This window comes from Streptomyces sp. NPDC002809 (genome assembly GCF_040295435.1).
Lineage (GTDB): Bacteria > Actinomycetota > Actinomycetes > Streptomycetales > Streptomycetaceae > Streptomyces.
On the sequence record NZ_JBEOVJ010000033.1, the window covers coordinates 1 to 57,671 of the forward strand.

Consider the following 57,671-nt stretch of genomic DNA (forward strand, 5'->3'; position numbering starts at 1 on the left):
GTCGAACACGCGCTGAGCGCGGCGATGCCGGACCTCTCGGACCTGTTCGAGGTCGGCGACTCCTCGAAGTTCGCCGTCGGCCAGTGGTGGGCCGTGGAGATCGACGCACTGGCGGGGAAGTACGAGAAGGAGATCCAGCGTCTCGTCCAGGTCACCGACGTCGTCGACACGACGCACATCCGGGTCAACTACCAGATCGGCTGGGACCTGGCCGCCGGCCGCACCCTGACCTGGACCCGTGTCGAGCCCGTCGACCGCGCCCACGTCCGCAACATGGTCTTCGAGGGCTGGGGCGAGGACGAGATGACCGGCTCGCACCCGGTCGCCTACGAGTACGCGGTGCGCTGCGACGTCTCCGGCATCGAGGCCGTCGGCACCTTCTGGCCGGTGGTGATGCGCCGCTGGTGCACGTACTACCGCACCGAGCAGTGCTCGCTCACCAACCCGAAGTCCGTCACCTACGGCGGCGCGGGCTACCTCACGCAGCAGATCTACTGCCTGTACGGGCACGTGGAGGACTGTCACACCTCCAACGCCCGTCACCTCAACGACTTCACGGCCTCGGCCTACTGCTACGTCACCAACTGCCACGGCGACGGTGACGACGAGGGCCCGTTCGTGACGCACGGCCAGTTCGAGCACGACCTCGTCTACACCGGCAACTCCGGCCTGATGACGTTCGCCAACTCGGGCGCGGCCTGGGGCGGCAGGGCCAAGCGGATCACCGTCCGGCGGCACGCCTGTTCCTGGTTCGTCGCCCGCGTCAAGATCACCGATCTGACGCTGGAGGACGTCCTGGTCATCGGGAAGCCGTCCCTGGCCGGCTCCGGAATGCTCTGGGTCAACGCGGACGGGGTGCAGATGCGGGGCTGCACGGCCACCGGTCCGCTGATCGTCTCCCGGGCCTCGGACCTCTCCGCCCGCCCCAACGTCATCGCCGACTCCTCCTTCGCCTTCGCTGCGGGCGCGGAGATCACCCAGGCCAACGTCACCGCCCCCCTCACCCTCCAGCGCACCACGCTGAAGGGCGTCGACGGTGCCGTGTTCAACGGCACCGGGCCGCTCGTCCTCGACCAGTGCACGCTGACCGGCTCCAAGGACACCGCCCCGGTCTCGCTCGCCCACTCCGACGTCACCGTGCTCGGTGGCGAACTCCGGGACAGCGGACTGAAGTTGACGGCGGCCAAGGATCAACGCCTCCGCATCGACGGAACGCGGCTGTCCGGGACCAACAAGGACGGCGCCCTGCTCACGCGTGCCGGCTCCGGCCGCACCGTCGACTGGCAGCTCACCGGCCTCGACTCGACCGCGCCCGAGGGCACCGCCCATGTGCTGGTCACCGAGGGCACCAACCGCTACCGGGCCACCGGCTCCACCTTCACCGGTGGCCGGATCGAACTCCGGCCCGCGGCCTTCGGCGGCGCCGGCCATCTGCTGCACACCGGCTGTGTCGAGGACGGCGCCGAGCGCACCGCACTGCCGGAGGAGGGCGACCGCGTCGCCCACACCGCGGCCACGCTGCGCTTCTGATCACCCCGTCCGTCGAGCACCACCGAGCACCAGGGATTCCCCGTGTCCACGCATACCCCGATCACCGGCCGGCCCGTCCGGGTCGCGCTCGTCGGCGCAGGCAACCGCGGTCTGACATACGCCGAGTGGATCAAGGCGCACCCCGAGCGCGCCGAACTCGTCGCCGTCGCCGATCCGCGCCCCGCGGCGCGGGCCGCCGCCGGCGCACCGGTCGAGTTCGACGACTGGCGGCCGCTCGTCGACAACCGCATCGCGGACGCCGTCATCGTCGCCACCCAGGACCGCTTCCATGTGGAGCCGGTGCTGGCCCTGGCCGAGGCCGGCTACGCGATCCTCGCCGAGAAGCCCCTCGCCCCGACGGAGGAGGAGACCCGCCGGATCGTGGAAGGGGTGGAGCGGGCCGGGGTCCTGTTCGCGGTGTGCCACGTCATGCGGTACACCCCGTACACCGACCTGGTGAAGGAGGTCGTGGACTCCGGTGTGCTCGGGCAGCTGGTCTCGATCGACCATCTGGAGCCGGTCGGCTGGTGGCACTACGCCCACAGTTACGTACGCGGTCCCTGGCGCAGCGAGAAGGACTCGTCGCCGATGCTGCTCGCCAAGTCCTGTCACGACCTGGACTGGATCACGTACATCATGGGCGGCCGGATCGAGCAGGTCACCGGCTTCGGCGGGCTGAAGCACTTCCGGCCCGAGAACGCCCCGGCGGGGTCAGCGGACCGTTGCCTGGACTGCGCGGTGGAGTCCGGCTGCCCGTACAGCGCGCTGAAGCTGTACATGCCGACGCTGCGCGAGAAGGGCGCGGTCTGGCCGGTCACCCATGTCACCGAGGCGACCGACGAGGCCGGTCTCGTACAGGCCCTGCGCGAGGGCCCGTACGGGGTCTGCGCGTACCGCAGCGACAACGACGTGGTCGACCACCAGGTCCTCGCCATGCAGCTGTCGGGCGGGGTGACCGCGACCTTCCAGATGGTGGCGTTCACCGAGCAGACCCACCGCCAGACGCGGATCTTCGGTTCGCACGGCTGGATCGTCGGTGACGGTGAGCGCGTCACCGTGCAGGACTTCCGGACCGGCGAGTCCACCGTCCACGAACTCGGCACGTCCGGGTCGAACGCGGCGGACGGGCACGGCGGCGGGGACGCCGCGCTCGTCGAGGCGTTCGTCACCGCCGTCGCCACCGGTGACTCCGGGGCGGTCCGCTCCGGCCCCGCCACCTCGCTCGGCAGTCATCTCGCGGCGTTCGCCGCCGAACGCGCCCGGCACACCGGCACCGTCCAGACGGTCCCGGCGCAGTGACTCCCCCTCTTCCCACCCTCACGTCCTCGGAGGACCACCTCATGTCCCGTCTTCTCACCCGTCGTTCCAGAGTCCGCGCCCTCGCCGCCCCCGTCGTGGCGACCGCGCTCGCCGCCGGTGTGCTGGCCGGCTGTTCCGGCAGCGGCGACGACGGCAACACCGTCACCATGTGGACCTACCCGGTCATCTTCGACGAGGCCAAGAACAAGGCGTACTGGGACGGCCTGGTCAAGGCCTTCGAGAAGGAGCACGCCGGCGTCACGGTGAAGGTGGAGACCTTCCCGTGGGCCAACCGCGACACCGCGCTGGCCACCGCGATCGCCTCCGGCAAGGGCCCGGACGCGGTCTACCTGATCCCGGACCAGCTGCCGAAGTACGCCAGGAACATCGTCGCGGCCGACGAGTACATGCCGGCCGACGCCAAGTCCGACTACACGGACTTCGCGCTGAAGTCCGTCACCGTCGAGGGCAAGGCGCTCGCCACCCCGGTCCTGACCAGTGCCAACCCGCTGATCTGCGACAAGCGGGTGTTCGACGACATCGGGGAGAAGACCTATCCGACGAGCTGGGCGGACCTGGAGGCGCTGGCCCCGAAGCTGAAGAAGAAGGGCTACTACGCCACCAGCTACAGCGGCGACACCCAGCAGACGCTGAACATGACCTTCTACCCGCTGCTGTGGCAGGCCGGCGGCGACGTCTTCTCCGAGGACGGCAAGACCGTCACCTTCAACGACGCCGCCGGAGTCAAGGCGCTGACGTACCTGAAGAAACTGGTGGACGGCGGCTACACCGACAAGGACCTGGTCACGACCACGCCCAAGCTGGAGCAGACCCCGACCGCCAAGGGCAAGGTCGCCTGCACCTGGCAGAACACCCCGGCGGATGTCGAGCCGTTCTGGGGCAAGGAGAACATCGTGGTCCAGCCGCCGCTGAAGGAGACCGCATCGGTCGGCTACGGCACGGTGGGCGCTCTGTCCATGCTGAAGGGCGCCGACAAGAAGAACACCGGCGACTGGCTGAACTTCGTCGCCGAGTCGAAGAACACGGCCGGCCTGCAGAAGGCCGCGGGCTTCTTCCCGGCCCGTGAGTCCGGCGGCGACCTGTACCCCGACGACGCGCTCCAGACCGCCGTCGGCGCCACTCTGCCGAGCATGAACGTGGGCCCGCTGCAGGACAAGGCCCGTGAGGTCCAGGGCCTGCTCGCGCCGGAGATCCAGGCGGCGCTGCTCGGCAAGAAGAGCCCTCAGGACGCACTGGACGCCGCGCAGAAGGCCGCGCAGGCCATGCTCGGCCGCTGATCAGCCGCGATCAGCCGTCGAGACCGCTGATCGGCCGTTGATCGGCCGTTGAGACCGCTGATCGACCGCTGATCGGCTGTTGATCGGCCGTTGAGACCGCTGATCGACCGCTGATCGGCCATAGATCGGCCGTTGCGGGGCCGGGCCTCCCGGCCGAACCCGGGCCCCGGCCCCGCAACCCCACGGGGGCACTGCCCCCGGACCCCCCGCAATCCCCCCGTACCGCAAGGAGATCCCCGTGGCAGTCGTCGCGGAACCCACCCGCCGGGGCCGTCGCAGCGGGCCGCAGGCGCGCCGCGAAGCCCGGATCGGCCTGCTCTTCGTCCTTCCGTGCTTCCTGCTCTTCCTCGCCTTCCGCTTCGGTCCGGGTGTCGCCGGTGTGCTGATGAGCTTCACCGACTACTCCCTCACCGGCGGCGGCAGCTTCATCGGGCTGGACAACTTCACCCGCCTGTGGAACGACCCGCTGTTCTGGCAGGCGCTGAAGGTCACGGTCCTCTACACCGTGCTCGCCGTGCCCGGCACACTCATCGCGTCGGTGTCCCTGGCGCTGATCACCCGGCGCGCCTTCCGTGGCGCCAAGTTCTTCCGCTCGGTGTTCTTCCTGCCGGTCGTCACCTCACTGGTGCTGGCCGCGACCGTCTTCGTCTGGATCTTCTCGACCGGCGGCCCGTGGTCCACCCTGATGGGCTGGTTCGGAATGTCCGAGGGTTCCTGGCTCTCCGACGACGTGCTGGTGCTGCCCGCGCTCGCGATCGTCGGCGTCTGGTCCCGCTTCGGCTACGGGATGCTCATCCTGCTCGCCCGGATGCAGGACATCCCGCGGGAGCTGGAGGAGGCCGCCCTCACCGACGGGGCCGGCCCGTGGCAGCGGTTCCGGTACATCGTGCTGCCGCAGCTCAAGCCCGCCCTGTTCTTCCTCGCGGTCATCGAGACGACGGCCTCGTTCCAGGTCTTCGACGCCGTGTACACGATGACCGGCGGCGGACCCGCCAACGCCAGTTACACGCTCGTCTTCCAGCTCTACGACGCGGGCTTCAAGTACTTCGACCTGGGTTACGCCTCCGCCATCGGTGTCGCGCTCTTCGTGCTGACCGTGGTGGTCGCCGTGATCCAGCGGCTCGTGATCGGGAAGGACCAGTGACCATGACCGCAGCACCCGCAGAGACGAAGGCCCCGCCCGTCGGCCCGGCCTCCGCGCCCCCGGACCGGGCCGCTCGCCGGGCCGAACGCAGACTGCGCAAACTCTCCGAGCAGGACACCGTCCCGTACGGCATGCGCCCCACCCGCACCGGCCGCATCGCACGCGGTGTGCTGCTGACGGTCGCCGCGCTCGTCACGGTCTTCCCGTTCTACGCGATGGTCGTGCTCTCCCTGAAGCCGTCCGCGGCGGTCGACTTCCCCGGAAGTCTGCTGCCGTGGCCGCTGACCGGCGAGGCGTACGACACCGTCATGGGCGCCCAGGACGTGCCGCGCTGGCTGTTCAACACGCTGGTCTACTCAGTCGTCTCGGTCGTCGGCGTGCTGCTGCTCGCCTCCCTCGCCGGGTACGCCTTCGCCAAGAAGCGCTTCCCGGGCCGGGAGGCGATGTTCTGGTCGTTCCTGTCGATGGTGATGGTCCCGTACCACGTCACGATGATCCCGACCTTCGCGATGATCGCGAAGATGGGCGGCGTGGACACGTACTGGGGACTGATCGTGCCGACCCTGGCCAACGCGCAAGCGGTGTTCCTGATGCGGCAGTTCATCCAGGGGCTGCCGGACGAACTCTTCGAGGCGGCACGGCTCGACGGCTGCAGCGAGTGGCAGATCTTCTACCGGATCGTGCTGCCGCTGCTGAAGCCGATCCTCGCCACGCTCGGCGTCTTCGTCTTCCTCTGGCACTGGAACGACTTCCTGTGGCCGCTGGTCATCGGCCAGTCCACCGACATGCGCACCCTCACCGTCGGCATCGCCTCGCTCCAGCAGCAGAACGTGCCGCTCAATGTGGTGCTCTCCGGCTCCGTCATCGCGTTCGTGCCCATCTTCGCCGCGTACATGGTGGGCCAGCGCTACTTCACCGAGGGCGTCACCGCGTCCGGAATCAAGGGATAGCCACACATGTTCACCGATGAGGCCGCGCTCGAAGAGCGGCTCGCCACCCCCTCCCCCGCGCTCGTCGCCGATCTCGGCCGCCTCGAAGGCGATCTGCTGGTGCTCGGCGCGGGCGGCAAGATGGGCCCCAGCCTGTGCCGGCTGGCCCGCCGGGCGCTGGACGCCGCGGGCCGTACGGACGTGACCGTGTACGCGGTCTCCCGCTGGTCGGACAAGGCCGCGGCCGGGGAGCTGGAGGCGGCCGGGGTCCGTACCCTCGCCTTCGACCTGATGGACCCGGCCGCCGATCTGACCGCTCTGCCCGACGCCGGCAACGTCGTCTTCATGGTCGGCGCCAAGTTCGGTTCCGCCGGCGCGCCTTCGCACGCCTGGGCGGTGAACGCCGCGATGCCCGACCGGGTGGTGCGGCGCTGGCCGGATGCGCGGATCGCCGCGTTCTCCACCGGCAACGTCTATCCGCTGGTGCCGGTCTCCTCCGGCGGCTGCACCGAGAGCGACCCGGTCGGGCCGGTCGGCGAGTACGCGATGTCGTGCCTCGGCCGTGAGCGGATCTTCGGCCACGCGGCACTGACCCGCGGCACCAGGGTCGCCAACATCCGCCTCAACTACGCGGTCGACCTGCGCTACGGCGTCCTCGCCGACATCGCGTACCGCGTACGGGCCGGGGAGCCCGTCGACGTGACGACCGGTCATGCCAACGTGGTGTGGCAGGGGTACGCCAACGAGGTCGCCCTGCGCGCCCTGTCGCACGCCACCGACGGCGAGGCGTTCACCCTCAACCTCACCGGCCCCGAGACCGCGTCGGTGCGCCGCATCGCCCAGTGGTTCGGCGCGGAGTTCGGCCGTGAGCCGGTGCTCGCCGGTACCGAGGCGCCCACCGCGCTGCTCTCCGACGCGAGCCGCTGCCACGCACTGTTCGGCTACCCGGACGTCGCGCTGCGCACCCTCGTCGAATGGCAGGCCGACTGGCTGCGCCGGGGGCTGCCGCTGTCCGGCAAGCCCACCAAGTTCCAGGTACGTGACGGAAGGTTCTGATCCACTCCATGTCCACTCCCTCCCTCCGGTCCACGCCCGCGCTGGAACTGCTCGCCCGGGGCGCGGCCATCCCCGCACACCCGCTCGCGCTGCACGCGGACGGCACCTTCGACGAGCGCCGGCAGCGCGCGCTGACCCGGTACTACCTCGCGTCGGGCGCGGGCGGCGCCGCCGTCGCCGTGCACACCACCCAGTTCGAGATCCGCGAGCGGGAGGTGGGCCTGTTCCGGCCCGTGCTCGAACTCGCCGCCGAGACGATCGACGCCGAGGCCGGCCGCCCGTTCGTGAAGGTCGCCGGTGCCTGCGGCTACACCGCCCAGGCGGTATCGGAGGCCGAGACCGCCGCCGCGCTCGGCTACGACGCGGTGCTGCTCAGCCCTGCCGTGCCCGGGGCGGACGAGAAGGGGCTGCTGGAGCGGGCGCGGGCGGTCGGCGAGGTGCTGCCGGTGATCGGCTTCTACCTCCAGGAGGCCGTCGGCGGACGGTACTTGTCGCCCTCCTTCTGGTCGGCGTTCACCGATCTGCCGAACACGGCCGCGGTGAAGATCGCCCCGTTCGACCGCTACCGCACCGCCGATGTCGTCCGGGCGGTCGCTGCCGCCGACCGGGCCGACGAGGTGGCCCTGTACACCGGCAACGACGACGACATCATCGGCGATCTGCTCACCCCGTACGAGACGGCCGCCGGCACCCCGCGCTGGTTCGCGGGCGGGCTGCTCGGCCAGTGGGCGGTGTGGACGAGTTCCGCCGTGACGCTGCTCGACGACGTCCGCCGGGCCCGCGCCGGGGATCACCGGGCGATGGTCCGCTGCCTGGCCCGCCGCTCCGAGCTCACCGACGCCAACAGCGCGGTCTTCGACGTACGGGGCGCGTTCCGCGGCTGTATCGCCGGGGTGCACGAAGTGCTGCGCCGGCAGGGCCTGCTGGCGAACATCCGCTGCCTGGACCCGGCCGAGACGCTCTCCCCCGGACAGGCCGACGAGATCACCCGGGTGGCCGCGGCCTACCCTTGGCTGACCGATGACGCCTTCGTTGCGGAGCACCTCGATGCCTGGCTCTCCTGAACCCGCCGACCGCTCCTCACGGGTCGTCGTCGCCGTACCGCCGGGCCTGCGCGCCCAGTTCTTCACCGCCGAGGTGTGGCAGGAGCTGGAGCGGGCGGCCGAACTCACCGTCGTCGACGACCACTCCGACCGGGCGGCGGTCGCGGCCGCGCTGCCCGGCGCCCGCGCGCTGATCACCTCGTGGCGGGCGCCGAAGGTGGACGCGGAACTGCTGGCGCACGCGGACCGCCTGGAGCTGGTGGCGCACACCGGTTCGGCTGTCGCCCCCTATGTCACCGAGGACGTGTTCACGCGCGGCATCCTGGTCACGCAGGCCGGTGACGAGATGGCCCGCCCGGTCGCCGAGGTGGCGCTCGCCTTCACCCTGTCCCTGCTCCACCGCATCCAGCGCTTCGACCACGCCCTGCGCGGCGGGCTGGAGTGGGCGGCGGCGAGCGAGGCACCGCCGCGCCACGAGATCCACGGCAGCGACATCGGCGTGATCGGCGCCTCCCGCACCGGCCGCGCCTACATCCGGCTGGTGCGGGCGATGGGGGCGAGGGTGAGCGTCACCGACCCGTTCCTGTCCGAGGCCGACGCCAAGGCGCTCGGCGTGACGCCCGTCCCCCTGGAGACACTGCTCTCACGCAGCCGGATCGTGGCCGTGCACGCACCGGTCACCGAGGAGACCCACCGGATGATCGGCGCCGCGCAGCTGGCGCTCATGCCGGACGGGGCGGGCCTCGTGAACACCGCCCGGTCGTGGCTCGTCGACGAGGACGCGCTCCTCGCCGAACTGGCCACCGGCCGGCTGGACGCGGCGATCGACGTCTTCGACGCCGAGCCGCTGCCCGCCGGCCACCCCTTCCGTGCGCTGCCGAACGTGCTGCTCACCCCGCACCAGGCGGCGGGCAGTGTCGAGTGCCGGCAGCGGCTGGGCACCAGCGCCGTCAACGAGGTGCTGCGGCTGCTCGCCGGACGTCCGCCGGTCCACGCCGTCACCGCCGACGCCCTCGCGCGGCTGCACTGACCCCTTTCCCTAACCCGTCCCGTCAGGAGATCTCACCGTCATGCGCCTGATGCGCGTCGGTCGCATGCGACCGACGCGCATCGTCGGACCGGGCCATGAGCATCGTCGGGCCGGACCATGAGCACCGTCGGCTCTCCCTCGACGGATGCACCGAACAGGTCGGCCCCGGCGCCTCGACCTCTCAGGAATGACCGGGCATCAGGCGGCCGGCTGCCGACCGGTGCCGGTGCGGGCGCCGGCACGAAGTGCGGCCAGGCCGCGCCGCCTTCGGTGCCACCGGGAGGACTGCGGTGCCACCGGGCAGGCTCTGCCGGGACCGCGCCCGTCGGCACCACCGCGAGCGGCGCCCCGCCCATCCACCTGGCACCGATCACGGGAAGGCCAAGCACGACCGGCGCAGTCGGGGACATAACAACCCGACGTCATGAGCCAGTTGACCTTGAGCGGGGGCGTAGGGACGAGCCTGATCCTGGATCTGGTCAGGCACTGTCGGCGCGGTTAGGCTCCCTCTTGGTCACCACGTTGTCGGTGATCACCGCAACCTCTCCCGGACTGCGCGGCAGCGGAGCTGTGTGCTGCCGCACTCAGGGCGAGTCGTTGCGGACGCGAGTTCGGCCCGCCGGGTGGTTCGTTTCGCGTCACGGCTCGGACGGGTGGCCAGGAAGGGCGTGTGATGGACGACATGAGCTCGGTGTTCGCCGAGGTGGACGCATTGCGGAACGGGCTCCCGGAGCGTGCTTCGTACCGGTCCGAGGCAACTCTGAAGGAACTGGCCCGCCAGATCGAGAACACCCGGAGTCTTTCCCGGCAACCGGCCGCTCAGGCCTTCCTGGAGGACATCCACTCGTTCACTCCCGGTGAGCGTCTGAGCGCCACGAAGGGACACATCAACAGCCGTCGGGACAACCATCTCTTCTCGCTGTTCGACGCTTCGTACTTCCCGAAGCTGTCCCTGGACTACCTGACCTACGAGGAACTGCCCGCGGACGCGCACCTGGCCGAGCGGTACGCCAGCAGCACCGCCCCGGTGCGCATCACCGGGCGGTCGGCCGGATTCCGTTCCCGGGTGGTCGTGGCGCTCTTTCCGGAGAATCACATCGACGGGCTTCAGGACCCGGACGACCTCGTCTTCTACTTCATCGACAAGTTCGTGGAGCGGCACAACCGGATCACCCGGGGAATGATCGACGCGGTGATGGCCAAGGGCAGCTTCCCGCTGATCCAGGGGGCCCCGGACGCGACGATCGAGCAGGCCTCGTCCTGGTGGGTTCGGCTGCACGAGTACCACCACCGGCAGGGCGACATGCCCATCCCGGACTTCCTCGACGCGAAGAAGTACAAGCCGCTGGCCGGGCTCGAGGAACTGCGGGTGGACGTCTCCGCGATGCTGGCGCTGCTGGGCGACGAGAACCTGCCCCGCGAAGAGGCGCTCACCACCTACGAGTACATCCTGTCGGAACGGCTGCTGCGCTACGCGGTGGAGGGCATACCGCGGCCGAACTACGACGCGGTGGCTTCGCAGTTGCTCTTCGGGTATCTGCAGAAGCACGAGGGCATCCGGGTCGAGGACTCGGTCATTCACCTGAGCCCGGACATCCCCGAGGTGCTGGCGCAGTTCCTCGCCGAGATCCACGCCATCGAGGCGCACATCCGGCAGGAGCCCGTGGCGGCGGTCCGCAAGCGGCTGATCGCACTCACCGACAAGTACACCGACTACGACCCGGTGGCCCGTGACTACCGCTACGTGCCGTTCTTCGCCGAGGTCAAGCAGAAGCTGGGCATCTGAGGGGCTGTCCCGTACTCCCCGGTGGATTACGGGACGGCCTTCGGGCCCGGGCCGGACAGGTCCGGGCCCAGGGCCCCTCGGGGCTGTCCACAGGAACTCACCAGTATCAGGAGTGTTTGTGACCACTGCCGTTGAACTCTCCACCGCCGACCGCGACGCGCTCGACGAACGGGTGGACAAGGAGATAGACAGAGCGCGTCTGCGCCGTGCCGACAACAGCTTCTTCGGCAAGGCGCGGAGCGTGGATTCCGTCACCCCGCAGGGCGCGCTCGACATCGCCGTCTGGTGGCGGGTGATGACGAAGAGTTTCATGTTCAGCACTCTCGCCGGACTGGGCACCATGGCCCGTACGTTCTCCACCCGGGAGGCACCGACGCGCGATCTGCTCGGCGCCTTCCAGACGGTGTACCAGGTCATCGGTGACGACTTGGACAACGCGGCCCCGGAGTTCAGCGCGGTCGCACCGACGGGCCCCGCGGGTATTCACTACATCTGGTGGGACGACACCATCGTCGCGCCACTGGCCTCGCGGCTGGGCCCGGCGGCGCAGCGGAGCGCGGAGGACCTCCCCGGCCCCGTGGCCGACCTGCTGACGAACATGGAGCGGCTGGCCGACTCCCCGCTGGGCGCCGCCGTCCAGCTCCGGGTGGTGGAGACCATCGCGCTGGACATCGCCGTGGGCTTCCGCCGGATGTACTCGAAGGTGTGGGTGGACGGGGAGAAGGTCTTCGGCGAGACCTCTCAGTTCGCCTGGATCGATGCGCACATCAAGGCGGAGACGGTGCATGCCGCACAGGTCAGCGACGAGGAGACCGGCATGACGATGATGGTGACCACGGAGGCGGAGGCCGCCGAGTTCGAGCGGCTGGTCGGGGAGTACGTGGACAGCTGGTCCGGTGCGCTGGAGTGCTTCGCGGGCAGGCTGGCCGGGGCTCCTCCGGTGTCCGCCGCGGCGACGGCCTGAGCGGGAGAGACCGTTGGAGGTCGTCGACCGATACGGTCTCGCGCTGGCGCTGGTCGAGGCCGGGGAACTGGCGGACGAGCCCTGGCTCGACGCCGGTCACCCGGTCGACGTCGTACGGGTGCCGAATCCGCCCGCGGCGAGCTGGGACGAGCTCGCCGCCCGGGGGTTCGTGCACAAGCCGTCCGTGGTCACCTGGGTGTCCGAACTGGGCCCCGACGAGGACGCGCACCTGGCAGGGCTGCACCGCCTGGCCCGCAAGTCGATACGGCAGGCCCGGCGCGACGCGGCCTCGGCCGGCCTCCGGATCGTGCTGGAGGATCCGGTGACGCCGGGTTCGCTCGACGGGTTCTTCGCGCTCTACGAGGACCGGGTGGCCGAGATGCGGTTCGGTGTGCCCTTCGCGCTGGACTACCGGGACGCGGTGCTGCACGGGCCGCGGAGGTTCTTCGGTGTCTTCGGCTACGAAGGTGACGAACCGGTCGGCGGCGTACTGGTGCTGGAGTGCCCTGAGGTGGACCTGCTGGTGCTCCGGTTCTCCGCGGTCAGCGCCCGGTGGCGCCGGTCCAGCCTGGCCCGCACGCTCTACCTTGCGGCCATGCAGGCCGGGCGGGACCGGGGATACACCCGGGCGTCCATGGGGAACGAGCCGAACCTGCTGGGCCATCTCACCCAGCCGGGCCTGCTCCGGTTCAAGACCGGGATGGGTTTCCGGGCGGTGCCCTCGCAGGAGTGCGCCGATCCGCAGGGCGGCGACGAGGCGGATCTCGTCCTGCGACTGGACGCGCTGAGCGATCCGACCATGATCCTGGGCTACGCCTCGCAGGACGTCCGGGACTCGAACCCGGGAGGCGCACGGCTGACGGGCCATCTGATCAGCAAGGCCCCCGTGGATCCGACGCTCTACCACGCGCCGTTCCTGACGTCCGTGACCGTGCGGGCCCCCGGCGCCGCGCCCGGGTTCTCCCCGGGCCGCACGCCACCGGAGTGACCGGGACTCCCTGTCCGGACCGGACAGGGAGTCCCGTGCGAGGCCGGTGATCCCGTACGGGGTTTCCCGGCGCCACCGCGCCGGCCGCGGCCTCCGCCGTGGCGTCCAGGGCCCCGAGCGTCAGACCTTCGCGGCGATGCTCTCCTCGACCCAGTCGTACACCCCGCCCAGCACCTGCCGGTGCTGCTCCCGCCCCATCAGGGCGAGGAAGCCGGGGATGGGGTTGACCTCGAGAATCACATAGCCGTCCGGGGTCGGCAGGATGTCCAGCCCGGCAAGCGTCATTCCCATGGCGCGCGTGGCCCGCAGTGACAGGTCGACCAGCTCGTCGGGCGCGTCGAAGCGCTCGTAGCTCGCACCCTCCACCGTCTTGCAGCGCCAGGAGCCGGCTGCCGGGAGCTTGAGGACGTTGAGCGGGGTGGCCTCGCCCGCGACGACGATCCGGAACTCGCCGCCCTCGGTCGGGAAGTACGGCTGACACACCAGGGTGGGGAAGCGGGAGAGCAGGTCCTCCGCGGTCTCCTTGCCGGCGACCGGGTCGACCACGCGCTCCACGTCGATCCCGCGGTAGCCGAAGGAAGGCTTGAGGATCACCGGCCCCCACTCGGCGCAGGCGGCCTCGACGTCCGCGAGTGACGTCACGGACCGCACCGGCGGTACCGGAAGCCCGGCCGCCGCCAGCCGTTGCGCCATGAGGAATTTGCTGTATCCGGTGACCCAGACGTCCGCCGGGTCGAACAGGCTGACCCCGGGGACGTTGCTCAGCATGCTCAGCCGCTCAACCCGGTCCTGCCAGTCGTCACCGTAGAGCTTGCACCGGTTGATGATGGCCTGAAACGACTCCGCGGGCTCGCCGCGCAGCGTCAGCGTGGGGCCCGAGGGACCCGGGCGGTACGCCATGTCCTCCAGCGTGAAGAACGAGGTCTCGTGTCCCCGCTCGCGCCCGTACTCCACCAGATGGTGGCCGTCGGGGTCGATCCCGGAGTAGTCCCACCCGAGCAGACCGATTCTCACGCCGCCTCCATGAACTCACGTGCCGCGCCGCACACAGGTCGCACTCCAGTGCTGATCGAGCGATCCTGACCTGCGCGCCGAAGGTATGTCAAGGGAGAACACCGCGGCCGGAGTTGAGATGTATGGCTACTGAAACGGTACGCACGCACAGGGCTTCCGCGACCCTCCGTAATCCTCTAGGCTCAGCCGCTCGATCGCGTTGCGCATGGGGGGTTACTCGATGACGAGAGGTGCCGCGGTGGGTAAGTGGGACACGTTGGTCCGGCCTGGACCGGACATCGACGCCGCGTATCGGGCGGCGGGCTGGTGGCGGGAAACGACCTTCCTGGACGACCTCTCCGCGGCGGCCCGCGACCGGGGGGACCACCCGGCCGTGATCGGGTACGAGGGCCACAGCCCGGCCAAGGAGATCAGCTATGCCGAACTCCAGGTCCTCGTCGAGAGGTTCGCGGCCGCGCTGAGCGAACTCGGCGTGGGGCGTGGGGATGTGGTGGCGCTCTACCTCCCCAACCGCTGGGAACTGACTCCGCTGTATCTGGCCTGCCACCGCGTGGGCGCCGTGGCCACCCCGGTGATCCCCGCCCTGGACGTACGCGAACTGGGTTATGTCCTGCGGGAGAGCGTGGCGAAGGTCTGCGTCACCGTGGACCGCTTCCAGGACGTCGACTACGGCGCCCGCCTCCAGGAGGCCGCCCCGCCGACGCTCGCGCACCGGGTGGTGTGCGGCGACGCCGAGCCGACCGGCGCGCTGGACTTCGACGCGTTCTTCGTCCGTACGCCCTGGGAGGAACGCCGGAGCGTGGACGAGGCCGACCGACTGGGCCCCGACGAGCCGGCGTTGCTGCTCTACACCTCGGGTACCACCGGCCGCATGAAGGGCGTGGTGCACAGCCAGAACACCCTGCACGCGGCGGTGCTGGCGGTCTCCGTGCCGCACGGGCTGACCGGCGACGACGTCATCTCCATCCCCAACTTCGCCACCCACATGGCCGGGCTTTCGTACGCCTGCTACATGCCGGTGCTGCTCGGTGCCACCTGTGTCGTGCAGGACGTGAACCGGGACATGGAGCTGTTCCTCGACCTCGTCGCGCGGCATCGCGTCACCTGGGCGTACGCCTCGCCCGTCTATCTCCTGGACATGCTGGACGTGCAGGCCCAGGCGCCCCGGGACACGTCGAGCGTGGTGCAGATCGTCTCCGGATCGGCGCCGATCCAGCCGCAGTTGATAGCCCGGATGCGGGAGGTCTTCGACATCCCGGTGCGGGCCCTGTGGGGCATGACGGAGAACGGCGCGGTCACCGTCACCCGGGCCGACGACCCGGAGGGCTGGGCGGGCCACAGCGACGGGCGCTCGGAGCCGTCGATGGAGCTGCGGATCGTGCCGACGACGGACACCGAGGGCGGCACCGACACCGGTGGCGGCCGGCTGCTGGTGCGCGGCGCCTCGCAGTGCCTGGGCTATCTCGGCCAGCGCGAGGTGTACGAGGCGTGTCTCGACGAGGACGGCTGGTTCGACACCAGTGACCTGGCCCGGGACGACGGCCGGGGTGGCATCCGCATCGTCGGCCGCTCCGTCGACCAGGCCGTACGGGCCAACGGCCAGAAGGTCTCGACGCTCGAGGTGGAGTCGGTGCTGGTCCGGCACCCGGGCGTGCGGGAGGTGGCGCTCGTGGGCTATCCGGATCCGCGCATGCCCACCGCCGAACTGGTCTGCGCCGTGGTGGTGGCCGAGGGGGAACCGCCCACGCTGGCGGAACTCCGCGGGCATCTGGCGGAGGAGAAGATGGCCGAAACGCTCTGGCCTGACCGGGTCCAGTTCGTCTGGGAGCTGCCCAAGAACTCCCTGGGGAAGATCCTCCGCCATCCGCTGCGCAAACGCCTTGAGGTCGAATACACCACGCACCGATGACAGCGGCCCCGCAGGCGCCGCGGACTCCCCCGGACGGGAACGCCACGGTGGACTCGGCCGCGGGCCCCGGCCCGGGAACGGCCGGGTCGCGGCGGCGAGCGGTGGCGCTCGCCGTCATCTCCGTGGCGCAGCTGATGTTCCTGCTGGACGCCACCATCGTCAATGTCGCGCTGCCCGACATCCAGGGCTCGCTGCGGCTGAGCGGCTCCGACCTGGAGTGGATCGTCGCCTCGTACTCCGTCGCCTTCGGCGGGCTGCTGATACTCGGCGGGCGGCTCGGCGACATCCTCGGGCGGCGGCGGATGTTCACGACGGGGATGGCGCTGTTCACCGTGGCCTCGCTGCTCGGCGGGTTCGCGCAGGAGCCGTGGCTGTTGATCGTCTGCCGTACCTTGCAGGGTGTCGGTTCCGCGGCCGCCTCGCCCGCCGCGCTGTCGCTGATCGCGGTGACCTTCCCGCAGGGGCGTGAACGCGACCGGGCCGTGGGCTGGTACACGGCCGTGGCCACGGCGGGCGGCGGTGTGGGGCTGCTGGCCGGGGGCGTGATCACCGCGTATCTGTCCTGGCGCTGGGTGATGTTCGTGAACGTACCGATCGGGGCAGTGGTCCTCGCCCTCTCCTGGCGGGTGCTGGGCGAGACGCCCCGGCAGCGCGGCAGGTTCGACGTGTCCGGAGCGCTCACCGGCACTCTGGCCGCGCTGCTGCTGGTGCACGGCCTGATCAGTGGCGCATCGGAGGGCGGGCACTGGACCGACCCGTCGGTACTCGTGGCGCTCGGCGCGGCGGCCGTGCTGCTTCCGGCGTTCGTGGTGATCGAGAGACGCGGCAGCCAGCCGCTGGTGCCGCTGCGGCTGTTCGCCGGCCGGACCAGGTGCGGCACGTATGCGGTGCTGGCGCTGACCAACACCGCGATGTTCGGCATCTTCTTCTTCCTCACTCTCTTCCTCCAACAGGTCTGGGACTACAGCCCGCTGGACACCGCGTTCGTCTACATTCCGCTGACCTGCCTGCTGGTCGCCGGTGCGAAGGCCTCCTCACGGCTCGTCACGTTCCTCGGTGCTCGCGCGCTGGTGTGCTGGGGCCTGCTGGCCGCCTCCGCCGGAATGATCTGGCTCTCCCGGATCGGGGAGTCCGGGGGGTACGCCACCGGGATGCTGGTGCCCACCGTGCTGACGTACGCGGGACTCGCCGTGACCGGCGTGCCGCTGACGCTGGCCGCGCTGGCGGACGTGGCCGACGAGGACTCCGGCGCCGCCTCGGGACTCCTCAGCATGGCCCGGCAGATCGGTGGCGCGATCGGGTTGGCCGTGCTGGGCACCGTGGTCTGGTCGACGGTCGGTGGGGCGGCGGACACCACCTCCGCCGAGGACGCGCTCGCCGAAGGCATCGGCCGCGGCTTCCTGGTGGCGGGCGGAGTCGCCGTGCTGTCGCTGCTGGTGGCGTTCTTCACCATGCCCCGGCACGCCGCCGTGCCCGGAGAGCGGGCCGAGCCCGGAGACTCAGCCCCGGCCAAGGGCGCCGGCGAGCGGGGGAAGGGGTGAGCACCTCGTCCGCGTCAGCCGGTACGGCCGACTTCCTGATCATCGGCAGTGGCATCGCGGGCGCCGCCGCCGGATACTTCCTCGCCCCGCACGGCCGCGTCGTCCTCCTGGAGGCCGAACGGTCGCCGGGCCTCCACTCCACCGGACGCTCCGCCGCGCTGTTCTCCGAGTACTTCGGGAACGCCACCGTACGGGCGCTGACCTCCGCTGCCCGCAGCTTCTACGAGGCCCCGCCGGACGGATTCACCACGGTCCCGCTGCTCACCCCGCGCGGCGTGCTCGCCCTGGAAACGCCGGGCACCGCCCCGCAGTTCGAGGCCGCCCGGGCAGCCGGGGCCACCGCGCCGCAGCCGGTCGTCGAGCTGGACCGGGAGCGGGCGCTGGAACTCTGCCCGGTGCTGCGCCCCACGGCCTTCGGCCGCGCGCTGTACAAGCCGGGCGCCTGCGACATCGATGTGGACGCCGCCCACCAGGGCTTCCTGCGGGGGCTGCGCGCCGGCGGCGGCAGCGTGGTGACCGGCGCCCGGGTCCGGGCCCTGCGCCGGCAGGCCGACGGCTGGCGGGTCTCCACAGCGGCGAGGGAGTACACCGCGCCGGTCGTGGTGAACGCCGCCGGCGCCTGGGCCGACGACGTGGCGCGGCTGGCGGGCGTACGGCCGGCGGGGCTCGTGCCGCGCCGCCGCACCGCCGCGCTCGCCCGGATTCCGGTCGGGGGCCACGGAGACGGTGAAGGCTCCGGGGGCGCCGCCCTCCGGGCGGCGGACGTATCGGGCTGGCCCATGATCACGGATGTGGCGGACACCTTCTACGCCAAGCCGGAGTCCGGCGGTCTGCTGCTCTCCCCGGTGGACGACACCCCCGCACCGCCCGGCGACGCCCGCCCCGACGACCTCGACGTCGCCACCGCCGTCGAACGCTTCGAACGCGTGGCCACCCTCCGTCTGCGGCACATCAGCCACGCCTGGGCCGGCCTGCGTACCGCCGCCCCGGACGACACACCCGTCATCGGTCCCTGCCCCAGCACGTCCGGCTTCCACTGGCTGGCCGGTCTGGGCGGCTACGGAATCCAGACCGCCCCCGCGGCCGGTGCGCTACTGGCCGCACTCGTCACCGGAAACCCACCCCCGTCTGCGCTCGCCGAGCTGGTCACGGACCTCACTCCCGACCGTGACCACGGATCCGAACGCGAGAAGCGGTGAACCCGCTCCCTCGCTCCCTCACCTGTCACCCTCAGAGAGTTCGGAGACATGTCGGAAAACATCTGGCAGACCGCCGGCAGCCGTGTCGACCACGGCCCGTACCGCCCCGTACACAGGCTGATCGAGGAACAGGCCGACCGGACCCCGGACCGCACCGCGCTGATCCACCGCGGAGCCACCCGGACGACCCTGACGTATGCGGAGTTCGACTCGCTCGCCAACGGCCTGGCCGCCGAACTGACGGCGGCCGGTGTCGGCCCCGGTGCCATGGTGCCCGTCGTCATCGGCAACAGCGTCGAACTGCCGCTGTGCATGGTGGCGCTGATGAAGGCGGGCGCCGCCTTCGCGCTCTGCGACCCGGCCTGGCCGGACGAGCGGCTGCGCTCCGTGCTGGACGAGCTGGACCCGCCGCTGGTGCTCACCTCCGGGCCGCTGGTGTGCACGGACCGGCTGGCGCAGGTCGTCTCGGCCGGGCGGATCACACCGAGCACGGTGCGCCCCGGTCCGACGCCGGGGCCGGAGCAGCCGGTCTACGGGGTGTTCACCTCGGGCACGACGGGGACACCGAAGTGCGCCGTGAACCTGCACGGAGGACTGGCCAACCGCTTCCGCTTCATGTCCCGCTACTTCGGCGCCACCGGCGATGAGGTGGTGCTCCAGAACAGCCGCCACACCTTCGACTCGGCGATCTGGCAGCTGCTGTGGCCGCTGACGACGGGTGGCCGCACCGTCGTACCCGAACAGGGTGAGTTCCTCGACCTGGAGCGGACCGTCGAAACGATCCACCGCCACCGGGTCACCATCACCGACTTCGTCCCGGCCATCCTCGGCATGCTGCTCGCGCTGCTGGAGGCCGAGCCGGACGCGGTGCGCAGGATCGGCTCGCTGCGCCATCTGGTGGTCGGCGGCGAGGAGATCATCCCGCACGCCGTGCACCGGCTGCGCGCGCTGCTCCCCGGGCTCGGGATCACCAATGGCTACGGCCCGTCCGAGACCTCCATCGGCATGGTCTTCCACCGTATCGACGGCGGCGAGGGCGACCACATCCCGCTCGGGCGCCCCATAGACAACTGTTACGTGGTGGTCGCCGACGACCGGCTGCGCCCGCTGCCCGCGGGCGTCACCGGCGAGATCGTCATCGGCGGTGCCTGCGTCGGTGCCGGATACCTGGGCGACCCCGCCCGCACGGCCGAGGTCTTCGTACCCAACCCGTTCCCGGCGATACCCGGCCCCACCCTCTACCGGACCGGTGACCTCGGCTGGTTCGACGCGGCCGGACTGCTGCGCTTCACCGGCCGCCGCGACCGGCAGACCAAGGTGGACGGCGTCCGGATCGAACTGGCCGAGATCGAGACCACCGCCGAGGGCTGCCACGGCGTCATCCAGGCCAAGGCGCTGACCCTCCGTCGGCAGGGACGCACCCGGCTGGTCGTCGCGGCGGCCGCCGAGGAGGGAACCGCACCCGAGGCGCTCCGCGCCCATCTCGTGTCCACGCTGCCGCGCATCCAGGTGCCCCAGCACTGCCTCGTGCTGGAGGCCCTGCCGCTCTCCGACAGCGGCAAGGTCGATCTGCGGGCGCTGCGGCTGCTCGTCGAGGAGAAGCTGGAGTCCGAGGCACGCCCGGGCCTCCGTCCCCTCGGCTCCCTCGCCGAACGCGTCGCCGAGGTGATGCGTACGGTCCTCGGCCTCCCCTCGTTCGGGACGGGAGACGACTTCCTGCGCCGCGGCGGCGACTCACTGGCCGCCCTGAGCGCCCTGCTGCGGATCAGGGAGACCGCGGGGCTGACGGTGGGGCTCGCGGAACTGTACGAGCACCGGACGCCGGACGCGCTGGCTGCGGCGCTGGAGGGCCCGCCCGAGGGAGTCGGGTCCGGCCGGTCCGCGGCGTACGACGGACACCCCGCCGAGGCGGGCAGTGGTGACGCGGCCGCCGTGGCCGCACTGATGGAGCGGGACTCCGCCCTCCCCCACGACCTCGCCGAACTGGCCGCCCGCGCAAAGCGGTTCGCGGGCACGCCGATGGCACTCCCCCCTCGCACCGTCCTGGTCACCGGCGCCACCGGCTTCGTCGGGGCGAGGTCCCTGCACCGGTTGCTGTCGGCCACCCCGGCCCGCGCCGTCTGCGTCGTGCGGGCCGACGACGACGCCCACGCCCGGGACCGGATCGTACGGACGCTGAGCGCCCAGGGGCTGTGGGACGAGTCCCTCGGGGAACGCCTGGAGGCACGCGCCGGCGAACTGGGCGCCCCCCGGTTCGGCTGGACGAGGGAGACCTGGGAGACGTACGCCGCCGGCTGTGACGCCGTGCTGCACATCGGGGCCATGGTCAACTTCCTTCTCGACTACCGGGCCCACCGCGCCGCCAATGTCACCGGCACCGCCGAGGTGCTCCGCTTCGCCCTCTCCGTACGGCCCAAGCCGCTGCACCACGTCTCCACCCTCGGGATCCTCGAACAGCACGCCTCCCGTTCCCCGGGCCGCATCCGGGAGGACTTCGACCCGTCCGCCGCCACCGCACCGAGCAGCGGGTACAGCCGCTCCAAGTGGGTGGCCGAGCGCCTGCTCACCGAGGCCCGCAGACACGGCGCGCCGGTGACGCTCTACCGGCTCGGCGAGGTGATGCCCGCCGCCGACAACGGCGTGCCCAACCCGAAGGCGCTCACCCATCTGCTGCTGTCCTCGGTGCTCCGGCTCGCTGTCCGGCCCGACGTGCCCATGCACTCCGACTACACACCGGTGGACGAGGCGGCCGCCCGGCTGATCGCCGGGCTCGCCGAGCCTTCCGCCGGCGCCGTCTACCACGTCTTCCGGGACGGCAGCGTGGACTTCGCCGCGCTCGCCCCGGCGGGCCCGGACCGTGGGGGCGCTCCGCGTGCGGTGCCGCCCGCGGAGTTCATGGCCGCGCTGCGGGAGAGGGCGGCCGTGGGCGGGGAGCCCGCCGTGACCGTGCTGCACGCTCTCCTGACGGCGCTCCCCGCCACCGGGACGGACGGGGTACCCGACTTCCGGGGGCTGCTGGCGGACAACCCCGGGCTGTTCGCCAAGGAGGCATGCGCCGCCCTGGACGCGCGGCACGGCTTCCGGGAACGGCCGCTGGAGGCGGCCCTGGAGGCCTACCGCGCCACGCTCACCGCCTGAGCAAGGTACGCGGCTACCGCGTACGCCCCTGTGAAACGAGAGGACGACCGTGCACTACCGCACCATGGGACGACTGGGCTGGCAGGTCAGTGAGATCGGCTACGGCATGTGGGGTATCGGCGGAGGCCCCGGAGGGTTCACCGGCTGGGACTACGACGTGGCCCCGGACTGCCTGGATCTCGCGGTCGAGAACGGCTGCACGTTCTTCGACACCGCCTGGGCCTACGGCCGGGGCGTCAGCGAACAGATGCTGGGCGCCCTGCTCCGTCGGCATGCCGACCGCACCGGCAGGGACCGGCTGCGGGTGGCGACCAAGATCCCGCCGCTGAACCGGGAATGGCCACCCGGCCCGGACGACACGCTCGACGACGTCTATCCGCGCACCCACATCCGCGAGTACGTCCACCGCAGCCTGGAGAACTTCGGGACCGACCGGATCGACCTGCTCCAGTTCCATGTCTGGGAGGACCGCTGGAGCGGCGAGGAGAGCTGGCAGCAGGCGGTCGCCGATCTCAAGGCGGAGGGTGTGATCGACGGCTTCGGCATCAGCGTCAACCGCTGGGAACCGGTCAACTGCCTGCGGGCACTGGACACCGGCCTGGTCGACGTCATCCAGGTGATCTACAACATCTTCGACCAGGCACCGGAGGACGAGCTGTTCGCCCGCGCCCTGAGCGACGGCATCGGCATCATCGCCCGCGTCCCCTTCGACGAGGGCGGCCTCACCGGCACCCTCACCCGCGACACCGTCTTCCCCGAGGACGACTGGCGTGCCGTCTACTTCGGCCCGGAGAACCTCGGCCCGACGGTGGAGCGCGCCGAACGGCTGAAGAAGGTACTGCCCGAGGGCATGTCGCTGCCGGAGCTCAGCCTCCGCTTCATCCTGCACCATCCCGCGGTGAGCACGGTCATCCCGGGCATGCGCAGGCCCGAGCACGTGCGCGCCAACCTGGCGGTCTCCGGGGCCGCGCTCGACCCGGCGCTGCTGGACGAAGTGCGCGGCCACCGCTGGGACCGCCGGCCCACAGCGTGGTCGATGTGACCGTCATCGCCCTGTGGGCCCATCCTCGTTCGGTCTCCACGGCGTTCCTGCGCATGATGGTCGAGCGCGGTGACGTCACGGTCGTGCACGAGCCGCTGGTGCTGCTCACCGACCACGGTGAGGTCACCGTCCCCGCCGTCGGCGGCGGGGACGTGGCCGGAGACGCGCAGGAGCGTACGGTCACGGTCCGCACGCCCGCCCAGCTCCTGTCCCAGCTGGCGGAGCTGGGCACCCGGAAGCCGGTCTTCTTCAAGGACACGCTGGAGTACCACCACCAGTACCTCTTCGACCACCCGGAGCTGATCGCCTCCTTCACCCACACCTTCATCGTCCGCGAACCCGCCCGGACGATCGCCTCCCACTACGCGGTCAAGCCCGAACTGGCCTGCCACGAGATCGGCTACGAACACCAGTACGCGCTCTTCGAGCTGGCCTGGAAGGTGACCGGCGAGCGCCCCCTCGTCGTCTCGGCCGAGCACCTGCTGGCCGACCCGCCCGCCGTGGTCGCCGCGTACTGCGAGCGCGTCGGACTGCCCTACCTGCCCGAGGCGTTGACCTGGCAGCCGGGCGAGCGCGCCGAATGGCGGCAGAACGAGCGCTGGCACCGGGACGCGAGCGCCAGCTCGGCCTTCACCGCCCCGGAACGCGAATACGCGGTCACGGTCGAGAACGACACGCGGCTGCGCGGCTTCTACGAGCACCACCTCCCGTACTACGAGCGGCTCATCGCGCACGCCCGCTGAGCCGGAACAAGGAGAGTCCATGACGAGCAGAGCACCGTCCACCCCGGGCGAGCAGTTCGCCGCCGCCTACGTCGCCGACGCCGAGAAGGCCGAGGTGCACTTCCCCTTCACACTCACCGACGTGTTCGAAACGGGCAAGCAGGGACAGCGGCTGACGGCCCGCAACCTCTTCCGCACCCAGCGGGCCGAAACGCAGACCGTGCGCTCCTGGCACGAGACCCGACCGCCCGGCGCCGCGATCCCCGGCGGCGGGGCGAGCCAGGAGCAGCGGCTGCGGGAGGCGTCCTTCCGCTTCTCGCTGGCCGAGTACGGCGTCACGCCGATCACCGCCTGGGTGCAGATACCCGACGGCCTCGCCGACGAGCCGGAGGCCCTGGCCTCGTTCATCGACCGCCGGCTCATGGTGCGGCTCGGCACCGCGGAGAACCGGGCGCTCACCCTCGACGTGCTCCGGCACCCCGATGTGGCGCGGCTGCCGTACCGGGGTTCCTACGTCGACGGGGTGCTCGCCGCCTTCAACGAGATAGAGCAGGCCGGCGGCACCGGCCGCGCCCTGATGGTGAACTCCAGCGACTACTACGCGGAGCTGGTGGGCGCGGGCAGCCTGCTGGGCGACCTCACCCGTGAGGAGGTGAAGATCAGCCGGCACCGCCATCTGGCGCCCGGCTGCGCGCTGGTGGGGGACTTCGCGATGGCCGCGCGACTGCTCGAGTCCGGCCAGTCGGTGATCAAGGTGGCGGAGCCGCCGGAGGGGACCTTCGAGCAGCCGGGCACGGCCGTCTGTGCGCAGGTGTACGAATCCGTCGCGGTCCAGCTGCCGACGCACTTCTTCCACGTGGTGCCCGCCTGACCGGTCGGTGGCGGACCGCGGATGCGGTGCCCGTTTCCCCGGCAGGCCCACGGCTGCCGGGGAACCCGGGCTGCGACGCGGAGGCAGCCCACACCTGGCCGTGAAGTGCCTCAGTCCTCCGGGAGTTCGACCGGGGCGATCTCGTCGAAGACGTCGCCGGGGCCGGGGTTGGTGCCGTCGGTCGCACCGCCGAACTGGGTCATCACGCCCCAGACGGCGTTCAGCGCGGTCTGCACGGCCCCCTCGGCCCAGCCTGCCGTCCAGGAGATGTCGTCGCCCGCCAGGAACAGTCCCCGCTTGTCGGCGGGCAGCCGGTCCTGCATGAAGTGGGTGAACAGCCGCCGCTGGTAGCGGTAGTGGCCGGGCAGGTTGGCCTTGAACGCGCCCATGAAGTAGGGCTCGTTCTCCCAGGAGACGGTCACCGGGTTGCCGGTGATGTGCCCCCGGATGTCCACGTTGGGATAGATCTCGCCGAGCGACTTCAGCATGACGTCCATGCGCTCGGCCGCCGAGAGCGGCAGCCACTTCAGACTGTCGTCGCACCAGGTGTACGAGAGGCAGATGCTGGCCGGCCTGTCGGGTCCGTCGTCGAGGAGGTACGTGCCGCGCGTCATCCGGTCGGTGAGCGTCATCGACATGACGTCGCGCCCGGTGGTCTCGTCCTTGTCCAGCCAGAACGGCCGGTCGACGGGGACGAACAGCTTGGACGACTCCATGTAGTGCGTGCGCTCCATCGCCGTCCAGTGGTCGATCGGGAAGAGCGCGTCGTCGCAGGCGATCTTGGAGAGCAGCAGCCAGGACTGTCCGGTGAAGACGGCCGCCCGGAAGGTGCGGATGTCGCCGGTGGCGTCGGTGACGGTGATCCGGTTCCCGGCGGTGCGGTTCAGCCGCGTCACCGCGGGGCGCGGCTCTCCGTCGTGCAGCGAGGCCAGCGAGGTGCCGAGCGGCCAGTGGACGATCTTCCGCGGTTCGCGGTCCCACAGGCGCAGCGGGAGCTGCTGGCTGCCGCCGACGATGGAGCGGTGGTGGTCGTCCGCCTCGGTGTAGACGACGCGGAGGATCTCCAGGATGGAGTTGGGGAAGTCGGTGTCCCAGCCGCCGGTGCCGAAGCCGACCTGCCCGAAGATCTCGCGGTGGCGGAAGGACTTGAAGGCGTCGGAGTCGCAGAGGAAGCCGTAGAAGGTCTGGTTGTCGAGCTTCTCGACGAGCCGGGCCCAGATCTCCCGGATCCGCGGCACGTCGCGCTCGCGCATCGCCCGGTTCATGTCCGAGAAGTCGGCGCCCTCCTCCAGACAGGCGTTCCAGGCGTCCATCACATCGCGGTAGACCTGCGGGAGGTCGTCGATGGTACTGGCGTAGTGCGACTCGCCCTTCAGGTCGACGACGGTCGACGGGGTGACCGGGGAGAGCGGGTTGGGGAACGGTTTCGTCTCCAGTCCGACCAGGTCGATGTAGTGCTGGAGCGCCGTCGAGGACGGCGGGAAGCGCATCGCGCCCATCTCGGCGGTGAGCGGCTCGCCGTCCGTGGTGCAGCCGTCGAACTCGACGGTGCGCAGCCGTCCGCCGATGCGGTCGGCCTCGTAGACGACGGGCCTGAGCCCCATCTTCATCAGCTCGTAGGCGGTGACGATGCCGGAGAGCCCGCCGCCGATGACGGCGACCTCGCTGCCGTGCTCGGTCGCCGGTATCTGGCCGAGGCCGGCGGGGTGCGCGAGGAAGTCGTCGTACGCGTAGGGGAAGTCCGGCCCGAACATGGTGATCGGCGGGGCTGCGTCGGTGTGCGGGACGGCCGGGGGCACCGTGGACGTCATGGGGTACGGACTCCTTGCGGGTACGGGTGGGGTGAGCGGGGCGGCGTACTCAGACGAGGGAGCCGTACAGACCGGGGCGGCGGTCGCGGAGATAGGGATTGCCGGCCCGGGAGGCGGTCAGCACGCCGGGGTCGACGTCACCGACGACGAGTTCCTCGCCGCGTCCCGCACGGGTGCGGACCGTGCCGTCGGGGCCGGCGAGAGCGCTCAGGCCGACGAATTCGAAGGGACCCTCGGTGCCGGTCCTGTTCACGTAGGCGACGTACAGCTGGTTCTCGAAGGCGCGGACCGGGACGACGGACTCGGCAACGAACGGGAAGGGGTGCATCAGCGCGGTCGGCACCAGCAGGAGATCGGTACCGGCGAGTGCGTGCGCCCGTACGTTCTCCGGGAACTCGACGTCGTAGCAGATCAGCAGCCCGATACGGATGCCGTCGAGCTCGGCCTGGACGACCGGCCGGTCGCCGGGGGTGAACCACCGCTCCTCGAAGTCGCCGAAGAGATGGGTCTTGCGGTAGTTCGCGAGCGCGGTCCCGTCGGGTCCGATGAGCTGGGCGGCGTTGTACAGGGCGTCGCCGTCGCGCTCCGGGTAGCCGTAGTGGACGCCGATCCCGTGCCGGACGGCGATCTCGGCGACGGCCTGTGCGCCGGGTCCGTCGGCGGCCTCGGCCAGCCGGGGCACGTCGTCGCCGATCGCGTACCCGGTCAGGAACATCTCGGGGCAGACCAGCAGCCGGGCACCGCCGGCGGCGGCCCGCCGCGCGGCGTCGTCGAGCAGATCGAGGTTGCCGGCCACCGAGCCCGGAGTTCCGGAGCTCTGGAGCAGGGCGGTGCGCAACGGCGGCATGGCTGACCTCGGACGATGCTGGTGGGCGGGGACGTATTGACGGTACGTTCCGCGATTCCCCCCGGACAAGGCGCGAGTGTTGCGCATCGACCGTCGATCCGTTGCGCGGGATCGGGGGTGCACGGTGATTCATTGCGCGGGAGCCGGGCGGCCCTTCGGGTGCGCTATCCCGGCGACCCCGACGAGTACCGCCGCAGCAGAGGCGAGAGCACCAGCACGGACTTCGTCCGCTCGACGTACGGCTCGCCCGCGATCCGCTCCAGCACCTGCTCGAAGTGGCGCATGTCCGCGGCGAACACCTGGACCAGCGCGTCGGCGTCCCCGGTGACCGTGGACGCCGAGGCGACCTCCGGGTAGCGGGCAAGGCCCTGCTTGATCGACTCCGGCGAGGTGTTGCGGCTGCAGTAGATCTCGATGTACCCCTCGGTCTCCCAGCCGAGCGCCGCCGGATCCACCCGGACCGTGAACCCCGTGATCGCCCCCTCGGCGCGCAGCCGGTCCACCCGGCGTTTCACCGCCGGTGCGGACAGCCCGATGATCGAGCCGATGTCGGCATATGAGCGGCGGGCATCTTCGGCGAGGGCGTGGACGATGCGTTCGTCGAGGTCGTTCAGTCGCACGTCGTACGGGTCACTTCTCTGCGATGGCGAGGGCCTTGGCGCGGCCGGGGCACGGCTGTTCCGGGGGCGGCGGTGCCGCCCCCGGAAGTAGACCATGGGCCCGCCCGGCAGGGCGCGCTCAGCGCAGGTGGCGCCGGGTCGGAAGGGAATCAGGAGGGAGCCGGCGGAGGATCTCCGTCCTCGGCATCGGCAGAGGATCTAGAACGGGAACTGCGAGCGCCCGTGCTGCACGGAGATCCACTTCTGGGTGGTGAAGGCCTCCAGCATCGAGTCGCCGTTCAGCCGCCCGAGCCCGGAGTTCTTCTCGCCGCCGAAGGGGACGATGGGCTCGTCGTGGACCGTGCCGTCGTTGATGTGGATCATGCCGGTGCGGATGCGCTGCCCCACCCGGACGCCGCGCTCGATGTTGCCGGTGTGCACGGCCCCGCTCAGCCCGTACGGGGTGTCGTTGGCGATCCGGACCGCCTCGTCCTCGCCGTCGAACGGCACGAGGAGGGCGACCGGGCCGAAGATCTCCTGGGACAGGACGGGAGAATCGGGCGCCAGGCCGGTGAGGACGGAGGGGCTGACGACGTTCCCGTCGGCGCGTCCGTGCAGCAGCGCCGTCGCGCCGGCCTCGACGGTCTGGTCGACGAGCGCGGCGATGGCCTCGGCCTGGGTCGAGTTGATCAGCGGGCCGATCTGCGTCGCCGGGTCGGCCGGGTCGCCGACGCGCAGGGAGGCGACCTTCGCGACGAACTTCTCGGTGAACTCCTCCTCCACCGCCCGGTCGACGAGGATCCGGTTGGCGGCCATGCAGACCTGGCCCTGGTGCACGTACCGGCTGAAGACCGCGGCGTCGACGGCGTAGTCCACATCCGCGTCGTCGAGCACGATCAGCGCGCTGTTGCCGCCGAGTTCGAGCACGGAACGCTTGAGGTTCGCCGCGCACACCGTCGCGACGTGCCGCCCGACCTTGTCGGAGCCGGTGAAGGAGATGACCCGCGGGACGGGGTGCTCCAGCAGCGCGTCACCGATCTCCGCGATGTCGGTGACGACGACGTTCAGCAGCCCGGCCGGCAGCCCGGCGTCCTCGAACACCTTGGCCACCAGGGTCCCACCGCAGACCGGGGTGTTCTGGTGCGGCTTGAGCACCACGGCGTTGCCCAGCGCCAGGGCCGGGGCCACGGACTTCAGGGACAGCAGGAAGGGGAAGTTGAAGGGGCTGATGACCCCGACCACGCCGACCGGCACCCGGTAGACCCGGTTCTCCTTGCCCGGCGTCGGCGAGGGGAGGATCTGTCCGGTGGAGCGCAGCGCGAGCTGGATCGCCTCGCGGAGGAACTCCTTGGCCAGGTGCAGCTCGAAGGCCGCCTTCAGACGGGTGCCGCCGAGCTCGGCGACGATCGCGTCACCGATCTCGCCCTCGCGCTCCTCGACGACCCGCAGGGCCTTCTCCAGCACCGCTCGCCGGACGTACGGATTGGTGTCCGCCCATGCCCGCTGAGCGGTCTCGGCCGCGCGGTAGGCCTCGTCCACCTCATCGGCCGTGGCGACCGTGATGGAGGCGAGCTTCTCCCCGTCGAACGGGTTGAAGTCGATGATGTCCCAGGACCCCTTGCCCGGCCTCCACTCTCCGTCGATGTACTGATGGGCCAGGTCGGTGAAGAAGGACATGAGATCCCTTACCGCAGAGTGGCGGGCAGCTGATTGAGATTCATATTACTTATTTTTCAACAGAGTTGGTACGCATCTCAGCCCCGCCCGACCACCGTTTTCGGCCATGTACCGCCCCGGCGGGTGCCCGGAAAACACTGGTGCCCCTCCCGGCGTGAACAGCCGGAAGGGGCACGGGTGGTGCGGGGTGCGTCGGTCAGCTCCAGCTGGCGTGCAGCGGCTTGCCCTCCGCGTAACCGGCGGCGCTCTGCACACCGACGACCGCCTTCTCGGCGAACTCCTCGAGGGAGCCCGCACCGGCGTAGGTGCAGGAGGAGCGGACGCCCGCGATGATCGAGTCGACCAGGTCCTCGACGCCGGGACGGGACGGGTCCAGGAACATCCGCGAGGTGGAGATGCCCTCCTCGAAGAGCGCCTTGCGGGCCCGGTCGTACGCCGACTCGTCGGACGTGCGGTTCTTCACGGCGCGCGCGGACGCCATGCCGAAGGACTCCTTGTAGAAGCGGCCGTCGGCGGACTGCTGGAGGTCACCGGGCGACTCGTACGTCCCGGCGAACCAGGAGCCGATCATCACGTTGGAGGCGCCGGCCGCGAGCGCCATGGCCACATCGCGCGGGTGACGGACGCCGCCGTCGGCCCAGACGTGCTTGCCGTACTTCTTCGCCTCCGCGGCGCACTCCAGGACGGCGGAGAACTGGGGCCGTCCCACGCCGGTCATCATCCGGGTGGTGCACATGGCGCCGGGTCCGACGCCGACCTTGATGATGTCGGCGCCGGCTTCGATGAGGTCGCGCACGCCCTCGGCGGCGACAATGTTGCCGGCGACGATCGGCACCTGCGGGTCCAGCGCCCGGACGGCGCGCACCGCACTGATCATGGACTCCTGGTGACCGTGCGCGGTGTCGACGACGAGGGTGTCGGCGCCGGCGTCGAGGAGCTGCTTGGCCTTGCCGGCCACGTCGCCGTTGATGCCGACGGCGGCCGCGATCCGCAGCCTGCCCGCCGCGTCGGTGGCCGGCGTGTAAAGAGTGGCGCGCAGTGCGGCCTTACGGGTGAGGATGCCGACGAGCCGGCCGTCCGCGTCCACCGCGGGGGCGAGCTTGCGGTTGGCGCCGTCGAGCTTGTTGAAGGCGTCGCGCGGGTCGATGTCCGCGTCCAGCAGCACCAGGTCCTTCGACATGACCTCGGAGAGCTGGGTGAAGCGGTCGACCCCGGTCAGGTCGTGGTCGGTGACCACGCCGACGGGACGCCGCTCGCCGTCGACGACGACCCCGGCGCCATGGGCGCGCTTGGGCAGCAGCGACAGGGCATCGGCAACCGTCTGGCCGGGGGCCAGCACGATAGGGGTGTCGAGCACGAGGTGGCGCGTTTTCACCCAGCTGATGACCTCGGTGACGACCTCGATCGGGATGTCCTGCGGGATGACGACGAGCCCACCGCGACGGGCGATGGTTTCGGCCATCCGGCGGCCCGCGATGGCCGTCATGTTCGCGACGACGAGCGGGATCGTGGTGCCGGTGCCGTCGGGCGAGGACAGGTCGACACCTTGGCGGGATCCGACCGCCGACCTGCCCGGAACCATGAAGACATCGTCGTACGTGAGGTCGTACGGGACCGAAGGGGACTCTGTGTATCGACCGGTGCCGGGCTCAAGAAAACGCATAACACTCATTTTTTCATACGAAATGACGCAGGTCGCTTCCACGAAGACACAGCAAACGACTCCCGCCTTCGTATGTTCCTCCAAGGAACAGGATCGGGAGTCCCGGGCAAGTGGAACCTGCCTTGCGCACAGACCCTACCCGAGGGGCCTGCGAATCATTCGTGATCATCATCCCTGGACCTGGTGACTGGGGGTCAGGTAGCTTCAAACGCGCAGGTCCCGCGGGTCACCCAACACCCCGGAGCATCGGGCGGAGTCGTCACAACTCCCGCCACACGTACGACCGGAGAGGATGACGACTCACCCGTGGAGAGCGAACTTCCGGACATCTACTGCCCGTTCCCCCGGCGGACGAACCCGCACGTCGCGCACGTACGGGACCATCTCGACAGCTGGACCCGCAACACCGGCCTGGTGCACCGTGATTCAGCCAGGGACCGCTTCGAGCAGGCGGACTTCGGAGCCTTCGTCGGCATGGTCTACCCGGCTGCCGACAGCAAGAATCTGGACCTCGTCGCCGACTGGTTCGTCTGGCTGTTTCTCGTCGACGACCAACTGGACGACGGACACCTGGGCCGCAGCCCGGACCGCGTACGGGACGTCGTCGCGCTGATGCAGTCCGTGGTCGAGGGCTCCGGCACGGGCACCCTGGCCGACGAACGGCTGCCGGCCGCGGTCGTCGCCCTCACCGACCTGTGGCAACGCACGACGCCGGCCGCGGCGGCGCACTGGCGGCGGCGCTTCGCCTGGCACCTGATCACCTACCTCACGACGGCCACCACCTGGGAGGCCGGGAACCGCGCGGACGGCGTGGTCCCGTCCGAGGCGACGTACATCGAGAAGCGCCGCCACACGGGCGCGATACACGTCTGCATGGATCTGATAGAGATCGTGGCCGGCATCGAGGCACCCGAGTCGATCCACAACGACCCGCGCTTCATCATCGCGCTCGAAGCCTCGTGCAACGTCGTGTGCTGGGCCAACGACGTCTACTCGTACGAGAAGGAACAGGTGCTCGGCGAGATCCACAACCTCGTCCATCTCGTCCGGCATCACCGCGGCTACGGCAAGCAGCAGGCACTGGAACACGTCTGCGCGGAGATCGCCACCGAGACCGAGCGCTTCCTGACCGCGGAGACCGAGCTGCTGACCGCGTACCCGCAGCTCGCCTGGATGCTGCAGCCGTATCTGGACGGGATGCGGAGCTGGATGCGCGGGAACCTCGACTGGTCCCGGCAGACGCCGCGCTACAACCCGGCCGACGTCAGCCAGTACAAGGAGCCCGCACAGTATCTGGAGGCGACCGTCCTGGGCGTCGGGCAGGACTGACAGGGGCGAACACGGCGGAAGGGGCGGGCGGTGTCATCACCGCCCGCCCCCTTCCGCCGTGTTCCGGGTCAGTCCCCGTCCGGGTCGGCCCGCTCCAGTGCGGGCCTGCGCGGCGCGGCCGAGTCCGTCAGCAGGTAGTCGGCTGCAGCGGTGTCGGTCACCAGGCTGGTGACGAGACCGGACCGCAGCACCGCTCCGATCGCCGCGGCCTTGCGCTGGCCTCCGGCGATCGCCACCACCTCGGCGATCCGGCGCAGCCGGTCCGCCTCGACGGTGATGCAGCGCTCGCCGAGGTCGCGGCCGACCCGCCGTCCGTCCGCGTCGAAGAGGTGGGCCGACATCTCGGCGGCGACGCCGAGCGAGGCGTAGTGCTCACGCTCCTCGTCGGAGAGCATGTCGTGGACGGTGGAGATCCCGGGCTCCCAGGAGCCGATGGAGACGGCGGCGACGGTCACCTTGTCGAAGTACTCGAAGGCGCGCGCGATGCCCGTCTGGTGGCGCAGCGCGGCGGCCGTCGCCGGGTCGGGGAGCAGCATCGGCGCATAGATCGGGTGGGCCTCACCACCGGAAACCTGCGCGGCCCGCCGGACGGCTTCGACCGAGCCGCGCTCGGCCGTTCCCGCGTCGTACACCCCGGTGAGCTGCACGACCGTGCAGGGCGGCAGCCGGTCCAGGGCCGCCGCCATGTGAATGGTGGACCGCCCCCAGGCGAGGCCGAGCACATCGCCCTCGTTCACCAGTTCACCGAGCAGGTCTGCCGCGACCTCGCCCAGGTTCTCCGGGTCGGCTGCGTCGTCCTGCTCCTCCGCCGGGGACTCGACCACGACCGCGTGGCGAAGCCCGTAGCGGGCGCGGAGCGCGTCGGAGCGCTCGGCGTCCAGCTCGGCGGGGACCCGGATCTCGATCCGTACGAGGTCACGTTCCAGGGCCGTCTCCAGGACCCGGGCCACTTTGAAGCGGCTGACGCCGAATTCCTCGGCGATCTGGATCTTGGATTTGCCCTCGAGGTAGAAGCGGCGGGCCATGGCCGCCGCCTGCACCAGCTCCGCGGGCCCCATCCGCAGGGCGGACCGGCCCGCCGACATTGCAGACACCGCGTTCTCCTCACTGCTGTTCACGCTCTCGATACGCCGTTCATCCTGTCAGATACGGCGATCCTTGATCGGTCCCGTCGGACCGCGTTCATCTGCACTTGGCCTGGCCGCCCTGCAATCGGGGGCCGGAGCGGGTGTCTGCGCCGTCACCGGCGTCAGTGGCCGCACGCCCACCCCGCCGAGGCGATGGCCCCGTCGGCCTTGGCGCGCAGGGCACGGACGGCTTCGGCCGGGTCCTTGGCGCCGTACACGGCGGAACCCGCGACGAAGACGTCGGCCCCCGCCTCCGCGCACCGCTCGATCGTGGACTCGGAGACGCCCCCGTCGACCTGGAGCCACAGCTCGAGTCCGTGCTTGGAGATCAGCTCACGGGTGCGTCGGATCTTCGGCAGCATGATGTCGAGGAAGGCCTGGCCCCCGAAGCCGGGCTCCACCGTCATGATCAACAGCATGTCCAGCTCGGGGAGCAGGTCCTCGTACGGCTCGATGGGCGTCGCCGGCTTGAGCGCCATGGACGCGCGGGCGCCCTTGGCCCGGATCTCCCGCGCGAGCCGGACGGGGGCCGCGGCGGCCTCCGCGTGGAAGGTGACGGAGCCCGCCCCCGCCTCGACGTACTGCGGGGCCCAGCGGTCCGCGTCCTCGATCATCAGATGGCAGTCCAGCGGCGTGCTGGTGGCCCTGCTGAGCGATTCCACGATCGGGATGCCGAGCGTCAGATTGGGCACGAAGTGGTTGTCCATGACATCGACATGGAGCCAGTCGGCGCCGTCCACAGCCTGCGCCTCCTCGGCGAGACGTGCGAAGTCGGCGGAGAGAATACTGGGGTTGATCTGGGCCATGGGGCCAAGCCTGCCATGTTCTGCGGCACTTCCCCGCTTCGGTGCGCTCCAAAGCCTCACGGGAACATTACAGTTCGCACATTCCCGGCCTTTTCGCCCCTGCCCCGGCCTCCCGGAACTCTCCCCGAACTCTGCCGGGGCCCTCCCGGGGCGATCAGGCGGTTCGCCGCAGCAGGGCCAGGTACATCGCGTCGGTGCCGTGCAGGTGCGGCCAGAGCTGGACGTCCGGTCCGTCGCCCAGGGCGGGCACTCCGGGCATCAGCGGGCGGGCGTCCACCCACTCGGCCTCGACGGGTGCGCCGCCGCGGCCCTTGAGGACGTCCTCGACGACCACCCGGGTCTCCGCGAGGTGCGGCGAGCACGTCGCGTATCCGACGACGCCGCCGATCCGTACGGCCTTCAGCGCCTCGCGCAGCAGTCCGCGCTGGAGGGGGGCGAAGCTCTCCAGGTCCTCCTTGCGACGGCGCCAACGGGCCTCCGGACGGCGGCGCAGAGCGCCGAGGCCCGAGCACGGGACGTCCATCAGGATCCGGTCGAAGGTGTCGGGCAGCCACGGCGGACGGGTGCCGTCGGCGGTGATCACCTGGTACGGGCCGGGGTTGCCGGCCAGCGAGCGTTCGACGAGGCGGGCCCGGTGGGGCTGCTTCTCGGCGGCCAGCAGTGCGGCGCCGCGGCCGGCGGCGAGGGCCGCCAGCAGTGCGGCCTTGCCGCCGGGGCCGGCGCAGCCGTCGAGCCAGCGGGTGTCGCGGCCCTCCAGCGGAGCGTTGGCGAGGGCGGCGGCGACGAGCTGGCTGCCCTCGTCCTGGACACCGGCCCGGCCGTCCTGCACGGCGCTCAGGGCGCCGGGCTCGCCGCCCTCGGCCATCCGCACGGCGTACGGGGACCAGCGGCCCGGGAGGCCGTTCTCCTCACCGAGGGCGTCCAGCAGTTCATCGGTGGTGGAGCGTCCGGGGCGGGCGACCAGAGTCACCTCGGGCCGCTCGTTGTCGGCTTCGAGGAGGTCCTCGATGCCCGCGCGGCCGCCGCCCAGCGCGTCCCAGAGCGCCGAGACGACCCACCGGGGATGCGAGTGCACGACCGCCAGGTGGTCCTCGGCGTCGTCCTCGTACGAGGGGGCGACCCGCGCCACCCAGCCGTCGAGGTCGTCCGCCGACACCTTGCGCAGAACGGCGTTGACGAACTTGGCGCGCCCCTCGCCGAGCACCACCCGGGCCAGCTCCACGCTCGCGGAGACCGCGGCGTGGGTCGGGATGCGGGTGCCGAGCAGCTGGTGCACGCCCATGTTCAGTACGTCGAGCACCGGCGGGTCGACCTCGACCAGCGGCCGGTCGATACAGGCGGCGACGATCGCGTCGTACGTGCCCTGGCGGCGCAGCGTCCCGTAGACCAGCTCGGTCGCCAGCGCCGCGTCCCGGTTGTCGAAGTCGCCCTTGGCCCGGGCCTTCTTCAGCAGCGGGGGCAGAACCAGGTTGGCGTACGCGTCGCGTTCGTCGACGGCCCTGAGGGCCTCGAAGGCGAGGAACCGGACCGGGTCCTTCTGCGGGCGGCGGTGCGGCTTGGCGGGACGGCGACGCGGCTGGTCGTTCACTGTGAAAGGTGCTCCGCTGATGGTGAGAGGGCGAACCCTCCCAGCCTACGTCCCCGTCCCGGCCCGCCGGTCCGCGAGAGACCTCAGATCCCCACGAGCTCGCCCGGGACGATGCGCACCCCGCGCGCCCAGTCCGCGGCGCGCATCGGCTTCTTGCCCTGCGGCTGGACCCAGAGCAGCTCGATCGCATGCGATCCGGTGCCCACGTACACGTTGTTCTTGGCCGCTGACAGCTCGCCGGGCGCCAGATCGGCCCGGTCCACGACGGGCACCGCCTGGATCAGCTTGAGGCGCTCCCCGCGGAAGAGGGTCCAGGCTCCGGGGGCCGGAGTGCAGCCCCGGACCACCCGGTCGACGCGCAGGGCGGGCTCCGACCACTGGACCTGGGCGTCCTCGACGGTGATCTTCGGTGCGAGGGTGATGCCATCGGCGGGCTGCGGCACGGCGTGCAGGGTGCCGTCCTCGATGCCGTCCATCGTCGCGGCGAGCAGCCCGGAGCCCGCGAACGCCAGCCGGGTCAGCAGATCGCCGCTGGTGTCGGTGGGCCGCACCTCTTCGGTGAGGACGCCGTAGACCGGCCCGGAGTCGAGCCCCTCCTCGATGAGGAAGGTCGAGGCCCCCGTCACCTCGTCGCCCGCCATGACGGCGTGCTGGACGGGCGCGGCGCCACGCCAGGCGGGCAGCAGCGAGAAGTGGAGGTTGACCCAGCCGCGGGCCGGGATGTCGAGTGCGGTCTTGGGCAGCAGCGCACCGTAGGCGACGACGGGGCAGCAGTCGGGCGCGATCTCCCGGAGCCGCGCCAGGAAGTCCTCGTCCCGCGGCCTGGCCGGCTTGAGCACCTCGATACCGGCCTCCTCGGCGCGCTCGGCGACGGGACTGGCCACCAGTCGGCGACCGCGCCCCGCGGGTGCGTCGGGCCTGGTGACGACGGCGGCCACCTCATGGCGATCGGAGGCGATCAGTGCGTCCAGTGCGGGTACGGCTACCTCGGGGGTGCCTGCGAAGACGAGCTTCATGGGTGGCTGACTGCCTCTCAGGCCGAAACGTTACGGTGACGAGCAACGCACAAGTCTATGGGCCCGGAGGCCGGGAGGGCGCCGGGGGGCGTACGCACGGTTGCGCGCCCCTCGCGTATGCGTATACGCCCCCGGAGCGTGACCAGATCCCCCGGTGAGGCGTTGGTCAAAAGAGATTGACCGAAGCGAGCCGCCCTGGTGCGGCCCGATCCCTTTCAACGCCGGTTCGAGAGGCTTCTTCATGGCCGACCACGCAACCCACGACGCCCAAGCGCGGGCCAGCCTGCATCTCCTGGTGCGGGACATCGAACGGGTCCGGCGGCAGGTGGACGCACTGCGCACACTCACCGCGCAGCTGGGCAACGTCTACCGTCCGCGCCGCTCCGGCCCCTCCGCGGGCTTCGTCGTCTACGGCAGGGCCCCGGCCCCCACCGTCAGGCTGGCCCAGGAACTGCGGGACAGCGTCGAGACCCTGGTCACGGCGGCAGTGGACTTCGACCGTTCGCTGGGCTTCTCCTGGGACGCGGTGGGCTCCGCGCTCGGAGTCACCAAGCAGGCAGTACACCGCAGATACGGCGCACGGCGCGCCACTGCTCAGCCGGTGCCGGCCGAGGGTGCGGCCGAGGTCGTGGCACAGCGTCCGGTGCCGGTGGTGCCCGGGTCCCCCGCTCCCGCCCTGCCCACCGTCCCGGCCGCGCGCACGATGCCGCCGCAGCCGTCGGCGGAGCGTCCGCCGCTGCGCGAGGAGCTGCGCCCGGGCGCCTTCCCCGGACCGCGCAACGGCTGACACCGGACCCGGCGCAGGTGGGCGGGGTTCCTTGGTGCGGGGTCCTCGGTGCGGGGTTCCGTCCTCAATCGCCGGACGGGCTTGGGTGCGGGTCCCCCGCGGGGTGCGTCACCACCGTGGGTGGGGGTGGGGTCCCTCCGGGGTGTCTCCTCAAAAATGGCGTGTTCACCCGGGTCCGTGAGGGACCCGGGTCGTACGCCATTTCCTGCGTGGACCCCCCTGCACGCCCCCACCCACTCTCACGTGCGTCTGCACACCGGCTCTGATGACTGTTACAGACGCAGGACGGCCGGGTCCGGGGCCGTGCAGGGGAGTCCCCGCAGGACGACGAACAGATACCCGGGTCCATCACGTACCCGCGGAACGTTCGTCGTTTGAGGAGACGCCCCGGAGGGGCACCGGACCCCCACCCACCGGAGCCACAGCGCAGCCACAACGCGGAGCACCCGGACCACCAAGCCCGTCCGGCGATTGAGGACGGAACCCCCGGCCAAGGGACCGGCGCACCAACGCCGTCACCCGATGTCAGGCGGGTCCACCCGGATCCGCACCGCACCGCCCGCACCGCCCGCACCGCCCCGGGACATCCGCGCGGCCTGTGCCCCCTTCAGTGCGGCCGCCAGCGCCGCCCCGCTGCCCGGTGGCACCCTGACCAGGGCCCGCTCCCAGGTCTCGCCCACAGGGGCGTCGGAGGAGCGGCGGGGCCGTCCGGGCTCGCTGCCCGCCACCGGCACCGGACCGAGCACCTGGGCGTCAGGCGGCAGCTCCGCGGCCGCCAGGAACCCGGCGAGCGCCTCCGGTGTCCCGGTCACCGACGCCATCCGGGACACCGGCGGAAAGCCCAGCTCGGCCCGCTCCGCGAGTTCACGCCGGGCGTGGCCGACCGGGTCCCAGCGCACCAGGGCCTGCACGGGCCGCAGCGTCGGCTCGGCGACGATCACCACCGTTCCGCCCTCCGGCTGCCCCCGTACCAGCGCGGCGGCGGCCGTCCACCGGCGGAGCGCCTCCTCACCGGCCCGCAGGTCGGGGCGGCCGACCATCGCCCAGCCGTCCAGCAGCAACGCCGCCGCGTACCCGCCGTCGGCGACCGGCTCGGCGCCCGGGGTGCTGACCACCAGCGCGGGCTGGTCCGGCACCGAGTCCAGGATGTGGTCACGGCCCGAGGTGCGTACCGGCACGGCGGGGAAGGCCCGGCCGAGCTCCTCCGCGGTCCGGCGGGCACCGACGATCTGTGCGCGCAGCCGGCGGGAGCCGCAGGCGACGCAGTGCCAGGAGGTCTCGGCCTTCCCGCACCATGCGCAGTTCAGGTCCTGCTGGTCGGGCGCCTCCAGCGGCCCGGCACAGTGCCGGCACCGCGCGGGCTCCCGGCAGCGCTCACAGGCCAGCCGCGGGGCGTAGCCACGGCGCGGCACCTGCACCAGCACCGGTCCCGTGCGGAGCCCGTCGCGCACGGTCTGCCAGGCGAGGCTCGGCAGCCGGGCGGTCCGGGCGGCGCCGTCCCGCGCGAGTTCGCCGTCGCCGACGGTGCGGACCAGGGGCGCCGCGATCCGCAGCTGTTCCCGGTCCGCGCGCAGCGGCAGCGCCCAGCCGCTCTCGACCAGCTGCGCGGCCTCCACGGTGCAGCTCGTCCCGCCGAGCAGGAAGGCGCACCGGCCGTGCGCGGCCCGCAGCTCCAGGACCTCGCGGACGTGCGGGAAGGGGGCGTTGTCGTCGCTGTGGCTGGAGTCCCCGTCGTCCCAGATCGCGACCAGGCCGAGGTCGGCGACGGGGGCGAACATCGCGGCCCGGGTCCCGACGACCGCCCGGACGGCTCCGCGGCTCACGGCGAGCCACTCCCGGTACCGTTTCTCGGGCCCCGAACCGGCCGTCAGAGTTGCGTGGCGGCCCTCGCCGAGCAGTCCGGTCAGGGCGGCGTCGACGCGCCCCGCGGTCCGCCCGTCGGGGACGACGACCAGCGCGCCGCGTCCCGAAGCGAGGGTCGCGGCGACGGCGGCGGCGATCTCCTGGGGCCAGTGGGGTCCCGGCAGCGCGGTCCACACCGCCCGCGGCGCTCCCCCGTCGGCCAGCGCGGACAGGAAGGCGGGGCCCTGCGCGTACCGCTCCCAGGTGCCGGGTGACGGCGGCGGGGGTGGCGGCAGCGGCTCCGGCGACGGTTTGGCCTCCGCCCGGGCGTTCCTCGGCGGCACCGCGAGCTGAAGGACATCGGCGAGGCTGCCCGCGTACCTGTCGGCGACGGCGCGCGCGAGTGAGAGCAGCTCCGGACCGAGGACAGGTTCGGGCGATACGACGGAGGCGAGCGCGGCCAGCGCCCCGCTGTAGTCGGACTCGGCCAGCCGCTCGACCAGGAATCCGTCGATGAGCCCGCCGCCCTCGCGGCGCCCTCCCCGGACGTTGCGTCCCCCGGCCCCGAATCGCACCCGCACCCGCACGCCGGGCTGCGCCTCGGCGTCGAGCTCCTCGGGCACGGCGTAGTCGAAGTACTGGTCGAGGTGGAGTACGCCCTTGTTGACCAGCACGCGGGCGACGGGAAGCTCCTTGGCGAGCGCGGCCCCGCGCCAGGTCCGCGGTTTGGCGCGCGGCACCTTGGCCCGGCGCACGGTCTCCCGGATCAGCGCAAGCTGCTCCGGTTCCCCGGCATCGGGCTCGTCGGACCGCTTGTCGTCGCTGCTCACAGCCAAATTCCTACCAGACGCCACTGACAGCCGAGGCCGCCGATCACCCGGGGCCGCCGCACGGCCGGTCCTGTCCGGGCAGTCCGGACGCTCCGGCCCGCCCGGACACAGACGCGCCGGAGCCCGGACACCGTGAAGGCATCCGGGCTCCGGCGTACGTACGACGCCCCCAAGAGGGCGGCCGGCAGGCCTACAGGCCCGCGGCCTTGCGCAGCGCGTCCACGCGATCGGTGCGCTCCCACGTGAAGTCGGGAAGCTCGCGGCCGAAGTGGCCGTACGCAGCGGTCTGGGCGTAGATCGGGCGCAGCAGGTCGAGATCACGGATGATCGCGGCCGGGCGGAGGTCGAAGACCTCACCGATGGCGTGCTCGATCTTCTCGGTCTCGACCGCGGCGGTGCCGAAGGTCTCGACGAAGAGGCCGACCGGCTCGGCCTTGCCGATCGCGTACGCGACCTGCACCTCGCACCGGGCGGCGAGGCCCGCCGCGACGACGTTCTTGGCGACCCAGCGCATCGCGTACGCGGCCGAGCGGTCCACCTTCGACGGGTCCTTGCCCGAGAAGGCACCGCCGCCGTGACGGGCCATGCCGCCGTACGTGTCGATGATGATCTTGCGACCGGTCAGGCCGGCGTCGCCCATCGGGCCGCCGATCTCGAAACGACCGGTCGGGTTGACCAGCAGGCGGTAGCCGTCGGTGTCGAGCTTGATGCCGTCCTCGATGAGCTGGTTCAACACGTGCTCGACGACGAACTCGCGGATGTCGGGAGCGAGCAGCGAGTCGAGGTCGATGTCGCTCGCGTGCTGCGAGGAGACGACGACGGTGTCGAGACGGACGGCCTTGTCGCCGTCGTACTCGATGGTGACCTGGGTCTTGCCGTCGGGGCGCAGGTACGGGATCGTCCCGTTCTTGCGGACCTCGGACAGCCGGCGCGAGAGCCGGTGTGCGACGTGGATCGGCAGCGGCATGAGCTCGGGCGTCTCGTCGCAGGCGTAGCCGAACATGAGGCCCTGGTCGCCGGCGCCCTGCTTGTCGAGCTCGTCCTCGTCGCCTTCGACGCGCTTCTCGTACGCGGTGTCGACGCCCTGTGCGATGTCGGGCGACTGTGCGCCGATGGACACCGAGACACCGCAGGAGGCGCCGTCGAAGCCCTTCTTCGAGGAGTCGTAGCCGATCTCCAGGATCCGGTTACGGACCAGTGTCGGGATGTCGGCGTAGGCCTTGGTCGTGACCTCACCCGCAACATGCACCAGACCGGTGGTGATCAAGGTCTCGACGGCGACGCGCGACGTCGGGTCCTCGCGCAGAAGTGCATCGAGAATGGTGTCGCTGATCTGGTCAGCGATCTTGTCGGGGTGACCCTCGGTGACTGACTCCGAGGTGAAGAGACGGCGGGACACATCGCTCCCTGGGGTTGCAGCGGCTGCTGGCTGATCATTGGCGGTCGGCCCGGGAGCTGCGCCCGGTACGAACCTCGACCAGTTTATCGGTCGGCTCCGGCTGTCGGACAACATGTCTCGCCCTTTGGGAGATCTGTGACATGCAGCACCGCCGCCCGGCGCCCTCCGGGGGCCGCCCGAGAGGGCCGTTCATGCCCGTATTGCAAGGGATCGGCCATCGGGGCGGCGACACGGGAAATTCACCCGAGACGCGCCGACACGAGGTCCCAGACCGTGTCGGCGAGCGCTTCCTTGGGGCCGTGGGGCACCGGGGTCTCGCTCCCGTCGGCCGCGAGAACCACCGCCTCGTTCTCCTCCGAGCCGAAGGTCTTGCGCTCCCCCACCTCGTTGACCACCAGCAGGTCGCAGCCCTTGCGGCGCAGCTTCTCCCGGCCGTTGGCGAGGACGTTGTCGGTCTCGGCGGCGAATCCGACGACGACCTGTCCCGGTGCGGCGCGGTGGGCTGCCACCTCGGCGAGGATGTCGGGATTGCGGACGAGGGCGAGGGGGGCGGGCTCCTGGCCGTCCTTCTTCTTGATCTTCCCCGTCACGTACTGAGCCGGGCGGAAGTCGGCGACCGCCGCCGCCATCACCACGACGTCGGCGTCCGCCGCCGCCTTCAGTACGGCTTCGCGCAGCTGCACCGCGGTGCCCACACGGACGATGTCGGCGCCGGACGGATCGGGCAGACCGGTGTTGGCCTCGACGAGTGTGACCCGGGCGCCGCGGGCGACGGCGGTGCGGGCGAGCGCGTACCCCTGCTTGCCGGAGGAACGGTTGCCGAGGTAGCGGACCGGGTCGAGCGGTTCACGGGTGCCGCCCGCGCTGATCACCACGTGCCGTCCGGCGAGGTCGGGGGCGACGGGGCCGCGGGCCAGGACTCGGCGGCAGACCTCGAAGATCTCCCCCGGATCCGGCAGCCTGCCCTTGCCGGTGTCGACGCCGGTGAGACGCCCGACGGCCGGCTCGATGACGACGGCGCCCCTGCGGCGCAGGGTGGCGACGTTCTCCTGGGTGGCCGGGTGTTCCCACATCTCGGTGTGCATGGCGGGCGCGAAGACGACCGGACAGCGCGCGGTCAGCAGGGTGTTGGTGAGCAGGTCGTCGGCCAGGCCGTGGGCCGCCCTGGCGAGCATGTCGGCGGTGGCGGGGGCGACGACGACGAGGTCGGCGTGCTGTCCGATCCGCACGTGCGGGACCTCGTGGACGTCGTTCCAGACCTCGGTGGAGACCGGATGGCCGGAGAGCGCCGACCAGGTGGCGGCGCCCACGAAGTGCAGCGACGACTCGGTCGGGACGACCCGTACGTCATGTCCGGACTCGGTCAGCCGGCGCAGCAGCTCGCACGCCTTGTACGCGGCGATGCCCCCGCTGACCCCCAGAACGACCTTCGGCTTGTCCACTGCGTCTCCCCGCACTCGGATACGTACGCGCTCCGTACGCCCCCCATGCTGCCTCACCGTCGTGGGCACGGGCCCGTCGCCCCGGGACACATCACAGGCCCGGCGGTCATGACCGCCGGGCCTGTGATGAAGGTGCGTTCTCCTGCTTACTGCGCGGGGCCCTCGATGGCCTCGGAGGTGAGCAGGCCCGCGTTGATCTCGCGGAGCGCGATCGAGAGCGGCTTCTCGTGGACGTGGGTGTCGACGAGCGGACCGACGTACTCGAGGAGTCCCTCACCGAGCTGCGAGTAGTACGCGTTGATCTGACGCGCGCGCTTGGCGGCGTAGATCACGAGGCTGTACTTCGAGTCGGTTGCTTCGAGGAGCTCATCAATCGGCGGGTTGATGATGCCCTCGGGCGTGGTGATGGAAGAGGACACTCTCTGCCTTCCGAAGGGGGTGAAGATCAAAGAAATCTTTGACAGTCAGGGGCTTTGTGGCCGGTGCCCCCGTGTCGGTGCGGTCATGGTGCTCATTCGCCGCCGGCACGGTGGCCGGAAGCCTCCAGCATCAAGGCTAGCAGCTCACGCGCCACATCCTCGACGGAGGTGTTGACGAGCGTCGTATCGAACTCGGATTCGGAGGCCAGTTCGACCTTCGCCGCGGCGAGACGGCGCTCGATGACCTCGGGCGCCTCGGTGCCGCGCCCGGTGAGCCGGCGCACCAGCTCGTCCCAGCTCGGCGGGGCGAGGAAGACCAGCTGGGCGTCCGCCATGGACTGCCGGACCAGCCGGGCACCCTGGAGGTCGATCTCCAGCAGCACCGGCTCACCGTTCTCCAGCCGCTCCTGCACGGCGCGGCGCGGCGTGCCGTAGCGGTTGCCGGCGAACTCGGCCCACTCCAGCAGCTCACCGTTGGCGATCAGCTTGTCGAACTCCTCGTTGTCCACGAAGAAGTAGTGAACGCCGTTGCGTTCGCCGGGGCGCGGCTTGCGGGTCGTCGCCGACACCGAGAGCCAGACCTCGGGGTGAACCTTGCGCATATGCGCGACGACCGTGCTCTTGCCGACCCCCGAGGGGCCGGAGAGCACGGTCAGCCGCGGACGTACGTCCGGGGGTACGGGGGACGTCCCCCGGGATGTTGCAACCATGGAGCGATTATCCAGGTTCTCAGGAGTGCCTGAGAACGTCAGGCGGCGCTGCCGCCGAACTCACGCTCCAGGGATGCGATCTGGTTGGAGCCGAGACCCCGGACCCGGCGGCTCTCGGAGATGCCGAGCCGCTCCATGATCTGCTTGGCGCGGACCTTGCCCACGCCGGGCAGGGACTCCAGCAGGGCGGAGACCTTCATCTTGCCGATGACGTCGTTCTCCTGTCCCGACTTGATGACCTCATGGAGGGAGGCGCCGGAGTGCTTGAGTCGATTCTTGACCTCGGCCCGCTCCCGGCGAGCCGCGGCGGCCTTTTCGAGCGCGGCTGCGCGCTGTTCAGGGGTAAGGGGCGGAAGAGCCACGCCTACGTCACCTCGGATGTCGATCTGTCGGATACGGACCGGTGAGGCAACGGGATCGCCCCTCACCTGGTGAGCCGCGAACAACCTGTGCTCGTTGGCTCTCGACGGAGACTAGCGGCCAAGGCCGCCGGAGTCAGCGAGAACAGACGAAAAGTCCTGGTCAGCCTTAGCCGACCAGGACATTCCTGGCATAACACCTGAGTTTTTTGGTCAGGATTCCGTCAACAGCCTGTTACGTGACAGTGTCAGCCGTCCGAGACGGCCGCGCGGACCTCGTCCGCGAACCGTTCGGCGGCTTCGCGCAGCCCTGACGCGTCCGGACCGTGGCGCAGCACGCCCCGGCTGACGCTGGGCACCACATTGCCGACCGCGTCGCCGAAGACACCGGGAAGATCCGCGGGCGTGGCGCCCTGGGCGCCGATGCCGGGCGCGAGCAGCGGGCCGTTGATCGCGAGGTTCGCACCCGCGTCGCCGAGCGTCGCCCCGACCACCGCGCCGACCGAGCCGAGCGGGGTGACCCCCGCGTTCTCGGCGGCCATGTGGTCGAGCATCACCTGGGCCAGCGAACGGCCGTCGGCCGCGGTGGCGCGCTGCACCTCGGCGCCCTCCGGGTTGGAGGTGAGGGCCAGCACGAAGACGCCGGAGCCGGAGACCGCCGCGGCGTCGAGCGCCGGCCGCAGCGAGCCGAAGCCGAGGTACGGCGAGACGGTGACCGCGTCCGAGAACAGCGGCGAGTCCTTGTCCAGGTAGGTCGCGGCGTAGGCGCCCATGGTGGAACCGATGTCGCCGCGCTTCGCGTCCATCAGGACCAGCGCGCCCGCCGCCCTGGCCTCCTCGACGGCCTTCTCCAGCACGGCGACGCCGCGCGAGCCGAACCTCTCGAAGAACGCGGACTGCGGCTTGAGCACCGCGACCCGGTCCGCCAGTGCCTCGACGACCGTACGGGTGAAGCGCTCCAGGCCCGCGATGTCGTCACCCAGCCCCCAGGAGCTCAGCAGGGACGCGTGCGGGTCGATGCCGACGCAGAGCGGCCCACGGGTGTCCATGGCATGGCGCAGACGGGCGCCGAACGGTTCCTGGGTCATTTCGCGGCCTTCCGGGTTTCCGCGCCGACCGCGTCGGCGAGGGTCGCGTACGGGGAGGCGGCCAGGCGCGCGGCCAGGCCCTTGTGGATCGCCCGGGCGTAGAACGGGCCCTCGTAGATGAAGGCGCTGTAGCCCTGCACGAGCGTGGCGCCTGCGAGGATGCGCTGCCAGGCGTCCTCGGCGTTCTCGATGCCGCCGACGCCCACCAGGGTGATCCGGTCGCCCACGCGCCCGTACAGGCGTCCCAGGACCTCCAGGGAGCGCTCCTTGAGGGGCGCGCCGGACAGTCCGCCGGTCTCCTTGACCTGGGAGGCCGGGGACTTCAGCCCCAGGCCCTCGCGGGCGATGGTGGTGTTGGTGGCGATGATGCCGTCCAGACCCAGTTCGACGGCGAGGTCGGCGACGGCGTCGATGTCCTCGTCCGCGAGGTCGGGGGCGATCTTGACGAGCAGCGGGACCCGGCGGGTGGTCACGGTCCGGTCGGCCGCCTCGCGCACGGCGGTCAGCAGCGGGCGCAGCGACTCGGTGGCCTGGAGGTTGCGCAGTCCCGGGGTGTTGGGCGAGGAGACGTTGACGACGAGGTAGTCGGCGTGCGCGGCCAGGCGCTCGGTCGACTTCACGTAGTCGGCGGCCGCTTCGGCCTCGGGGACGACCTTGGTCTTGCCGATGTTGACGCCGACGGTGGTCCGGATGACCGGCACGCGGGCGGCCAGGCGCTCGGCCACGGCGGCCGAACCCTCGTTGTTGAAGCCCATGCGGTTGATCAGCGCGCGGTCGGCGACAAGGCGGAACAGGCGCTTCTTCGGGTTCCCCGGCTGCGGCTCGCCGGTCACCGTGCCGATCTCGACATGGTCGAAGCCGAGCATGGCCATGCCGTCGATCGCGATCGCGTTCTTGTCGAAGCCCGCGGCGAGGCCGAAGGGGCCGTGCATCCGCAGTCCGAGGGCCTCGGTGCGCAGCTCCTTGTGGCGGGGGGCGAGCGCGGCGGCCACGAAGGTGCGCAGGACGGGGGTGCGGGCGGCGAGGCGGATCCAGCGGAAGGCCAGGTAGTGGGCCTGCTCGGGGTCCATCCGCTTGAAGACGAGCTGGAAGAAGAGCTTGTACATCGGGGGTGTGTCCTCGGTGTTGTCTCGGCGCGTCGGTGTTCTCGTGACCGGTGTCTCGAGAACCGGTGGTCTCGCGAAGAGGGGGACACCGTTTCCGGTGTCCCCCTCTTCGGCCGCTATTCGCGCGCTGCCGTCAGACGTTCCGCGTGTTCCTGGAGGGAACGTACGCCGACGTCTCCGTGGTTGAGGGCGTCGATGCCCTGGACGGCCGCGGCGAGCGCCTGGACCGTCGTGAGGCACGGCACGGACCGGGCGACGGCCGCGGTCCGGATCTCGTAGCCGTCGAGCCGGCCGCCGGTTCCGTAGGGCGTGTTGACGATGAGGTCGACCTCGCCGTCGTGGATGAGCTGGACGATCGTCTTCTCGCCGTTCGGGCCTTCGCCCTCGGACTGCTTGCGCACGATGGTGGCGTTGATGCCGTTGCGCTTGAGCACCTCGGCGGTACCCGACGTGGCCATCAGCTCGAAGCCGTGGGCGACGAGCTCGCGGGCCGGGAAGATCATCGTGCGCTTGTCGCGGTTGGCGACCGAGATGAAGGCGCGGCCCTTGGTGGGCAGCGGGCCGTAGGCGCCGGCCTGCGACTTGGCGTACGCCGTGCCGAAGACCGAGTCGATGCCCATGACCTCGCCGGTGGAGCGCATCTCCGGGCCGAGGACGGTGTCGACGCCGCGCCCGTGGACGTCGCGGAAGCGCGACCACGGCATGACGGCCTCCTTGACGGAGATCGGCGCGTCGAGCGGCAGGGTGCCGCCGTCGCCGTGCTTCGGCAGCAGCCCCTCCTCGCGCAGCTCCGCGACGGTCGCGCCCAGCGAGATGCGGGCGGCGGCCTTCGCGAGCGGTACCGCGGTCGCCTTCGAGGTGAAGGGGACGGTGCGGGAGGCGCGGGGGTTGGCCTCGAGGACGTAGAGGATGTCGCCGGAGAGCGCGAACTGGATGTTGATCAGTCCGCGTACGCCGACGCCCTTGGCGATGCCCTCGGTGGAGGCCCGCAGCCGCTTGATGTCGTAGCCGCCGAGGGTGATCGGGGGCAGCGCGCAGGCGGAGTCGCCGGAGTGGATGCCGGCCTCCTCGATGTGCTCCATGACGCCGCCGAGGTAGAGCTCGGTGCCGTCGTAGAGCGCGTCGACGTCGATCTCGATGGCGTCGTCGAGGAAGCGGTCGACCAGGACCGGCCGGGTGGGGCTGATCTCGGTGGACTCGGCGATGTAGGAGGAGAGCCGGGTCTCGTCGTACACGATCTCCATACCGCGGCCGCCTAGCACGTAGGACGGGCGGACGAGGACGGGGTAGCCGATCTCGTCGGCGATGGCCTTGGCCTCGGCGAAGGTGGTGGCGGTGCCGTGCTTCGGGGCGGGCAGGCCGGCCTCGGCCAGCACCCGGCCGAACGCGCCGCGGTCCTCGGCGGCGTGGATGGCCTCCGGAGAGGTGCCGACGACGGGCACGCCGTTGTCCTTGAGCGCCTGCGCCAGGCCCAGCGGGGTCTGGCCGCCGAGCTGGACGATGACACCCGCGATCGGGCCCGCGAGGGACTCCGCGTGCACGATCTCCAGCACGTCCTCGAGCGTCAGCGGCTCGAAGTACAGGCGGTCGGAGGTGTCGTAGTCGGTGGAGACCGTCTCCGGGTTGCAGTTGACCATCACGGTCTCGTAGCCGGCGTCGCTCAGGGCGAAGGAGGCGTGGACGCAGGAGTAGTCGAACTCGATGCCCTGACCGATGCGGTTGGGGCCGGAGCCGAGGATGATCACCGCGGGCTTGGTGCGGGACGCGACCTCGCTCTCCTCGTCGTAGGAGGAGTAGAAGTACGGCGTCTTCGCGGCGAACTCGGCGGCGCAGGTGTCGACCGTCTTGTAGACCGGGCGGATGCCGAGCGCGTGACGCACCTCACGGACGACGTCCTCGCGCAGGCCGCGGATCTCGGCGATCTGGACGTCCGAGAAGCCGTGCCGCTTGGCGTCGGCCAGCAGCTCGGGGACGAGCTTGTCGGCGGCGGCCAGCTCGTCGGCGATCTCCTTGATCAGGAAGAGCTGGTCGACGAACCAGGGGTCGATCTTCGTGGACTCGAAGACCTCTTCCTGGGTGGCGCCGGCCCGGATCGCCTGCATGACCGTGTTGATCCGGCCGTCGGTCGGGCGGACCGCCTCGGCCAGCAGCTCGGCCTTGTCGCCGGGCTCGCCGGTGAAGGCGAACTGCGAGCCCTTCTTCTCCAGGGAGCGCAGCGCCTTCTGCAGCGCCTCGGTGAAGTTCCGGCCGATCGCCATGGCCTCGCCCACCGACTTCATGGTGGTGGTGAGGGTGGAGTCGGCGGAGGGGAACTTCTCGAAGGCGAAGCGCGGGGCCTTGACCACGACGTAGTCGAGGGTCGGCTCGAAGGAGGCCGGCGTCTTCTCGGTGATGTCGTTCGGGATCTCGTCCAGCGTGTAGCCGACGGCCAGCTTGGCGGCGATCTTGGCGATCGGGAAGCCGGTGGCCTTGGAGGCGAGAGCCGAGGAGCGCGAGACGCGCGGGTTCATCTCGATCACGATGACCCGGCCGTCGACCGGGTCGATGGCGAACTGGATGTTGCAGCCGCCGGTGTCGACGCCGACCTCGCGGATGATCGCGATGCCGATGTCGCGCAGCCGCTGGTACTCGCGGTCGGTGAGCGTCATCGCCGGGGCGACGGTGATCGAGTCACCCGTGTGGACGCCCATCGGGTCGAAGTTCTCGATGGAGCAGACGACCACGACGTTGTCGTTCTTGTCGCGCATCAGCTCCAGCTCGTACTCCTTCCAGCCGAGGATGGACTCCTCCAGGAGCACCTCGGTGGTCGGGGAGAGCGTGAGGCCCTGTCCGGCGATGCGGCGCAGCTCCTCCTCGTCGTGGGCGAAGCCGGAGCCGGCGCCGCCCATGGTGAAGGAGGGGCGGACGACGACGGGGTAGCCGCCGAGGGTGTCGACGCCCTTCATGATGTCGTCCATGGTGTGGCAGATGACGGAGCGGGCGGACTCGCCGTATCCGATCTTGGCCTTGACGGCTTCGACGACGCCCTTGAAGAGCTCGCGGTCCTCGCCCTTGTTGATGGCCTCGACGTTGGCACCGATGAGCTCGACGCCGTACTTCTCCAGGACACCGTTCTCGTGCATCGAGATAGCGGTGTTGAGGGCGGTCTGACCGCCCAGGGTCGGCAGCAGCGCGTCGGGGCGCTCCTTGGCGATGATCTTCTCGACGAACTCGGGGGTGATCGGCTCGACGTACGTGGCGTCGGCGATCTCCGGGTCGGTCATGATCGTCGCCGGGTTGGAGTTCACCAGGATGACGCGCAGGCCCTCGGCCTTGAGGACGCGGCAGGCCTGGGTGCCGGAGTAGTCGAACTCGGCGGCCTGGCCGATGACGATCGGACCGGAGCCGATGACCAGGACGGACTGGATATCGGAGCGCTTAGGCACGCTGGCCCTCCATCAGGGAAACGAAGCGGTCGAAGAGGTACGCGGCGTCGTGCGGGCCGGCGGCTGCTTCGGGGTGGTACTGGACGCTGAAGGCCGGCCGGTCGAGGAGCTGGAGACCCTCGACGACCTGGTCGTTCAGGCAGACGTGGGAGACCTCGGCGCGCCCGTAGGCGGTGTCGGAGACCTTGTCGAGCGGGGCGTCGACGGCGAAGCCGTGGTTGTGCGCGGTGACCTCGACCTTGCCGGTCGAGCGGTCCTGCACGGGCTGGTTGATGCCGCGGTGGCCGTACTTCAGCTTGTACGTGCCGAAGCCGAGCGCGCGGCCCAGGATCTGGTTGCCGAAGCAGATGCCGAAGAGCGGGGTCTGCCGCTCCAGGACGCCCTGCATGACGGAGACCGGGTGATCGGCGGTGGACGGGTCGCCGGGGCCGTTGGAGAAGAAGACGCCGTCGGGCTCGACCGCGTACACCTGCTCCAGCGTGGCGGTGGCGGGCAGGACGTGCACCTCGATGCCGCGCTCGGCCATCCGGTGCGGGGTCATGCCCTTGATGCCGAGGTCGATCGCGGCGACCGTGAACCTCTTGGTGCCGATCGCGGGGACGACGTACGTCTCCTTGGTGGCGACCTCGGCGGAGAGGTCGGCGCCGTTCATCTCGGGGGCCTGGCGCACCCGGGCGATGAGCGTGCCCTCGTCGGCGATGGCGTTGCCGGAGAAGATGCCGACGCGCATCGCGCCGCGCTCGCGCAGGTGGCGGGTGAGGGCGCGGGTGTCGATGCCGCTGATTCCGACGACGCCCTGGCTCACGAGTTCCTCGTCCAGCGAGCGCCGCGAGCGCCAGTTGGAGGGAACCCGGGCGGGGTCGCGCACGACGTAACCGGCGACCCAGATCCGCTGGGACTCGGGGTCCTCGTCGTTCACACCGGTGTTGCCGACGTGCGGGGCGGTCATCACGACGACCTGGCGGTGGTACGAGGGGTCGGTCAGCGTCTCCTGGTAGCCGGTCATGCCGGTGGAGAACACCGCCTCACCGAAGGTCTCCCCCACAGCCCCGTAGGCGCGGCCGCGGAAGGCGCGGCCGTCCTCCAGGACGAGTACGGCGGGAGCTTTGGCGGCTCCCCGGGTGGAGATCGTCATCGTGCGGTGCCTTCCGTAGTGCTGGTGAGATGAGTACTGGTGAGCCCGTTGACGGCTTCGACCCAGGCGGCGTGCTCGGCCGAGTGGTCGGAGCGGAACCCGGAGTCGATCAGCTGGTCGCCGAGCGCCCAGGTGATGACGAGCAGGCCGCCCTCGGGCAGGACCTTGCCTGCGAGTGCCTTGTCGGTCCGGGCGTCCCGCAGGTCGGCGGCGGGGACGAAGAAGTCCGTCGCGCCGGGCCGTACGACGCCGAGGCCCTGCTCCGTGAGGGTGAGCTCGACGCGGCTGCGGGTGCCGAGGCCGTGGGCGACGATGCGGTCGAGCCACTGTCCGGCCGTCGTCGAGGCGTGGTAGCGCCCGGTCAGCGTGAGCAGCTTCTCGCCGTCCGCGAAGCCGTCCGGGGTGGTCGCGAGGTCGGAGAGACCGGACTGGAGGCTGCCGCGCCACTTCCATCCCTGGCGCATCAGCCAGTAGACGAAGGCGATGAGGACGAGCAGTCCGATCACCCAGCTGATGCGGGCGGACCAGTCGGTCACTTCCGCCGACTTCTGCTCGGCGGCCAGTTGGTACAGCTGGTGGGTGGGGCTGAGTGTTGTCACGCGAGTTTCCCGTCGACGACCGTGGCACGGCCCCGCAGGAAGGTGTGGGTCACTCGGCCCGGCAGCTCGCGCCCCTCGTAGGGGGTGTTGCGGCTGCGGGAGGCGAAGCCCGCGGGGTCCACGACTCCACGGTATGCCGGATCGACCAGGGTGAGGTTGGCGGGCTCGCCCTCCGAGACGGGCCGGCCGTGTCCGTCGAGCCTGCCGATGGCGGCGGGGCGGAACGACATGCGGTCGGCGACGCCCGCCCAGTCGAGCAGACCGGTGTCCACCATCGTCTGCTGGACGACGGAGAGCGCGGTCTCCAGGCCCACCATTCCCATGGCGGCCGCGGCCCACTCGCAGTCCTTGTCCTCGTGCGGGTGCGGGGCGTGGTCGGTGGCGACGCAGTCGATGGTGCCGTCGGCGAGGGCCTCGCGCAGGGCCAGGACGTCGGCCTCGGTGCGCAGGGGCGGGTTCACCTTGTAGACCGGGTTGTAGGACCGTACGAGCTCGTCGGTGAGGAGCAGGTGGTGCGGGGTGACCTCGGCGGTGACGTTCCAGCCCTTGGACTTGGCCCAGCGGACGATCTCGACGGAGCCGGCGGTCGACAGGTGGCAGATGTGGACCCGGGAGTCGACGTGGGCCGCGAGCAGCACGTCGCGGGCGATGATCGACTCCTCGGCGACGGCGGGCCAGCCGCCGAGGCCGAGCTCGGCCGAGACGATGCCCTCGTTCATCTGGGCGCCTTCGGTGAGGCGGGGCTCCTGGGCGTGCTGGGCGACGACCCCGTCGAACGCCTTCACGTACTCCAGGGCGCGGCGCATGATCACCGCGTCGTCGACGCACTTGCCGTCGTCGGAGAAGACCTTCACTCCGGCGGCCGAATCGTGCATGGCGCCGAGCTCGGCGAGCTGCTTGCCCTCCAGGCCGACGGTGACGGCGCCGATGGGCTGCACGTCGCAGTAGCCGGACTCCTTGCCGAGCCGCCAGACCTGCTCGACGACTCCGGCGGTGTCGGCGACCGGGAAGGTGTTGGCCATGGCGTGCACGGCGGTGAAGCCGCCGACAGCGGCGGCCTTGGTGCCGGTCAGGACGGTCTCGGAGTCCTCGCGGCCGGGCTCGCGCAGGTGGGTGTGGAGGTCGACCAGGCCGGGCAGCAGGATCTGGCCCGCCGCCTCGATCACGGTGGCGTCGCCGGCGTCGAGCCCGGTGCCGACCGCCGCGATGGTCTCGCCGTCGATGAGGACGTCCGTGGGCTCGCCGCCGAGGACCTTCGCACCGCGGATAAGGATCTTGCTCATGGTTACTTGTTCTCCTCGGTACGGGCGGGAACCGCGGGGGCGGCGGGTACGGCGGGCTCGGAACCGCCGAGCAGCAGGTAGAGCACGGCCATGCGGATCGAGACGCCGTTGGCGACCTGCTCGACGACCGTGCACCGGTCGGAGTCGGCGACCTCGGCGGTGATCTCCATGCCGCGGACCATCGGGCCGGGGTGCATGACGATGGCGTGCCCGGGCATCTTCGCCATCCGCTCGCCGTCCAGGCCGTAGCGGCGGGAGTACTCGCGCTCGGTCGGGAAGTACGCGGCGTTCATCCGCTCACGCTGCACACGAAGCATCATCACAGCGTCCGACTTCGGCAGCACCTCGTCGAGGCTGTAGCTGATGTCGCACGGCCACTGCTCGACGCCGACGGGGACCAGGGTGGGCGGAGCCACCAGGGTGACGTGGGCTCCGAGGGTGGTCAGGAGGTGGACGTTGGAGCGGGCGACGCGGCTGTGCAGGATGTCGCCGACGATCGTGATCCGGCGGCCGTCGAGGTCCTTGCCGAGTCCGGTGTCGGCCCCGACCAGCCTGCGGCGCATGGTGAAGGCGTCCAGGAGTGCCTGGGTGGGGTGCTCGTGCGTGCCGTCGCCCGCGTTGACGACCGCGCCGTCGATCCAGCCGGAGGTGGCCAGGCGGTACGGGGCTCCGGAGGCGCCGTGCCGGATGACGACGGCGTCCGCGCCCATCGCCTCCAGGGTCAGGGCGGTGTCCTTGAGCGACTCGCCCTTGGAGACCGACGAGCCCTTGGCGGAGAAGTTGATGACATCGGCGGACAGCCGCTTGGCGGCCGCCTCGAAGGAGATGCGGGTACGCGTCGAGTCCTCGAAGAAGAGGTTGACGACGGTACGGCCGCGCAGGGTCGGGAGCTTCTTGATCGGCCGGTCCGCGACCCGGGCCATCTCCTCGGCGGTGTCGAGGATCAGGACGGCGTCGTCGCGGGTGAGGTCGGCGGCCGAGATGAGGTGACGCTTCATCTGGGTGTTCTCCGGGTGGCTGGAGGGTTCAGGCATGCGGGCGTGCGGAAGCCGCCGTACGGCAGGCAGGCCGTACGGGAAGGGCAGCTACCGCTCGACCGCCGGGGCGGCCTGCTCGACCCCGAGCAGCACGGCGTCGCGGCCGTCCTCCTCGGCGAGCTGGACCTTGACCGTCTCCCGCAGCGACGTGGGGAGGTTCTTGCCGACGTAGTCGGCACGGATCGGGAGTTCGCGGTGTCCGCGGTCGACGAGGACCGCGAGCTGCACCGCGCGGGGACGGCCGATGTCGCCGAGCGCGTCGAGTGCGGCGCGGATCGTGCGGCCGGAGAAGAGGACGTCGTCGACGAGGACGACCAGGCGGCCCTCGATGCCCTCTCCGGGGATCTCGGTGCGTGCCAGGGCGCGCGCCGGGCGCATCCGCAGATCGTCGCGGTACATGGTGATGTCGAGCGATCCGACCGGCATCTTCCGGCCGGTGATCTCTTCGAGCTTGTCGGCTAGCCGGCGGGCGAGGAAGACGCCCCGGGTCGGGATGCCGAGAAGCACCACATCGTCGGCGCCCTTGGCGCGTTCGACGATCTCGTGGGCGATGCGGGTCAGTACTCGGGCGATGTCGGGAGCCTCGAGAACGGGGCGTGCCGCATTGCCGGTGGCGTCGTGCTGTGCGTCCATAAGAAACGGACCTCCTTCTCCGCCTCACTGGACGGACCTTAAAGGACGTCGAAATTGCGTCATCCACGTTACCAGGGCCTGAGCAGGGCCCTTGCCCCACCCCCGGGAGGTGCCGGTCCGGACCATTCAGCTTGACGCACCCAAGTAACGCTGCGTAACCTCACAGTGAGTTACCAGCCACGCGGCGGAGCCGCACAATGTTCCAGCGTCCGGGGAGCCTTATGTCCAGCGAATACGCAAAACAGCTCGGGGCCAAGCTCCGCGCCATCCGCACCCAGCAGGGCCTCTCCCTCCACGGCGTGGAGGAGAAGTCCCAGGGCCGCTGGAAGGCCGTCGTGGTCGGCTCGTACGAGCGCGGCGACCGCGCCGTCACCGTCCAGCGCCTGGCCGAGCTGGCGGACTTCTACGGCGTTCCGGTGCAGGAGCTCCTGCCCGGTACGACCCCCGGCGGGGCTGCCGAGCCGCCGCCGAAGCTCGTTCTCCAGCTCGAGCGCCTCGCCCACGTCCCGCCGGAGAAGGCCGGACCCCTGCAGCGCTACGCGGCGACGATCCAGAGCCAGCGCGGCGACTACAACGGCAAGGTGCTCTCGATCCGCCAGGACGACCTGCGCACGCTGGCCGTGATCTACGACCAGTCGCCGTCCGTGCTCACGGAGCAGCTGATCAGCTGGGGCGTCCTGGACGCGGACGCGCGTCGCGCGGTCGCTCACGACGAGGGCTGACCACCCCAGCAGAAACGTACCGCCGGGTCGGCGGGGCCCTTTCCGGGCGCCCCGCCGGACCCGGCGTTTCCGTTTTCCGGGCATGTCCGGGGCCCGATCGGTCCAGTCGGCCCCCGGCATGCCGAAGGGCCCACGGTCGGGTGACCGTGGGCCCTTCGTCGGCAGAACGCCGCCGGAGGCTACTGCTCCCGGCGGAGGTTCGGCTTGAGGTCCTTGAAACGGGCCAGCAGGCCGTTCACGAAGGACGGGGAGTCATCGGTGGAGAACTCCTTGGCGATCTGCACCGCCTCGTCGATAACCACCGCGTCGGGTGTCGCGTCCACCCAGATCAGCTCGTACGCACCGAGCCGCAGGATGTTCCGGTCGACGACCGGCATGCGGTCGATCTCCCAGTCCACGGCGTAGGTGACGATGAGGTCGTCGATGCGGTCCGCGTACTGCGCGTACCCCTCGACGAGCTCCATCGTGTACTCGGTGACCGGCGGCTGACGGGTGTCGGACCGCGAGTGCCGGACCCAGTCCGCGAGGACCGTCTGCACGGACTCACCGCGCTGGTCGGCCTCGAAGAGGATCTGGAAGGCTCGCTTGCGGGCCGTATTCCGGGCAGCCACGGTTAGCTGTTCACCCGGCCGAGGTAATCGCCCGAGCGGGTGTCGACCTTGATCTTCTCACCGGTGGTGATGAAGAGCGGGACGCCGATCTCGTAGCCGGTCTCCAGCGTGGCGGGCTTGGTGCCACCGGTGGACCGGTCGCCCTGGACGCCCGGGTCCGTGTGCTGGATGGTCAGCTCGACGGCGGCCGGCAGCTCGACGTAGAGCACCTCGCCCTCGTGCTGGGCGACGGAGGCGGTGAAGCCCTCGATCAGGAAGTTGGCGGCGTCGCCGACGGACTTGCGGTCGACCATCAGCTGGTCGTACGTGTCCATGTCCATGAAGACGAAGTACTCGCCGTCCATGTACGAGAACTGCATGTCGCGCCGGTCAATGGTGGCCGTCTCGACCTTCACGCCGGCGTTGAACGTCTTGTCGACGACCTTGCCGGACAGCACGTTCTTGAGCTTGGTGCGCACGAAGGCCGGGCCCTTGCCGGGCTTGACGTGCTGGAACTCGACGACGGACCAGAGCTGGCCTCCGTCGAGCTTGAGCACCAGGCCGTTCTTGAGGTCGTTCGTGGAAGCCACGGTTGCGGAATCTCCTGGACTGAAGCTGGTGGAACGGCCAAGGATGCGCGCTAGAGCGCGAGCAGCTCCTTGGTCGTAATGGTGAGTAGCTCGGGTCCGCCGTCCGCCTCGGGGCGCACGACGAGCGTGTCATCGATCCGGACTCCGCCCCGGCCCGGGAGGTGGACCCCCGGTTCGACGGTGACCGGCACACAAGCGTCCAGTTTACCCATGGCTGCAGGTGCCAACTGCGGGTCCTCGTCGATTTCGAGCCCCACCCCGTGTCCGGTCCAGGGTGCGAGGCCCTCACCATGGCCCGCGGAGTCCAGTACATGACGGGCCGCGCGGTCCACGTCACGGTAGGCGGCGCCGGGCACGAGTGCCTCGCGTCCAGCCCGCTGAGCGGCGAAAACCAGGTCGTAGAGCTCGATCTGCCAGTCGGCCGGTGCTGTACCGATGACGAAGGTGCGGCCGATCTCGCACCGGTATCCGCGGTAGTTGGCACCGAGGCAGACGGAGAGAAAATCTCCTTCTTCCACCCGTCGGTCCGAGGGCCGGTGGCGGCCCCGGCCCGAGTTGGGGCCGGTGGCGACGGAGGTCGCGAAGGCGGGGCCGTCGGCTCCGTGGTCCACCAGCCGGCGTTCCAGTTCGAGCGCGAGATGCCGCTCCGTGCGGCCGACCAGGATCGATTCGAGGAGTTCGCCCAGCGCCTGGTCGGTGATCTCGGCGG

At 70.8% G+C, this 57,671-nt stretch carries 48 protein-coding genes (1 of these 48 running past the window's edge); 21 read left to right on the top strand and 27 right to left on the bottom strand.

Translation table 11 applies throughout. The annotated features are described in order from the left end of the window. From ABT025_RS20510 to ABT025_RS20560, 11 genes are all read left to right on the top strand, one after another. Positions 1-1,530, top strand: a 1,530-nt coding sequence (locus tag ABT025_RS20510; protein WP_350996157.1) for a peptidase C14, incomplete at its 5' end; no start/stop codon positions are given. Between the two features lie 42 nt (positions 1,531-1,572). Next, positions 1,573-2,829, top strand: coding sequence for a Gfo/Idh/MocA family protein (locus tag ABT025_RS20515; RefSeq protein ID WP_350996160.1), 1,257 nt, complete (start codon positions 1,573-1,575; stop codon positions 2,827-2,829). Between the two features lie 41 nt (positions 2,830-2,870). After that, positions 2,871-4,127, top strand: a complete 1,257-nt coding sequence (locus tag ABT025_RS20520; protein WP_350996163.1) for an ABC transporter substrate-binding protein — start codon at positions 2,871-2,873, stop codon at positions 4,125-4,127. A gap of 238 nt (positions 4,128-4,365) precedes the next feature. Continuing rightward, positions 4,366-5,271 carry a carbohydrate ABC transporter permease gene (locus tag ABT025_RS20525; RefSeq protein ID WP_350996166.1) on the top strand — a complete coding sequence of 302 codons (906 nt, stop codon included), beginning with the start codon at positions 4,366-4,368 and terminating at the stop codon, positions 5,269-5,271. A 2-nt stretch (positions 5,272-5,273) separates the two neighbouring features. Beyond that, positions 5,274-6,221, top strand: coding sequence for a carbohydrate ABC transporter permease (locus ABT025_RS20530; protein ID WP_502971991.1), 948 nt, complete (start codon positions 5,274-5,276; stop codon positions 6,219-6,221). A 6-nt stretch (positions 6,222-6,227) separates the two neighbouring features. Then, positions 6,228-7,256 (top strand): NAD-dependent epimerase/dehydratase family protein, encoded by a 1,029-nt coding sequence (locus tag ABT025_RS20535; RefSeq protein ID WP_350996169.1) that lies wholly within the window; start codon positions 6,228-6,230, stop codon positions 7,254-7,256. Between the two features lie 8 nt (positions 7,257-7,264). Continuing rightward, a complete protein-coding gene (locus ABT025_RS20540; RefSeq protein ID WP_350996172.1) occupies positions 7,265-8,320 on the top strand; it encodes a dihydrodipicolinate synthase family protein in 1,056 nt (351 codons plus the stop codon). Beyond that, positions 8,304-9,329 carry a hydroxyacid dehydrogenase gene (locus ABT025_RS20545; protein WP_350996175.1) on the top strand — a complete coding sequence of 342 codons (1,026 nt, stop codon included), beginning with the start codon at positions 8,304-8,306 and terminating at the stop codon, positions 9,327-9,329. The genes ABT025_RS20540 and ABT025_RS20545 overlap by 17 nt, the downstream gene beginning before the upstream one ends. A gap of 673 nt (positions 9,330-10,002) precedes the next feature. Then, complete coding sequence (locus ABT025_RS20550; RefSeq protein ID WP_350996178.1) at positions 10,003-11,115, top strand: DUF6421 family protein; 1,113 nt, start codon at positions 10,003-10,005, stop codon at positions 11,113-11,115. Positions 11,116-11,233: 118 nt separating this feature from the next. Then, a complete protein-coding gene (locus tag ABT025_RS20555) occupies positions 11,234-12,079 on the top strand; it encodes a DUF6202 family protein (protein ID WP_350996181.1) in 846 nt (281 codons plus the stop codon). A 13-nt stretch (positions 12,080-12,092) separates the two neighbouring features. Further along, on the top strand, positions 12,093-13,067 hold the full coding sequence (locus ABT025_RS20560; RefSeq protein ID WP_350996184.1) for a GNAT family N-acetyltransferase: 975 nt from the start codon (positions 12,093-12,095) through the stop codon (positions 13,065-13,067). A 120-nt stretch (positions 13,068-13,187) separates the two neighbouring features. On the opposite strand, the gene ABT025_RS20565 is transcribed toward ABT025_RS20560, so the two are convergent. After that, complete coding sequence (locus ABT025_RS20565) at positions 13,188-14,081, bottom strand: ATP-grasp domain-containing protein (protein ID WP_350996187.1); 894 nt, start codon at positions 14,079-14,081, stop codon at positions 13,188-13,190. Between the two features lie 238 nt (positions 14,082-14,319). Here ABT025_RS20565 and ABT025_RS20570 point away from each other — a divergent pair, with 238 nt between their 5' ends. The 7 genes from ABT025_RS20570 to ABT025_RS20600 are packed head-to-tail and all read left to right on the top strand — an operon-like array spanning position 14,320 to position 24,503. Then, entirely contained in the window at positions 14,320-15,990 is a 1,671-nt protein-coding gene (locus tag ABT025_RS20570; RefSeq protein WP_350996194.1) for an AMP-binding protein, read from the top strand. Then, the gene (locus tag ABT025_RS20575) at positions 15,987-17,531 is read left to right on the top strand and encodes an MFS transporter (protein WP_350996197.1); all 1,545 of its coding nucleotides are present in this window, start codon (positions 15,987-15,989) and stop codon (positions 17,529-17,531) included. Before ABT025_RS20570 ends, ABT025_RS20575 begins: the two co-directional genes overlap by 4 nt. Continuing rightward, a complete protein-coding gene (locus ABT025_RS20580; protein WP_350996200.1) occupies positions 17,528-18,730 on the top strand; it encodes an NAD(P)/FAD-dependent oxidoreductase in 1,203 nt (400 codons plus the stop codon). Before ABT025_RS20575 ends, ABT025_RS20580 begins: the two co-directional genes overlap by 4 nt. A 48-nt stretch (positions 18,731-18,778) precedes the next feature. Then, positions 18,779-21,868: an amino acid adenylation domain-containing protein gene (locus tag ABT025_RS20585; protein ID WP_350996203.1), complete on the top strand. Its 3,090-nt coding sequence runs from the start codon at positions 18,779-18,781 to the stop codon at positions 21,866-21,868. Between the two features lie 49 nt (positions 21,869-21,917). Beyond that, positions 21,918-22,910: an aldo/keto reductase gene (locus ABT025_RS20590; RefSeq protein WP_350996206.1), complete on the top strand. Its 993-nt coding sequence runs from the start codon at positions 21,918-21,920 to the stop codon at positions 22,908-22,910. Continuing rightward, entirely contained in the window at positions 22,907-23,653 is a 747-nt protein-coding gene (locus tag ABT025_RS20595; protein ID WP_350996214.1) for a sulfotransferase-like domain-containing protein, read from the top strand. Before ABT025_RS20590 ends, ABT025_RS20595 begins: the two co-directional genes overlap by 4 nt. A 19-nt stretch (positions 23,654-23,672) precedes the next feature. After that, positions 23,673-24,503, top strand: coding sequence for a family 3 encapsulin nanocompartment shell protein (locus tag ABT025_RS20600; RefSeq protein WP_350996217.1), 831 nt, complete (start codon positions 23,673-23,675; stop codon positions 24,501-24,503). Between the two features lie 110 nt (positions 24,504-24,613). On the opposite strand, the gene ABT025_RS20605 is transcribed toward ABT025_RS20600, so the two are convergent. The 5 genes from ABT025_RS20605 to ABT025_RS20625 form a co-directional block, all read right to left on the bottom strand. Further along, the gene (locus tag ABT025_RS20605) at positions 24,614-26,314 is read right to left on the bottom strand and encodes a flavin monoamine oxidase family protein (RefSeq protein WP_350996220.1); all 1,701 of its coding nucleotides are present in this window, start codon (positions 26,312-26,314) and stop codon (positions 24,614-24,616) included. A gap of 49 nt (positions 26,315-26,363) precedes the next feature. Next, positions 26,364-27,161, bottom strand: coding sequence for a carbon-nitrogen hydrolase family protein (locus tag ABT025_RS20610; RefSeq protein ID WP_350996223.1), 798 nt, complete (start codon positions 27,159-27,161; stop codon positions 26,364-26,366). A 164-nt stretch (positions 27,162-27,325) separates the two neighbouring features. Continuing rightward, positions 27,326-27,781, bottom strand: a complete 456-nt coding sequence (locus tag ABT025_RS20615; RefSeq protein WP_018103925.1) for an Lrp/AsnC family transcriptional regulator — start codon at positions 27,779-27,781, stop codon at positions 27,326-27,328. 198 nt (positions 27,782-27,979) lie between these two features. Beyond that, positions 27,980-29,437, bottom strand: a complete 1,458-nt coding sequence (locus ABT025_RS20620; protein WP_350996227.1) for an aldehyde dehydrogenase family protein — start codon at positions 29,435-29,437, stop codon at positions 27,980-27,982. Positions 29,438-29,633: 196 nt separating this feature from the next. Continuing rightward, complete coding sequence (locus ABT025_RS20625; protein WP_350996230.1) at positions 29,634-31,100, bottom strand: GuaB1 family IMP dehydrogenase-related protein; 1,467 nt, start codon at positions 31,098-31,100, stop codon at positions 29,634-29,636. Between the two features lie 306 nt (positions 31,101-31,406). Here ABT025_RS20625 and ABT025_RS20630 point away from each other — a divergent pair, with 306 nt between their 5' ends. Beyond that, on the top strand, positions 31,407-32,429 hold the full coding sequence (locus tag ABT025_RS20630) for a terpene synthase family protein (RefSeq protein WP_350996233.1): 1,023 nt from the start codon (positions 31,407-31,409) through the stop codon (positions 32,427-32,429). A gap of 68 nt (positions 32,430-32,497) precedes the next feature. Here the strand turns inward: ABT025_RS20630 and ABT025_RS20635 are convergent, their stop codons facing one another. The 4 genes from ABT025_RS20635 to fmt form a co-directional block, all read right to left on the bottom strand. Further along, the gene (locus tag ABT025_RS20635) at positions 32,498-33,514 is read right to left on the bottom strand and encodes a sugar-binding transcriptional regulator (RefSeq protein ID WP_350996330.1); all 1,017 of its coding nucleotides are present in this window, start codon (positions 33,512-33,514) and stop codon (positions 32,498-32,500) included. A 164-nt stretch (positions 33,515-33,678) separates the two neighbouring features. Then, positions 33,679-34,362, bottom strand: a complete 684-nt coding sequence (rpe, locus tag ABT025_RS20640) for a ribulose-phosphate 3-epimerase (protein WP_350996236.1) — start codon at positions 34,360-34,362, stop codon at positions 33,679-33,681. A gap of 154 nt (positions 34,363-34,516) precedes the next feature. Continuing rightward, positions 34,517-35,950, bottom strand: coding sequence for an RsmB/NOP family class I SAM-dependent RNA methyltransferase (locus ABT025_RS20645; protein WP_350996238.1), 1,434 nt, complete (start codon positions 35,948-35,950; stop codon positions 34,517-34,519). An 83-nt stretch (positions 35,951-36,033) separates the two neighbouring features. Continuing rightward, positions 36,034-36,966, bottom strand: coding sequence for a methionyl-tRNA formyltransferase (fmt, locus tag ABT025_RS20650; protein ID WP_350996241.1), 933 nt, complete (start codon positions 36,964-36,966; stop codon positions 36,034-36,036). A gap of 241 nt (positions 36,967-37,207) precedes the next feature. Here fmt and ABT025_RS20655 point away from each other — a divergent pair, with 241 nt between their 5' ends. Continuing rightward, entirely contained in the window at positions 37,208-37,753 is a 546-nt protein-coding gene (locus ABT025_RS20655) for a hypothetical protein (protein ID WP_350996244.1), read from the top strand. Between the two features lie 515 nt (positions 37,754-38,268). Here the strand turns inward: ABT025_RS20655 and ABT025_RS20660 are convergent. From ABT025_RS20660 to pyrR, 14 genes are all read right to left on the bottom strand, one after another. Next, positions 38,269-40,425, bottom strand: coding sequence for a primosomal protein N' (locus ABT025_RS20660; RefSeq protein WP_350996247.1), 2,157 nt, complete (start codon positions 40,423-40,425; stop codon positions 38,269-38,271). 190 nt (positions 40,426-40,615) lie between these two features. Then, on the bottom strand, positions 40,616-41,824 hold the full coding sequence (gene metK, locus ABT025_RS20665; RefSeq protein ID WP_350996250.1) for a methionine adenosyltransferase: 1,209 nt from the start codon (positions 41,822-41,824) through the stop codon (positions 40,616-40,618). Between the two features lie 239 nt (positions 41,825-42,063). Continuing rightward, complete coding sequence (gene coaBC, locus ABT025_RS20670) at positions 42,064-43,266, bottom strand: bifunctional phosphopantothenoylcysteine decarboxylase/phosphopantothenate--cysteine ligase CoaBC (RefSeq protein ID WP_350996253.1); 1,203 nt, start codon at positions 43,264-43,266, stop codon at positions 42,064-42,066. Positions 43,267-43,412: 146 nt separating this feature from the next. After that, positions 43,413-43,685 (bottom strand): DNA-directed RNA polymerase subunit omega, encoded by a 273-nt coding sequence (rpoZ, locus tag ABT025_RS20675; RefSeq protein ID WP_003970369.1) that lies wholly within the window; start codon positions 43,683-43,685, stop codon positions 43,413-43,415. 92 nt (positions 43,686-43,777) lie between these two features. Then, positions 43,778-44,395, bottom strand: a complete 618-nt coding sequence (gene gmk / locus ABT025_RS20680) for a guanylate kinase (protein WP_350996256.1) — start codon at positions 44,393-44,395, stop codon at positions 43,778-43,780. A gap of 38 nt (positions 44,396-44,433) precedes the next feature. After that, a complete protein-coding gene (locus tag ABT025_RS20685; RefSeq protein WP_018524251.1) occupies positions 44,434-44,757 on the bottom strand; it encodes an integration host factor in 324 nt (107 codons plus the stop codon). Between the two features lie 245 nt (positions 44,758-45,002). Continuing rightward, positions 45,003-45,842 carry an orotidine-5'-phosphate decarboxylase gene (gene pyrF, locus ABT025_RS20690; protein WP_350996259.1) on the bottom strand — a complete coding sequence of 280 codons (840 nt, stop codon included), beginning with the start codon at positions 45,840-45,842 and terminating at the stop codon, positions 45,003-45,005. Then, positions 45,839-46,948, bottom strand: a complete 1,110-nt coding sequence (locus ABT025_RS20695) for a quinone-dependent dihydroorotate dehydrogenase (protein ID WP_350996262.1) — start codon at positions 46,946-46,948, stop codon at positions 45,839-45,841. Before ABT025_RS20695 ends, pyrF begins: the two co-directional genes overlap by 4 nt. Before the next feature lie 116 nt (positions 46,949-47,064). Next, positions 47,065-50,373 carry a carbamoyl-phosphate synthase large subunit gene (gene carB, locus ABT025_RS20700; RefSeq protein ID WP_350996265.1) on the bottom strand — a complete coding sequence of 1,103 codons (3,309 nt, stop codon included), beginning with the start codon at positions 50,371-50,373 and terminating at the stop codon, positions 47,065-47,067. Beyond that, the gene (carA, locus tag ABT025_RS20705) at positions 50,366-51,508 is read right to left on the bottom strand and encodes a glutamine-hydrolyzing carbamoyl-phosphate synthase small subunit (RefSeq protein WP_350996268.1); all 1,143 of its coding nucleotides are present in this window, start codon (positions 51,506-51,508) and stop codon (positions 50,366-50,368) included. The genes carB and carA overlap by 8 nt, the downstream gene beginning before the upstream one ends. Beyond that, positions 51,505-52,107 carry a PH-like domain-containing protein gene (locus ABT025_RS20710; RefSeq protein WP_350996271.1) on the bottom strand — a complete coding sequence of 201 codons (603 nt, stop codon included), beginning with the start codon at positions 52,105-52,107 and terminating at the stop codon, positions 51,505-51,507. The genes carA and ABT025_RS20710 overlap by 4 nt, the downstream gene beginning before the upstream one ends. After that, complete coding sequence (locus ABT025_RS20715) at positions 52,104-53,390, bottom strand: dihydroorotase (RefSeq protein WP_350996274.1); 1,287 nt, start codon at positions 53,388-53,390, stop codon at positions 52,104-52,106. The genes ABT025_RS20710 and ABT025_RS20715 overlap by 4 nt, the downstream gene beginning before the upstream one ends. 2 nt (positions 53,391-53,392) lie before the next feature. Beyond that, a complete protein-coding gene (locus ABT025_RS20720; RefSeq protein ID WP_350996333.1) occupies positions 53,393-54,388 on the bottom strand; it encodes an aspartate carbamoyltransferase catalytic subunit in 996 nt (331 codons plus the stop codon). An 87-nt stretch (positions 54,389-54,475) separates the two neighbouring features. Continuing rightward, positions 54,476-55,060 (bottom strand): bifunctional pyr operon transcriptional regulator/uracil phosphoribosyltransferase PyrR, encoded by a 585-nt coding sequence (gene pyrR / locus ABT025_RS20725; RefSeq protein ID WP_148016313.1) that lies wholly within the window; start codon positions 55,058-55,060, stop codon positions 54,476-54,478. A gap of 221 nt (positions 55,061-55,281) precedes the next feature. On the opposite strand from pyrR, the gene bldD reads away from it, so the two are divergent. Further along, positions 55,282-55,782 carry a transcriptional regulator BldD gene (gene bldD, locus ABT025_RS20730; protein WP_018103903.1) on the top strand — a complete coding sequence of 167 codons (501 nt, stop codon included), beginning with the start codon at positions 55,282-55,284 and terminating at the stop codon, positions 55,780-55,782. Between the two features lie 179 nt (positions 55,783-55,961). Here bldD and nusB read toward each other — a convergent pair whose 3' ends face one another. The 3 genes in view from nusB to ABT025_RS20745 are tightly spaced (at most 50 nt apart) and all read right to left on the bottom strand, a layout consistent with a single transcriptional unit that may run on beyond the window. After that, the gene (gene nusB / locus ABT025_RS20735) at positions 55,962-56,393 is read right to left on the bottom strand and encodes a transcription antitermination factor NusB (RefSeq protein WP_024490948.1); all 432 of its coding nucleotides are present in this window, start codon (positions 56,391-56,393) and stop codon (positions 55,962-55,964) included. 2 nt (positions 56,394-56,395) lie between these two features. Continuing rightward, a complete protein-coding gene (gene efp, locus ABT025_RS20740) occupies positions 56,396-56,962 on the bottom strand; it encodes an elongation factor P (protein ID WP_014157376.1) in 567 nt (188 codons plus the stop codon). A gap of 50 nt (positions 56,963-57,012) precedes the next feature. Next, on the bottom strand, positions 57,013-57,671 hold the 3' portion of the coding sequence (locus ABT025_RS20745; RefSeq protein WP_350996280.1) for an aminopeptidase P family protein. Its footprint extends 448 nt past the window's final position; the window shows 659 of its 1,107 coding nt (coding positions 449-1,107); its start codon lies off the right edge, out of view; its stop codon occupies positions 57,013-57,015.

What these genes read in the sequence shown, in the direction of transcription:
- ABT025_RS20625 (WP_350996230.1), bottom strand. Translation starts at nt 31,100, where the DNA reads ATGCGTTTTCTTGAGCCCGGCACCGGTCGATACACAGAGTCCCCTTCG.
- fmt (WP_350996241.1), bottom strand. Translation starts at nt 36,966, where the DNA reads ATGAAGCTCGTCTTCGCAGGCACCCCCGAGGTAGCCGTACCCGCACTG.
- ABT025_RS20715 (WP_350996274.1), bottom strand. Translation starts at nt 53,390, where the DNA reads ATGAGCAAGATCCTTATCCGCGGTGCGAAGGTCCTCGGCGGCGAGCCC.
- pyrR (WP_148016313.1), bottom strand. Translation starts at nt 55,060, where the DNA reads ATGGACGCACAGCACGACGCCACCGGCAATGCGGCACGCCCCGTTCTC.
- ABT025_RS20530 (WP_502971991.1), top strand. Translation starts at nt 5,274, where the DNA reads ATGACCGCAGCACCCGCAGAGACGAAGGCCCCGCCCGTCGGCCCGGCC.
- ABT025_RS20605 (WP_350996220.1), bottom strand. Translation starts at nt 26,314, where the DNA reads ATGACGTCCACGGTGCCCCCGGCCGTCCCGCACACCGACGCAGCCCCG.
- ABT025_RS20545 (WP_350996175.1), top strand. Translation starts at nt 8,304, where the DNA reads ATGCCTGGCTCTCCTGAACCCGCCGACCGCTCCTCACGGGTCGTCGTC.
- rpe (WP_350996236.1), bottom strand. Translation starts at nt 34,362, where the DNA reads ATGGCCCAGATCAACCCCAGTATTCTCTCCGCCGACTTCGCACGTCTC.
- ABT025_RS20550 (WP_350996178.1), top strand. Translation starts at nt 10,003, where the DNA reads ATGGACGACATGAGCTCGGTGTTCGCCGAGGTGGACGCATTGCGGAAC.
- ABT025_RS20575 (WP_350996197.1), top strand. Translation starts at nt 15,987, where the DNA reads ATGACAGCGGCCCCGCAGGCGCCGCGGACTCCCCCGGACGGGAACGCC.
- pyrF (WP_350996259.1), bottom strand. Translation starts at nt 45,842, where the DNA reads ATGACCCAGGAACCGTTCGGCGCCCGTCTGCGCCATGCCATGGACACC.
- ABT025_RS20520 (WP_350996163.1), top strand. Translation starts at nt 2,871, where the DNA reads ATGTCCCGTCTTCTCACCCGTCGTTCCAGAGTCCGCGCCCTCGCCGCC.
- bldD (WP_018103903.1), top strand. Translation starts at nt 55,282, where the DNA reads ATGTCCAGCGAATACGCAAAACAGCTCGGGGCCAAGCTCCGCGCCATC.
- ABT025_RS20720 (WP_350996333.1), bottom strand. Translation starts at nt 54,388, where the DNA reads ATGAAGCGTCACCTCATCTCGGCCGCCGACCTCACCCGCGACGACGCC.
- ABT025_RS20610 (WP_350996223.1), bottom strand. Translation starts at nt 27,161, where the DNA reads ATGCCGCCGTTGCGCACCGCCCTGCTCCAGAGCTCCGGAACTCCGGGC.
- ABT025_RS20535 (WP_350996169.1), top strand. Translation starts at nt 6,228, where the DNA reads ATGTTCACCGATGAGGCCGCGCTCGAAGAGCGGCTCGCCACCCCCTCC.
- ABT025_RS20695 (WP_350996262.1), bottom strand. Translation starts at nt 46,948, where the DNA reads ATGTACAAGCTCTTCTTCCAGCTCGTCTTCAAGCGGATGGACCCCGAG.
- ABT025_RS20585 (WP_350996203.1), top strand. Translation starts at nt 18,779, where the DNA reads ATGTCGGAAAACATCTGGCAGACCGCCGGCAGCCGTGTCGACCACGGC.
- ABT025_RS20655 (WP_350996244.1), top strand. Translation starts at nt 37,208, where the DNA reads ATGGCCGACCACGCAACCCACGACGCCCAAGCGCGGGCCAGCCTGCAT.
- carA (WP_350996268.1), bottom strand. Translation starts at nt 51,508, where the DNA reads ATGACGATCTCCACCCGGGGAGCCGCCAAAGCTCCCGCCGTACTCGTC.
- ABT025_RS20620 (WP_350996227.1), bottom strand. Translation starts at nt 29,437, where the DNA reads ATGTCCTTCTTCACCGACCTGGCCCATCAGTACATCGACGGAGAGTGG.
- ABT025_RS20635 (WP_350996330.1), bottom strand. Translation starts at nt 33,514, where the DNA reads ATGTCGGCGGGCCGGTCCGCCCTGCGGATGGGGCCCGCGGAGCTGGTG.
- ABT025_RS20600 (WP_350996217.1), top strand. Translation starts at nt 23,673, where the DNA reads ATGACGAGCAGAGCACCGTCCACCCCGGGCGAGCAGTTCGCCGCCGCC.
- ABT025_RS20540 (WP_350996172.1), top strand. Translation starts at nt 7,265, where the DNA reads ATGTCCACTCCCTCCCTCCGGTCCACGCCCGCGCTGGAACTGCTCGCC.
- gmk (WP_350996256.1), bottom strand. Translation starts at nt 44,395, where the DNA reads ATGGTTGCAACATCCCGGGGGACGTCCCCCGTACCCCCGGACGTACGT.